This is a genomic window from Corallococcus sp. AB030, assembly GCF_003668965.1.
GTDB classification, from domain to species: Bacteria; Myxococcota; Myxococcia; order Myxococcales; family Myxococcaceae; genus Corallococcus; species Corallococcus exiguus.
On sequence record NZ_RAWQ01000002.1, the window covers coordinates 1 to 57,671 of the forward strand.

Annotated in this window: 17 protein-coding genes (1 of these 17 running past the window's edge); 13 read left to right on the plus strand and 4 right to left on the minus strand. The window is 70.7% G+C overall.

Annotation, left to right across the window (positions count from 1 at the left end):
• Positions 1–28 precede the first annotated feature (28 nt).
• Positions 29–829 (plus strand): hypothetical protein, encoded by an 801-nt coding sequence (locus tag D7Y15_RS44560; RefSeq protein WP_158626903.1) that lies wholly within the window; start codon positions 29–31, stop codon positions 827–829.
• Positions 826–2,460: an FAD-dependent monooxygenase gene (locus D7Y15_RS00680; RefSeq protein WP_158628974.1), complete on the plus strand. Its 1,635-nt coding sequence runs from the start codon at positions 826–828 to the stop codon at positions 2,458–2,460. The genes D7Y15_RS44560 and D7Y15_RS00680 overlap by 4 nt, the downstream gene beginning before the upstream one ends.
• A gap of 26 nt (positions 2,461–2,486) precedes the next feature.
• Here D7Y15_RS00680 and fabD read toward each other — a convergent pair whose 3' ends face one another.
• Positions 2,487–4,727, minus strand: a complete 2,241-nt coding sequence (gene fabD / locus D7Y15_RS00685) for an ACP S-malonyltransferase (protein WP_121751382.1) — start codon at positions 4,725–4,727, stop codon at positions 2,487–2,489.
• Positions 4,728–4,915: 188 nt separating this feature from the next.
• Between fabD and D7Y15_RS00690 the strand changes: the two genes are divergently transcribed.
• Complete coding sequence (locus D7Y15_RS00690) at positions 4,916–6,133, plus strand: cytochrome P450 (protein ID WP_121751383.1); 1,218 nt, start codon at positions 4,916–4,918, stop codon at positions 6,131–6,133.
• Positions 6,134–6,159: 26 nt separating this feature from the next.
• Here D7Y15_RS00690 and D7Y15_RS00695 read toward each other — a convergent pair whose 3' ends face one another.
• Positions 6,160–11,421 carry a type I polyketide synthase gene (locus D7Y15_RS00695; RefSeq protein ID WP_255430318.1) on the minus strand — a complete coding sequence of 1,754 codons (5,262 nt, stop codon included), beginning with the start codon at positions 11,419–11,421 and terminating at the stop codon, positions 6,160–6,162.
• Between the two features lie 197 nt (positions 11,422–11,618).
• On the opposite strand from D7Y15_RS00695, the gene D7Y15_RS00700 reads away from it, so the two are divergent.
• From D7Y15_RS00700 to D7Y15_RS00745, 10 genes are all read left to right on the plus strand, one after another.
• Positions 11,619–13,004: a serine hydrolase gene (locus D7Y15_RS00700; protein ID WP_158628975.1), complete on the plus strand. Its 1,386-nt coding sequence runs from the start codon at positions 11,619–11,621 to the stop codon at positions 13,002–13,004.
• Positions 13,005–13,112: 108 nt separating this feature from the next.
• The gene (sbnA, locus tag D7Y15_RS00705; protein WP_199745865.1) at positions 13,113–14,072 is read left to right on the plus strand and encodes a 2,3-diaminopropionate biosynthesis protein SbnA; all 960 of its coding nucleotides are present in this window, start codon (positions 13,113–13,115) and stop codon (positions 14,070–14,072) included.
• A gap of 43 nt (positions 14,073–14,115) precedes the next feature.
• Positions 14,116–15,129: a 2,3-diaminopropionate biosynthesis protein SbnB gene (sbnB, locus tag D7Y15_RS00710; RefSeq protein ID WP_121751387.1), complete on the plus strand. Its 1,014-nt coding sequence runs from the start codon at positions 14,116–14,118 to the stop codon at positions 15,127–15,129.
• 72 nt (positions 15,130–15,201) lie between these two features.
• On the plus strand, positions 15,202–16,845 hold the full coding sequence (locus D7Y15_RS00715; RefSeq protein WP_121751388.1) for a cyclic peptide export ABC transporter: 1,644 nt from the start codon (positions 15,202–15,204) through the stop codon (positions 16,843–16,845).
• 226 nt (positions 16,846–17,071) lie between these two features.
• Positions 17,072–31,993, plus strand: a complete 14,922-nt coding sequence (locus D7Y15_RS00720; RefSeq protein ID WP_121751389.1) for a non-ribosomal peptide synthase/polyketide synthase — start codon at positions 17,072–17,074, stop codon at positions 31,991–31,993.
• Entirely contained in the window at positions 31,993–36,537 is a 4,545-nt protein-coding gene (locus D7Y15_RS46505) for a type I polyketide synthase (RefSeq protein WP_121751390.1), read from the plus strand. Before D7Y15_RS00720 ends, D7Y15_RS46505 begins: the two co-directional genes overlap by 1 nt.
• Positions 36,538–36,582: 45 nt before the next feature.
• Complete coding sequence (locus tag D7Y15_RS00730; protein ID WP_121751391.1) at positions 36,583–52,185, plus strand: non-ribosomal peptide synthase/polyketide synthase; 15,603 nt, start codon at positions 36,583–36,585, stop codon at positions 52,183–52,185.
• Entirely contained in the window at positions 52,182–53,702 is a 1,521-nt protein-coding gene (locus D7Y15_RS00735; protein WP_120574210.1) for a hypothetical protein, read from the plus strand. The genes D7Y15_RS00730 and D7Y15_RS00735 overlap by 4 nt, the downstream gene beginning before the upstream one ends.
• A 24-nt stretch (positions 53,703–53,726) precedes the next feature.
• Positions 53,727–55,052, plus strand: coding sequence for a glycosyltransferase (locus D7Y15_RS00740; protein ID WP_120574211.1), 1,326 nt, complete (start codon positions 53,727–53,729; stop codon positions 55,050–55,052).
• Between the two features lie 55 nt (positions 55,053–55,107).
• Positions 55,108–55,959: an aspartyl/asparaginyl beta-hydroxylase domain-containing protein gene (locus D7Y15_RS00745; protein ID WP_120574212.1), complete on the plus strand. Its 852-nt coding sequence runs from the start codon at positions 55,108–55,110 to the stop codon at positions 55,957–55,959.
• 12 nt (positions 55,960–55,971) lie between these two features.
• Here D7Y15_RS00745 and D7Y15_RS00750 read toward each other — a convergent pair whose 3' ends face one another.
• On the minus strand, positions 55,972–57,219 hold the full coding sequence (locus D7Y15_RS00750) for a threonine synthase (protein WP_121751392.1): 1,248 nt from the start codon (positions 57,217–57,219) through the stop codon (positions 55,972–55,974).
• A gap of 4 nt (positions 57,220–57,223) precedes the next feature.
• Positions 57,224–57,671 carry the end of a DUF1015 domain-containing protein gene (locus D7Y15_RS00755; protein WP_121751393.1) on the minus strand. It continues 770 nt past the right edge of the window, so 448 of the gene's 1,218 nt are visible here — the last part of the coding sequence; the start codon falls outside the window, past its right edge; the stop codon is at positions 57,224–57,226.

The window sequence follows — 57,671 nt, forward strand, 5'->3', positions numbered from 1 at the left end:
CCCTGATCCCCCCCTCGAACGGCTCCCCATGAAACGCGCCCACCTCTTCGAATTCAACGACCTGCCGTGGCTGCCTTCACCGCTGCGCAAGACGATCATGGAGTTCCTGCACCACATGTCCGTGCGGCTGCGGATGTATGACAACGGCTTCGACGCCCTCGCCCGGCTGATGGAGCAGCGGGGCCTCACGTCCATCCAGGCGCTGTGCGCGGGGGACGGGGGGCTGATGCTGGCCCTGTCCCGGCACCTGGGACGCGAGGACGTCCGCATCCAGCTGTCGGACAAGTACCCGTCCCTGGAGCGGTTCGCCGAAATCGAGCGCGAGAGCGCGGGCCGCGTGAGCCATGTCCAGGGGTCCGTGGACGTGCTGGACGTCCCCGAGCAGATGTCGGGCCTGCGCCTCATCGTCAACGCCGTGCACCACTTCCAGCCCGCCACGGTGCGGGGAATCCTGGCGGACGCGGTGGCCAAGCAGCAGCCCATCGTGTTCCTGGATCCCGTCCAGCGGGACCTGGTGTCCGTGCTGCGCTTCACCGCCGCGACGCCGTTCATCAGCCTCTGGTTGAGCCTGGGCGGCATCCGCCCCTTGAACCTGCGCCGCGTGCTGCTGGGCGTCGTGGCCCCCCTGGGCTCGCTGTGCTTCCTCTTCGACGGCGTGGTTTCGCACCTGCGCGCCTACCACCTCGAGGAGTGGGAGGCGCTCGTCCAGCAGGTCGAAGGACACGAGGGCTACGACTGGGACCTGCGGGTGCTGCCGGGCTTCCTGGGCGCGCGCGTCTCCTTCCTGGCCGGCGTGCCGAAGGCGCGGGCCGCGGGGAGGGCGTCGTGAGCACCGCGGAGGTGTTGATCGCGGGCGCCGGCCCGGTGGGGCTCTGCCTCGCGTTGGCGCTCGATCAGCAGGGCGTCCGGGTGCGCCTCATCGACAAGGAGCCCTCGTTCTCCGGCGAGTCCAAGGCCGTGACGATCCAGCCCCGGACCCTGGAGATATTCCAGATGCTGGGCGTCTCGGACCGGCTCATGAAGGACGGGGTGGTCAACCCCGTCATGAACATGCACGTCGGACGCAAGCGCGTCACCGTGCTGCGCTACGACCGGCTGGAGACCGCCTTCGCCTTCTACCTGCACCTGCACCAGGGGCAGACGGAGCGGGTGCTGGTCCAGGCGCTGGGCGAGCGCGGCATCACCGTGGAGCGCTCCACCGCGCTGGAAGGATTCGAGCAGGACGCGGCGGGAGTGACGGCCCGGCTGGTGCGGGCCGGGGGCGAGCGGGAGGAGGTCCGGGTGCCGTTCCTGGTGGGCTGCGACGGCGGCCACAGCCAGGTCCGCGCCGTGCTCGACCTGGGGTTCAAGGGCGCTCGGTATGACGACAACTGGATCATGACGGACGTGCGCATCCCCAACATGTCGCTCGCCCGCGACGAGCGCCACGGCTTCATCCTGGACCGGTTCCCCTTCGTGGTGCTGAACCTGGGCAACGACTCCTACCGGCTCATCGCCGCGCGGCCCCCTGGGTCTCCGCTCACGGGACAGGTGCCCACGCTGGAGGAGTTCCGCGAGATCATGACGCCGCTGGGCCTGGGCCACTGGAAGCTGGAGGATCCCCTGTGGCTCACCCACTACAACCCGAGCCAGCGCCTGGTGTCCCAGTACCGGGTGGGGCGCGTGTTCGTGGCGGGGGACGCGGCCCACGTGAACACCCCCATCGCCGCGCAGGGCCTCAACACGGGGGCGCTGGACGCCGTCAACCTGGCCTGGAAGCTGCGGCTCGCGGTCCGGGGCAAGGCGAGCACGGCCCTGCTCGACAGCTACCACGCGGAGCGCCACGCCGCCGCCGTGACGATGTTCGCGCAGAACGACCGGCTCACCCTGCTCGTCTTCGGCGCGAACCCGATCCTGCGCTTCCTGGGGCGCAAGCAGCTGCAGCTGCTCAACGTGCCCGCGCTGAACCTGAAGAACGTCATGGGGACCTCGCAGCTGGACCTGCACTACCGCCGCAGCCCCGTGGTGCAGACGGCGATGGATCCGTCCGGCACCCGCGCGTCCCTCGCCGCGTTCGAGTGGGGCCGGGCCCGGCCTGGGGATCGCGCGCCGCACTGCGTGTTGGACGCGGAGAAGCGCACCGCGATGTACGAGGTGCTCCGGGCGACCCACCACACGCTCTTCATCCTGGGCGGAGCGAAGCCCGACGCGGCGCGGATGCGGGCCGTGGCCGCGCACGCCCGGGAGAAGCACGGCGAATGGCTCATCCCCCACTTCGTGTTCCACGGGCAGATCCCGCCGGGCTTCGACGCCGGAGGAACGGGCGCCGTGTGGCGTGACGCGGACGGGAAGGTCCACCAGGCCCTGGGCGCGAAGGGCGCGGGCTGCGTGTTGATCCGCCCCGACGCCCACGTCGCCGCGCGCTTCCCGCTGGACGCGCCCGCGGGGCTGGACGCCTACTTCAACGCGCTCCTGACCTGAGCGCACCCCCGGCGGGGGGACGCGGCTCAGGTCCCCCCGCGCATCACCTGGAAGCGCTCCTCCAGCCACGCGGCCGTGGCCTCCATGAGCTTCACGCCCATCTCATCCACGTGCCGGTCGCGCCACGAGGCCAGGGGAGTCCCACGAACCCACTGGTTGAACGCGCCCATCGCCGGCCCGCAGTGGACCTGGTAGTCGGTGCGCTGCTCGCGGCTCCCGCGCAGGGCCAGGCGCGAGGTGTGGACGAAGTACCAGCGGAACACGAGCGCCATCTTCTTCCGGGGGGTGCGCTCCGCGAGCGCCACCACCTCGGGATCGACGCGCAGGTAGTGCTGACGCGTCTCCTCCCAGATCTCGTCGAAGCCGCGGCGGAAGACCTTCTCCTGGAGCTGCTTGCGGGTCTCCGCGTCCAGGGCCTCCAGGGACGGGTGGTGTTGATAGAGCGCGTAGAGGCGGTTGGCCCGGGCCGGGAAGAAGAGCCCCTTGCGCACCACCTGGATCTTCGCGCCGAGCTCGAACATGTCCCCCGCGGGCGCGCACGTCACGTCCTGCACGTCGAGCGTCTCCAGCAGGTCCTTCACGGGCTCACTGGTCCCCGCCTCCACCGTGCACTGGTTGATGGACCCCGTCACGATGAAGTCCGCGCCCATCAGGAAGGCCGCGCCCGCCGCCTGGGGCGTCCCGATTCCCCCGGCCGCGCCCAGGCGGATGCGGACCGGATAGCGGTGCTCGGCCACCATCCGGTCGCGCAGCAGGCTCATCGCGGGGAACAGGGCGCTGGCGACGCCCTGGTCCGTGTGTCCTCCGGAGTCCGCCTCCACGCAGACGTCCTCGGCCATGGGCAGCTCCCGCGCGAGCAGGGCTTCTTCCCGGGTGAGCTGGCCCGCGCGCACGAGCCCGTCGAGGAGCCCCTGTGGAGGCGGGCACATGAAGGCCTCCGCGACCTCCGGCCGGGACACCTTGGCGATGAGGCGGTTCGGGGCCTCGGCCCGGCCGTCCTCGCGCCGCCGCGCGCCCGTCATGCGGAAGCGGACCAGGGCCGGGGTCAACTGCAGGAAGGCGGACGCCTCGACGTCGCGCACGCCCCTGCGCAGGAACAGGTCGACCAGCCCCGCCTCGCGCTCGGGGCGCTCGGGGCTGTGCAGCAGGTTCATGCCGTAGGCCTCGCCCGGGCGCAGCGCGGCCTGGATGGCCAGCAGCTCCTCTTCGACGCGCGCCAGCGGGACGCCGCCGGTGCCGAAGAACCCCAGCAACCCCGCGCGTCCCATCCGCACCACCAGCTCCCGCGAGGAGATGCCCTTGTACATGGAGCCCGCCACGTAGGAGAGGCGCACGCCATGGGCGTCACGGAAGGCCTTGCTGCCCAGGGTCTCGGCGCGCATCCCCGAGACGACGGCGGGCGCGGGCGCAACGGCGGCGGGCGCGACGCTGGGGGTCGCCTGACGAATCTGGCTGATGAGGCCCGTGAGGACCCTGCCGTGCCCCACCTCCACGAACTCCTGCTCCCCCTGGGCAAGAAGGGCGCGCACGCTCTGCGTCCACCGCACCGGCGAGTCGATCTGCCGGGCCAGCAGCTCCGCCACCCGCGCGTCCTCGTAGGGACGGGCCTCCACGTTGGAGATGACCGGGAAGCGCAGCGGCGCGAAGGAGAACTCCCGCAGGAAGGCCGCGAAGGCGTCGCGCGCGGGGCGCATGTAGCGCGAATGGAACGCGGCGCTCACCTTGAGCAGGATGACGTTGCCCCCGGCCGCGCGCAGCTCCGGCGCCACCCGCTCCAGATCCTCGCGCGGTCCAGAGAGCACCTGCTGGCTGGGCGTGTTGTCATTGGCCAGGTCCAGGGTGCGCACCCCCAGCCGCTCCAGCACCTCGACGATGCGCTCCACGGACAGCCCCACCACCGCGGCCATGCCACCGCCGGTCGCCTGGGCCATCAACTCCCCGCGCTTGCGGACCAGGAGGACGCCGGTCGCGAAGTCGAAGGCCCCCGCCGCGAACAGCGCGTTGTACTCACCCAGGCTGTGCCCCAGGGCGTGCTCAGGATCCCGCCCATGGCGCTCTCGCATCTCCAGACATGCAAGAGCATTCAGAACGAACAGCGCGGGCTGGGTGTATCGCGTCTCATCCAGGCGCGAGTCCTGGCACACCTCCGCCAGCCGATACCCCAGCAGGGCGTCCGCCTGGGCCACCCACTCCGGATGTCTCGCGATCAGCTCCGCCCCCATCCCCCGCTTCTGCGAACCCTGCCCCGGAAACACGAACGCCGTCATGTGCCACACCCGTTTTCTTCACGAACCCCGGAATCCACGCTGGCCTTCACCCCAACTGGAGGCGGCCCACGGCGACACATCCAGGGCTCTGTTTCACGCGGCTCCTGAGCTACCATAATCACGGTCGTGAGCCCATCCCGGGCGTTGTCCACGCTCAGTGCCCGCAGTCCATCAAAGGAAAACACCCCATGAGCCAAGACGCGAAGCTGCATGTCAACATCCTGAGCCCGGAGTTCAACATCAACCCCTACCCATACTACAAGCAACTGCGCGAGCAGGAGCCTGTGTATTGGAGCGAGGAGACGCGACACTGGCTGCTCACCCGGTATGAAGACGTCCAGACCGCGCTGAAGGACACGACCCGCTTCTCCAGCCAGAGCAGCGAGACCTTCGTCGTGAACGATGAGTTCATGAAACATCTGCGGCCCATCATCACCCACTTCTCGATGTGGGCCGTGATGAAGGACAACCCCGAACACAAGCGGCTGCGCGGCCTCATCAACCAGGCCTTCCGCCCCGACAACGTCAAGGACATCCACCAGCGCGCCCAGCAGACCGCGAACTGGCTGATCGATCAGGTGTACGACAAGGGGGAGATGGACTTCGTCAATGACTACGCCTACGCGCTGCCCGCGATGCTCTTCTCGGTGGAGATCCTGGGCATGAACCGGGAGGACCTGCCCACGTTCAAGGCGTGGAGCGTGGACCTGGCGCGGGCGACGGGCCGCATCGACAACCTGGACGTCATGCTGAAGGGCCAGGATGCGCTGCTGAAGATGACCGACTACATCACGCGCGCCATCAATGACCGCCTCGAGCGCCCGCGCGAGGACTTCATCTCCTACCTGATCAAGGCGTGGCGCGAGGACAACAAGCTCACGCTGGAGGAGGTGGTGGCCCAGATGGTGCTGCTGCTGGCGGGCGGCCACACCACCACGCAGAACGTCCTCAGCACGGGCCTGCTCGCGATGTTCAAGCACCCCGAGCAGTTGGAGCGGATGAAGCAGAACCCGCAAATCAACCGGGCCGCGGGCGAGGAGCTCTACCGCTTCACCTCCCCCGCGCAGGCGCCCACCCGCATCGCGGCGTGTGACTTCGAGCTGGGTGGCAAGCAGATCAAGAAGGGCCAGGGCATCATGCCCATGGTGGCCGCGGCCAACCGCGACCCCGCCTACTTCGACCGGCCGGACGAGTTGGAGCTCACGCGAGAGAAGAACCCGCACCTGGGCTTCGGCACGGGCATCCACGTCTGCCCGGGCGCCTTCCTCGCGCGCGCGGAGATCCCCGTCGGCTTCGAGACGCTCTTCAAGCGCATCCCCAATGTGCGCCCCAAGAGCGACAACGAGAACTGGAACATGAACCTCAGCTTCCGGGGCCTGTCCACGTTCCCCCTGGTCTGGAGCTGAGGTTCTGTTGTCCGCCTCCCCTGGCGTCAGCCCGTCGCGCCGAAGTCCAGCGCGACGAGCTTCCGCCGGGAGGGAGGCTCCGCGCGCGCGGCGTCAGGGATTGACGCCGCGCGGCCGGACGGAGCCTCCAGCCAGTAACGCTGGCGCGTGAAGACCACGGGAGGCAGGGGCGCGCGCGTGGGCTGCTGCTCAGCGGGCGCCTCGCTCACGAGCGCGTGCGCGTTGGTCCCGCCAAAGCCAAACGCGCTGAGTCCCGCGCGGCGCACCCCGAAGCGCGGCTCCCACGGCCGGAGCGTGGTGTTGGGGAAGAGCGGCGAGGACTCGAAGTGGAAGCGCGGGTTGGGCGTCTCGCAGTGAAGCGTGGGGGGCAGCTCGCGGTGCATCAGGGAGAGCACCACCTTGATGAAGCCCGCGACCCCCGCGGCGCTCAGCAGGTGCCCGAAGTTGCTCTTGACGGTGCCCACCGCGCACGAGCCCGGAGGAGCGCCCGCCGGCGCGAGCACCTCCGTGAGCGCCTTCAGCTCGATGGGATCTCCGAGCATGGTCCCGGTGCCATGGGCCTCCACGTAGCCGAGCGTCCGGGGATCGACGCGGCCCTGGCGCAGGGCCTCCTCGATGACGGCGCGCTGCCCCGCGGGGTTGGGGGTGGTGACGCCCATGGTGTGCCCGTCATTGTTGACGGCCGTCGCGTCGATGACGGCGTAGACGCGGTCCCCATCCGCCAGGGCCTTGCGCAGCGGCTTGAGCAGGACGGCCCCCGCGCCCTCGCCGGGGACGAAGCCGTCCGCGCGCTCGTCGAAGGTCTTGCACCGGCCATCGCGTGACAGCGCGCGGCTCTCACTGAGCGTCAGGTAGACGGCCTCGTCGAGCAGGATGTCCACGCCCCCGGCCATCGCCAGCTCGGACTCCCCCGAGCGCAGGCTCTGGCAGGCCAGGTGGATGGCGACGAGCGAGGACGAGCACGCGGTGTCCACGACCAGGGCCGGCCCCTTGAAGTCGAGGAAGTGGGACACGTGCGCGGCGATGAAGTTCTGCCCCGAGCCGATGACGCCATTGCGCGTGGGCTCCGGCATGCGCGCGGCATAGCCGCTCATCCGCGAGCCGACGAACACCCCCACGCGCCTCCCCGCCACCTCGTGCGAGGCATGGCCCGCGTGCCGGAGGCACTGGACGCTGACCTCCAGGAACTGGCGCATCAACGGGTCGATGCAGGGGGCATCCGCCCGGGAGATCTGGAAAAAGTCCGGATCGAACAGCTCGATTCCCTCGATGAAGCCGCCCCAGCGGCTGATGCTCCGTCCAGGCTGATGGGTGGAGGAATGGAAGTCCGCGATCCGCCAGCGGGACTCGGGCACCTCCGTGATGAGGTCGCGCCCCTCCCGCAGCACGCGCCAGTACGCCTCCAGATCGGGCGAGCCGGGGAAGTGACAGGCCATGCCAATCACCGCGATGGGCTCCTCGTTTCCGGGAGCTGTCACGGGCAGGGGCACGGGAGCGGCCTTCACCGGAGGAGGAGGCGCCTGCCCTGGAGCGCGCTCGACACGCCGGGGCTCCAGGGGTCGCGCCACGGGAGGCATGGCCCGCTCATGGGCCGCCAACACGGCCTCGGGGTACGCCTCCACGAGCTGGCTCGTGAGCGCCGTCAGCGTCCGGTGCAGCAGGGGGAGTGACGGATCGAGCTTCACACCCAGCCACTCATCCAGATGCGTCACCACTTCGATGACGAGAATCGAGTCCAGCCCCAGGGTCTCGAAGTCCGCGTCGGGGTTGAGCTGCTCCGGGGACAGCTGGAGCTCCCGTGCGAACACCTGGCGGAGCCACCCCACGGTGAAGGCGCGGAGCTCCGCATCCGTGGCTCTGGGGGGAGCGGACGCGGGCGCCAGGACCGGCGGGTCGGGCACCACCGGCGTTGAAGGTTCGACGGGCGCGGGCAGCTCGACCCACGGGCTCGGGCGCGAAAGGTCGCGGACGGGAAGCGGCCGGTTCCGCGTCCGCAGCAGGGCGTCGGGAGCGAAGCGGCTCGGGTCGACCACGGCGGGCAGGAGCACGGCCCGCCCGGAGGCCATCGCCGCATCCAGCAGCGCCAGGCCGTCCGGGGTGGAGTGCGCCATCAGGCCGAGGGACTGATACGCCGGGCTCTTCACCTCGCCCATGCCGACGTCCCTCCAGTTGGGCCAGACGACGGACTGGTGGGAGACACGGCCCGTGGCGCGCCGGTGCTCGACCCACAGGTTCATGAACGCGTTGGCGGCCGAGTAGTCCAGGAGGCCGACGGCCAGCGACGGCACCTGGGCCGAGACCGAGGAGAACACGACGAAGAATTCGAGCGCATCCGCGGCGAGCGCGCGCTCCAGCGTGAGCAGGCCTTCGACCTTGGGCTCGAGCACCTTGAGCCACTGCCCCAGCGGCTTGCTGGTGAAGGCGGGCGGAGTGAAGAAGACCGCTCCGGCGGAGTGGATGCAGCCCGCGATGGGGCCGAGGGACGCGCGGACCTCGGAGAAGAGCGCATCCAACGCGGCGGAGTCCGTCAACGCACCGCAGTGGACGCGCAGACGCACCCCACGGGACTCCAGGGCCCGCAGGGACGCCAGTCGTTCCCGCAGGGCCGGTGCGCATCCCGGGTCGGCCAGGAGCGAGGGCCACTGCCCCTGGGGCGGCAGCGGCTGCACGCCCATGAGGACCAGCCGCCGGGCGCCCCGAGCCACCAGGTGGTGAGCGACCTCCAGGCCAATGCCACGCACCCCGCCCGTAATGACATACACCTTGTCGGCGGACATGCGCGGCACGGGAGCGGGCGAGACGAGCAGCGGTTGCATCTGGGGGACGTAACGGCGGCCCCTCCGGTGGATGACTTCGCCACCGGAGTCCCGGTCGCCGTGCTCCTGACGGAGCAACGCCTCCAGTTCGCTGGCGTCAGCCGGGACGCGCTCCAGGTCCACGGTGCGGGCATGCAGGCCCGCGAACTCCGCGCCGAGCTTGCCCGCCAGCGCCGCCATCACGCCACCGCCGAGCTCCAGCGGACCGGTGCTCATGAACGTGCGCAGGCCGCGGGTGAAGTGCAGCAGCGCGAAGGTCTCCGTCCGGCCGCGCTTCAAGAGCGTCTGCAAGAGGCCGATCCGGCCGAACGTCTCCATCCGCTCCGGCGCGTCCTCCGCGCCCCCTCGCGGCGCGGTCCGGAGGTCGGAGAGGTCGAGGATCCCCGCCAGCGGCCCGCGGCGGGCGTTCAGCTCCTCCCCCAGCCGGACACCGGCCTCATGGCGATCAAAGTCGAGCAGTGCATCGACACCCGGGGTCGAGCTCCCGCAGTTCGCGATGAGGAACATGCGGGTGTTCCGAAGGGACGCGAGCGCCTGCCGTGCCAGGGCGATCGTCTCGTCGTTGACCAGCACGACGAGGGTGCCCTCCAGGTCCAGCGCCTCCGCGCTCCCCTGCTCCTCCACGACACGCCACCCCTTCTCCAGCAGGAGCGCGTTCTCGGGGAGCATCGTCACCTCGGGCACCTCCCCGGTGCTCACCGGAGGAGCGGCCTCCGGGACGGGAGCCTGGAGCCAGCAGCGCTCACGGGCGAAGGGATGGGAAGGCAGCGGGACGCACCGGTAGACGCCTTCCGGAAACAGGGCGGGCTGATCCAGGTCCACGCCCAGCACGTACAGCTCGGCCGAGGCCTGGAGCGTGTCGCGCCAGACGGTGGCCGGCGCCTCCAGGTCGAGGCTCCGGAGCAGGCGCCCGTTCACTTCGCGCAGGAGGCCCCGGGAGGACGCGGAGATCCCTCCCGGACCGGCGTGCCCCCGTGGCGCAGCGGGCGTGTCGCGCAACGGTGTCAGGAGGACGATCAGCTCCTTGAGGTCCGCGGCGACGAAAGCCGCGCGCTGCTCCAGTGCTCCCCGCCCGCGCGCCAGGGTGAAGGCGACGTCTCCTGGATGAGGGGCTTCGCCGTCCGACAGCGAGCGCTCCAGACTCTCGATGAGGTTCGCGGCGATCCGGCCCAGCGCCTCATGGGTCCGCGCGGACAGGACGAACAGGTATGCAGGGCGCTCGGGCGCGGCCGCACGGGGCATGGGAGGAGGTGCCTCCTCCAGCACGAGGTGGCAGTCGGTGCCGCTCGAGCTGAAGGCGCTGATGGCGGCCCGGCGCGGCGCCCCCTCGGCCCCCACCCATGGAGAGGGCTTCGTGTCGGCCCGGAAGGGCGTCTGCTCAACCCTCTCCGCGCGCGAGTGGAGCGAAGGAGGAAGCTCCTGGTGCTCGAAGGCGAGGAGGATCTTGAACAACCCCGCCATGCCCGAGGCCGCGCTGGCATGGCCCACGTTGCCCTCGACCGACCCAATGGCGCAGGAGCCGGTGCGAGCCGTGCGCGCCTGGAAGACCCGCGTGAGGGCCTCCAGCTCCACGTCATCCGGGCGGCGGGCGCCGCTGCCGTGCGCCTCCACGTAGGAGATCGTCTCCGGTTCAATGCCGGCCTGCTGGTGGACCGCGCGGATGAGGTCGGCGCGGCACCGCGCGTCGTCGGAAGCCGGCGCGCCCGGAAGCCGCCCGACCTGAACGCTCTCACAGCCTCGGATGACGCCGAGGACGCGGTCCCCGTCGGCGAGGGCCCGGCCCAAGGGCTTGAGGACCACCACGCCCACGCCCTCGGCGGGGACGAACCCGCCTCCGTGTTCCATGGCGTGGATCGCCGCGAGGTGCATGCGAACGGTGGACATGACGAAGACGCCACCCGCCAGGGCCCACTCCAGGGAGCCCGTCCACAATTGCTGGCAGGCCAGCTGGATGGCGACGAGCGACGATGCGCAGGCCGCGTCCACCACGAGGCCCGGCCCCTGGATGCCCAGCAGCCGGGACACCCGGGCCAGGAGCCGCGAAGCATCATTCTCGGGGAGCCCGGCCGGGTAGTCCGAAGGCCGGATCCCCATGAACACGCCAGCCCTGCGTCCCTCTCCCAAGCGAGGCAGACCCGCCGCCTCCAGGGCCATCCAGCAGTGCTCCAGCACGAGGCGCTGCTGGGGATCCATCCGCGCCGCGTCCCCAGGGGACAGTCCGAAGAACGCGGGCTCGAAACCCTCGACCTCGTCGAGGAACCCGCCGCGAAGCCCCGAAGTGCTGCCGGTCGAGGCCTCCAGCGCCCAGCGGTCCAGGGGCGCTCCGGACACCGAGTCCACCCCCTGACGCAGGTTCTCCCACATCTGCTCCAGGGTCCTGGCCCCCGGAAAGCGCCCTGACATGCCGACGACGGCAATCGGGTTGCGGGGGGCCCCGTTTATTTCATGCGGCGTGCTGTCGGCGTCACCCACTGGGAATCCCCGTTTCGTGAAATTATCCAAGGGGATTGTATCCAGCGATTCTAACGCGGAACAACAAGCGAGCGGCCCGAGCGCATCAGGCGGGGGCCCGCTGAACCTGTGACGACATGCAGCCTGCGGCCAGACGACGCGAAGCTGTTCGCCTTCACCGAATCAATCCTGGGGCTTCCGAGCACCGAGAACTGATCATGAACATTCAACGATGGGGCCTGGTGCTTCTCCTGGGATGGACGCAGTTGGCCTGGAGCGCGCCGGACAAGGTGGATGCGTTCCTGCGCGCGGAGATGGCTCGCAATCACATCCCTGGCGCCGCCGTCGCGGTGGTCCGTGATGGCAAGGTCATCAAGCTCGCGGCCTACGGCACGGCGAACCTGGAATGGAAGGCCCCCGCGAGCACCCGCACGGCGTTCCAGATTGCCTCCGGTACCAAGATGTTCACGGCGGTGTTGCTGATGGACTTCGTGGGCCAGGGCAAGCTCAAGCTCGATGCCCGCGTCTGCCAATACATCCCCGACTGTCCTCCCGCCTGGAAGGACATCACCCTGCTCCACCTTGCCAGTCACACGTCTGGCCTTCGGCCTGGCCCCGTGGACGCGGACAACGCCAGCGTCACGGTCGCGATCGATGCGGCCAAGAAGGCCCCACTTGCTTCAGCCCCGGGCGAGAAGAACGCCTACGGGTCGGATGACTTCGTCCTCCTCACCCATGTCCTGGAGAAGGCCGGCGGCGCCCCCTACGAGCAGCTCCTGCGCGACCGCATCTTCACTCCCCTGGGCATGACGAACAGCGGCTTCGACCATGCCACCCTCACCGAGGCACATGTCGTCCTGACCAGCGACGTCGTCACGGAACGCGCGGCGACCTATCAATGGCGCACGGGCCATCAGCAGCAATACTGGTTCATGTATCCGCGCTACACGCTGTCAGCCGGCGGCCTGTTCTCCTCCGTGACGGACATGTCCCGGTTCGCGGCCGCGCTCATGGGCGACAAGCTCCTGAACGCGGACCTTCGCTCCGCCATGTGGACGCCGCCCACGCTCAATGACGGCAAGCCCAGCAGCTTCGCGGTGGGATGGACCGTGGGCCAGTACCGGGGACGCCACGAGGTCGCTCACAGCGGCGGGCCCGCGCTCTCCGACACCGTCATCTACCCAGCCGACAAACTGGCCGTGGTGGTGCTCACCAACCAGCGGCGTCTGAGTCCCTCGCTCGCGCACGGCGTGGCCAAGCTCTTCCTGTCCCCTCCTCCCTTCCTGAACGAGCCCGGCATCACCGACGCCGCTCCCGAGCGGACGGTGGCCTTGAAGGCCCTGCTGCCCGCACTGCTCGCGGGCAACGCGGACGCCCGCCACTTCACCGGCACCGCGAAGGACTCGCTCGCGGACCTGAACGAGTGGCTGCCCATCGCGCTCGGCGGTCTGCCTCCGATGAGCCGCCTGATCCTCCTGGAGGACTCCGCGGATCATCTGTCGCGGACCTACCGCGCCATCCACGGAAAGGACCAGACGCTCCGCTGGGCTGTCCGCTTCGATGAAGCCGGGCGGATCTCCGAGGTGGAGCCTCGGGACGAGTGACGTCCTCGTCAGCTTCAGCCCGGCCTTGTGACATGAAATGCTACTCTGTCACGGATTCCCAACGATTGTTGACTTGCAAGCATTGAGGGACTATCGCTAGCACTCACCGTGCTACACACCCCCCTTATCGAACGAATTGCGGCCCTGCAGCTCGTCCTGAAGGAAACACCCACTGTGCGGCTGTCGTGGGAGGGACTGGATCTCCACGCAAAGCTGGAAGGCCAGAATCCCGTGGGCAGCCTCAAGGATCGGCCGGCGCTGTGGGTCCTCAAGCGCGCCGCCGAACGAGGGGAGCTGCACGAGGGCTCCACCATCGTGGAGTCGTCCTCCGGCAACTTCGCGTCGGCCCTGGCCACGTACTCGAAGCTGCTGGGGCTGAAGTTCATCCCGGTCATCGATCCGAACATCACGCCCGGTTACGAGTCCTTCCTGGAGCGCACGTGCGAGCAGGTGGTGAAGGTCACCGAGCGCGACGACATGGGCGGCTACCTGAAGACCCGCCTGAACAAGGTGCGGGAGCTCTGCGGCACCATCCAGGGCGCCTTCTGGCCCAACCAGTACGGCAACCCTGACGTCGTCGAGGCGCACTACTGGCTCACGGGCGAGGAGATCCGCCGGACGTTCCAGCGGCTCGACTACGTCTTCGTCGGGGTGAGCACGGGCGGCACCATCGCGGGCGTGTCCCGCCGGCTCAAGGAGGTGTTCCCCTCCATCCGCGTGGTCGCCGTGGACGCGCAGGGCTCCGTCATCTTTGGCGGGGCGGCCGGCAAGCGGTTCATCCCCGGCATCGGCGCCAGCGTGCGGCCTGAGCTGGTCAACCACGCGCTCATCGATGACGTGGTGTTGGTGCCGGAATACGAAACGGTGCAGTGCTGCCGGGAGCTGCTCCTGCAACACAACCTGCTGGTGGGCGGGTCCTCGGGTTCGTGCTTCGCGGCCGTCAAACGCTACCTGCCCCGCTTCCGCGAGCTGCCTGCGCCTCCCACCGTCCTGTTCATGTGCGCCGACCGCGGGACGGCCTACCTGGACACCATCTTCTCCCCCTCCTGGACCGCGCGCTTCTCCTGAGCCGCCGCGCCCCTGCTCGAGTCCACGAGCCCTCGAACACCCCATGACCTTCCCCTTCAACGTCATCACCGGAAAGACGATCCACTCCATCATCCAGGGCGCGACCCAGGAGTGCGTGGACCGCGTGCGGGACGCCTACCTCGCCCACGAGGAGAAGCAGAGCGTCAACCCGGACAGCTACTTCCTGCGCTTCCCGGAGAGGCCTCGCGACCGGATCATCGCGCTGCCGGCCTACCTGGGCGGCACCACCAACGTGTCCGGCATCAAGTGGATCGCCAGCTACCCGGACAACGTCGCGAAGGGCTTCCCTCGCGCCTCCGCGGTGCTCCTGCTCAACGACTACGAGACGGGCTACCCCTTCGCGTGCCTGGAGAGCTCCATCATCTCCGCGGCGCGGACCGCGGGCTCCGCGGTGCTGGCGGCGGAGTGGCTCAACGGCCGGAAGCGCCAGGTGCGCAGGCTGGGCATCGTGGGCAACGGCCTCATCGCCCGCTACATCTACACGTTCCTCATGGAGCTGGGCTGGGAGGTGGATGAAGTCCTCCTGCACGACCTGGTCCCCTCGGAGGCCGAGCGCTTCGCCCGGGAGTCGTGCCGGCCGGCGCGCCATGGCGTCATCCGCTGCGAGAAGGAGCTGGAGACCGTGGTGCGCTCCAGCGACCTGCTCGTCCTGGCGACGGTCGCAGGGGCGCCCTACATCCGTGACCCGGCCCTGCTGGCGCACAACCCCATCGTCCTCAACATCTCCCTGCGGGACCTGGCCCCCGAGCTGCTCCTGGCCTCGCACAACATCGTCGACGACGTCGAGCACGTCATGAAGGCCAACACGTCGCCCCACCTCGCGGAGCAGCTGAGCGGCGGACGGGGGTTCGTGACGGGCACGCTCGCGCAGCTCATCCTGGGCCGCTGCCAGGTGGACCGCGCAAAGCCCATCATCTTCTCGCCCTTCGGACTCGGCGTGCTGGACCTGGCGGTCGGCAAGTGGGTCTACGACGTCGCCGTCGCGCGTGACGAACACGTCGCCGTGAACGACTTCTTCTGGGAGCTCACCCGCTGACGTCCCATCGCGTGCGGAGGGGAAGGATCCTTCCGCTGCATCTGGGTCAGTGACACGCCGCAGAGGCCCTTCATGTTCTCCCTGCTGTCGCTCCTGCTGCATCGCTCCCGGACCTCGATGATCGTCATCGCGGTCACGGGCATCTTCTCCGGCCTTTGCAACAGCGCCCTGCTCGCGCTGATCAGCCATGCGCTGGGCACGGACCAGTCCACCCTGAAGACCCTGCTCGTGGGCTTCATCGCCCTGAGCGTGGGCGTGCTGGTGGGCAACACCGTGCCGGAGCTGCTGCTGGCGAAGGTGTCGCGCTCCATCACCGCGGAGCTGCGCCTCAAGCTGGGCCGCAGCATCCTCGTCGCGCCCTACCGGCGCCTGGAGCTCATTGGCAAGGGGCCCGTGCTCGCGGCGCTCTCCCAGGATGTGCAGGCCATCGTCAACATCGCCTCGAAGATCCCCGGGCTCATCGTCTGCACCACCATCGTGCTCGGCTGCCTGGGGTACATGGCGTGGTTGTCGCCCCGCGGGATGATGCTGGTCCTGCCCGCCATGACGCTGCTGGTGGTCTTCTATTACTTCGCGACCCGCAAGATGGTCCCCCTGTGGCGCGAGGAGCGCGACACCCAGGACGACCTGTTCCGCGAGCAGCAGCAGGTGCTGGACGGCATCAAGGAGCTCAAGCTCCACGAGCCGCGCCGGCGGGCGTTCATGGAGGAGGACTACGCGCCCGCCGTGGAGCGCACCCGGCTCAAGGGCATGCACGCGGCCATCAGCGTCGCGCTGATGGGCAGCTTCGTGCACTTCTTCACCTGGCTGGTGCTGGGCGTGATGCTCTTCGGCGTCTTCGCCCTCAGCGCGCACGACACCGACGCCACGCGCGGCTACGTGCTGTCGCTGATGTACATGTGGGGGCCGTTCCGAGGGCTGCTGGAGGACGTGGGCCGCTGGCCCCAGGTGAGCATCGCGCTTGACAAGCTCCAGCAGCTGGAGCTTTCGCTCACCGAGTCGCTCACCGAGGAGCCCTCCGCCCCTGCCGCGCTGGCCCTGCCCGCCGACGGGCGGCAGGAGGTGGTCGTCGAGTCGGCGACGTACGCGTTCAGCGACGCGGGCGAGGAGGCCGCCTTCCGCGTGGGCCCCATCGACCTGGCGCTGCGCTCCGGGGAGCTGGTGTTCGTGGTGGGTGGCAACGGCAGCGGCAAGACGACGATGGCCAGGCTGCTCACCGGGCTCTACACGCCCAGGTCCGGGCAGCTGCTCTGGAACGGGGTCCCGGTGACGGACCAGAACCGGGACGCGTACCGCAACACGTTCTCCGCCATCTTCACCGACTTCCACCTCTTCGAGAACCTGCGCGGCGTGGACCTCGCCCCGCTCCAGGGACGCGTGCAGGAGTACCTGCGGCTGTTCGAGCTGGACACGAAGCTCCAGGTCGTCAACGGGCGGTTCTCCACGACGAGCCTGTCCACCGGCCAGCGCAAGCGCCTGGCGATGGTCGTCGCGCTCCTGGAGGACAAGCCGTTCTACCTGTTCGATGAATGGGCGGCGGACCAGGACCCCGAGTTCCGCGAGGTCTTCTACCGCCGGCTGCTTCCGGAGCTGGCCGCGCGGGGCAAGGGCGTGCTCGTCATCACGCACGACGACCGCTACTTCCACCTCGCGCACCGGGTCATCAAGCTGGAGCTGGGCAAGACCGTCGCGGCGGCGCCCGCTTCGGCGGCGTGAGCCCTTCGCATGCGCCCCACCCTCCTCCCCGGCCGTTGGAGATGCCTGGGATTGAAGCCGTGGACGTGGCGCTGCCCACCCTGCCCTCCGAGGGCGCGGTGAACACGACGCTGACGGTGGTCGCCCTGTCGCCGCGGGTGGCCAAGAGCATCGCCGCCCGGGTTTCACCCCACGCTTCCCTCCCCTCCGTTTCTTCCACGCATCGCGCGCCGCCCCGCCCCGAGCCATGAACGATCGAGTCATTCATCCCAAGGCCGACACGCTGATGGACCTCCTCGCGCTCCGGGTGGAGACGCGCGCGGACTTCCCCGTCTACACGTTCCTGGAGGACGAGCCGGGGGAGCAGTCCGAGCTGACGCACGCGGGGCTCTTCACACGGGCGCGGCGCATTGGCGCGCGGCTGGCGGAGCGGCACGCGGGACAGCGGGTGATGCTGCTCTACCCGCCGGGCACTGAATACATCGCGGGGTTCTTCGGCTGCGTCCTGGGCGGCGCCGTGGCGGTGCCCGCGTATCCGCCGGATCCGGCGCGGCTGGAGCGCACGCTGCCGCGCCTGCGCGCCATCATCCGCGACGCCCAGGCGACGGTGGTGCTCACCACGTCCTTCATCCTGGAGCTGGCGGAGTACATCTTCGAGCTGGCCCCGGAGCTGCGGGACCTGGAGTGGATCGCCACCGACGCGCTGCCCGAGGGGCTGGAGGACGGCTGGCGGCGCCCGGAGCTGAAGGCGGAGTCGCTGGCGTTCCTCCAGTACACGTCCGGCTCCACCGGCATGCCCAAGGGCGTGATGGTCGGCCACGGCAACCTCGTGGCCAACATGCGGATCATCACGCTGGGCCTGGACCTGCGGCAAGACGACCGGTGGGTGATGTGGCTGCCGCCGTACCACGACATGGGCCTCATCTCCGGCATCCTCAACCCGCTGTACGCGGGCAACCCGGTGACGCTCATGTCGCCGCTGTCCTTCCTCCGCAAGCCCCTGCGGTGGCTGGAGGCGATGTCGCGGCTTCGCGCCCAGGTGTCCGGTGGCCCCAACTTCGCGTTCGACCTGTGCGTGCGCAAGACGACGCCTGAGGAGCGGGCCACGCTGGACCTGAGCCACTGGCGCGGCGCCATGAACGGCGCGGAGCCCATCCGCCCGGACACGCTGGAGCGCTTCGCGCGGACCTTCGCGCCCCAGGGTTTCCGCATGGAGACCTTCATGCCGGGCTACGGCCTGGCGGAGGCGACGCTCGCCCTCACCGGCGGCGTGACGACCGCGCCCCCCGTGCTGCTCCCGGTGGTCGCCTCCAGCATGGAGGGCCACCGGCCCGTGCCCACGAGCGCGGACGCGCCGGAAGCCCGCGTGCTGGTGGGCAGCGGGAGGGTTCTGCCCGACCACGACATCCTGGTGGTGGAGCCACGGACGTGCCAGCTCCGGGCCCCCGGCGAGGTGGGCGAGCTCTGGGTGTCCGGCCCCAGCGTGGCCGCCGGCTACTGGAACCGGCCCGAGCTGTCCGAGGAGATCTTCCGTGCCCGTCTGGCGGATGGCACGGGCCCCTTCCTGCGCACGGGCGACATGGGCTTCATGCGGGACGGCGAGGTCTTCATCACCGGCCGCCGCAAGGACCTGATCATCGTCCGCGGCCGCAACCACTACCCCCAGGACCTGGAGCTGACGGCCGAGCGCAGCCACCCGGCGATCCGGCCGGGCTGCAACGCGGCCTTCTCCGAGGACGCGTCGGAGGGCGAGCGGGTGGTGATGGTCGTCGAGGTGGGCGACGAGACGGTGGACGTGGAGGAGGTGGCCGCCGCGGTGCGCGCGGCCATGGAGCAGGAACACGAGCTGCGGCTCGACACCGTGGTGCTGGTGCCCCACGGCGCGGTGCCCAAGACCTCCAGTGGCAAGCTGATGCGCAGCACGTGCCGGCAGTGGCTGGGCGAGGGCCAGATCCGGGTGGTGGGCCGCTCCGTGCTGACGCGCGCCTCCGCTGAGGACGCGAGCCCCGACGCCGGGCCTGGGCCGGACGTGGCCACGCTGCGGGCCATGCCCGTCGCCGAGCGGCAGCAGGCCCTGCTCGATTGGGTGCGGCGCGAGCTGGCGCGGGCCCTGCGCGCCCCGGTGTCGGCCGTGGAGCCGGCGGTCCGGGTGAGCCAGCTGGGACTGGACTCGCTGGGCATCGTGGAGCTGGGCCACGCCGTCGAGCAGCACCTGGGCGTGACGCTCCCGCTCCAGCGCGTGTTGAGCGGCCCCACGCCGGAGGAGCTCGCGGGCTTCCTCGTGCAGGCGCTCGACGCCGCGGAGCACGTGCCCGCCTCCGAGACGACGACGGTGGCGCCCGGGGACTACGCGCTCACCCCCGGCCAGTGGGGGCTCTGGTTCCAGCACCAGCTCTCCCCGCACACCACCGAGTACAACGTCACGCAGGCCTTGCGGATCCGCTCCGCGCTGGACGTGCTCGCGTTGCAGCGCGCCTTCCAGGCACTGGTGGACCGTCACGCCAGCCTGCGCACCCTCTTCGTCCGCGTGGAGGGCCAGCCCGTCCAGCGCATCCTGCCCCACGCCCCGGTCCACTTCGTCCACGAGGACGCCACCGCGTGGGACGCAGCGCGGCTGGAGCAGTTCCTGGGCGAAGAGGCGGCCCGGCCCTTCGACCTCGCCTCCGGGCCGTTGATGCGCGTGCACGTCCTGGCGCGTCCCGCGGGCGAGCACGTGCTCATCCTGGGCGTCCATCACATCATCGTGGACCTGGTGTCCATGGCGGTGCTGCTCCACGACCTGGGCGCGCTGTACGAGGGCGAGCTCCGTCACCAGCCGCCGGCCCTGCCTCCGGTGCGCTTGGACATGCCCGGCGTCGAGCGTCAGCAGCGCGAAGTCCTCGCGCGCGACGGCGAGCGGCTGTGGGAGCACTGGCGGGAGCGGCTTGCCGGTGAGCCCACGCCGCTGGAGCTGCCCCGCTTCCGCGCGCGTCCGCCGGTGCAGACCTACGCGGGCGCGGCGCATGCCTTCCGGCTTCCGGCGCCGCTGGCCCAGCGGCTCTTCACGCTGGCCCGCGAGCGCGGCGTCACGCTCTTCACGCTGCTGCTCGCCTCGTTCCAGACGCTCCTGCATCGCTACACCGGGCAGGAGGACGTCTGGGTGGGCTCTCCCGTCAACGGCCGCCCCCGGCCTCAGCTGGCGAGCGTGGTGGGCTACCTGGTCAACCAGGTGGTGCTGCGCGGAGACCTGAGCGGCGAGCCGTCCTTCCAGGAGCTGCTGGAGCGCGCGCGAGGCGTGGTGGTGGACGCGCTGGCCCACCAGGAGCTGCCCTTCACGACGTTGGTGGACCGGCTGCGCGTGCGGCGCGATCCCAGCCGGCCTCCGCTCGCCCAGGTGGAGCTGGTGTTGCAGCGCGCGTCGCTGCCTGGACAAGAGGACCTGAGCGGCTTCGCTCTGGATGAGAGCGGGCTGCGGATGCGCCTGGGTGAGCTGGAGGTGGAGTCACTCGCGCTCGCGCGGCACGTCGCCCCCTTCGACCTCACGCTGACGTTCGCCGAGGTGGAGGGCACGCTCGCGGGTTCGCTCCGCTACAACGTGGACCTGCTGGACGCGGCCACCGTGGTCCGCATGGCCGGGCACCTGGAGCGGCTGCTGGAGGGCATCGCGGCGGATCCCTCGCGGCCCATCTCCCGGCTGCCCCTGCTGTCGGCGGAGGAGCGCGAGGCGCTCACGCGTCCTCCACGCTCACTCCGTGTGGAGCCCCGGGGCGAGGTCTGCCTGCATCAGCGCTTCGAGGCGCGCGCGGCGGAGCGGCCGGACGCCGTGGCGGTGACGCTCGAGGAGCGCTCGTGGACCTACGCGGAGCTGGACGCTCGCGCCAATCAGGTGGCCCACCACCTGGTGCACCAGGGCATCGTGCCGGGCGACCTGGTGGGGCTGTACCTGGAGCGTTCGCTGGACATGGTGGTGGCCGTGCTCGCCATCCTGAAGGCGGGGGCGGCGTACGTGCCCATCGACACGGCCTACCCCGCCGAGCGGGCCCGATTCATGCTGGAGGACAGTCAGGCTCGCGTGCTGCTCACGCAGCGCCGGCTGGCGGACTCCCTGGGTGACGTGGCGGTCCACGTGGTCGCACTGGATGAGGAGTCGCCGGGCCTCGCCGACGCGCCGCGCTCGCGGCCTGACGTCGCGGTGTCGGGCGATCTGCTCGCGTACGTCATCTACACATCGGGCTCCACGGGGCGCCCCAAGGGCGTGCAGGTGACGCACGCCAACGTCACGCGGCTCTTCGACGCCACCTGGGACGACTTCCGCTTCGACAGCTCCGACGTCTGGACGCTGTTCCACTCCATCGCGTTCGACTTCTCCGTGTGGGAACTGTGGGGCGCGCTGCTGTACGGCGGCCGGCTGGTGGTGGTGCCGTACCGGGTGAGCCGTTCCCCGGAGGCCTTCCACGCGCTGCTGCGCGCCGAGCAGGTCACCATTCTCAACCAGACGCCGTCCGCCTTCCGTTCGCTCATCCAGGAGGACCTGACGGCGCCGGCCGACGCCCTGGCCCTGCGCCACGTCATCTTCGGCGGCGAGGCCCTGCCGCTGGGCAGCCTGCGCCCCTGGTTCGAGCGTCACGGGGACGCGCGGCCCCGGCTGGTCAACATGTACGGCATCACCGAAACGACGGTGCATGTCACCTACCGGCCCCTGCGCGCGCGTGACGTGGACGAGGCGCCGGGCAGCGTGATTGGCGCGCCCATCCAGGACCTGTCCCTGTTGCTGTTGGACAAGCACCAGCAGCCGGTGCCGGTGGGCGTGCCCGGTGAGTTGTATGTCGGCGGCGCGGGCGTCGCGCGCGGCTACCTCCAGCGGCCTGAACTCAATCAGCAGCGCTTCCTGGACGACCCCTTCCGCCCGGGGACAGGCGCCCGCCTCTACCGCAGCGGAGACCTGGCCCGCGGACTGCCAGACGGCGACGTGGAGTACCTGGGCCGCCTGGATGATCAGGTGAAGGTGCGCGGCTTCCGCATCGAGCTGGGTGAGATGGAGAGCGCGATCGCCCGGCACCCCGAGCTGCGCGAAGTGGTGGTCGTGCCGCGCGAGGACGCCGCTGGCGAGAAGCAACTGGTGGCCTACGTGGTGGCGCGCCCGGACGCGCAAGCACCCACCGTGGGCGAGCTGCGCGCCTTCCTGCGCGAGCGGCTGCCCGAGCACATGGTGCCCGCCGCCTTCGTCTTCCTGGACACCCTCCCGCTCACCGCCAACGGCAAGGTGAACCGCCGGGCGCTGCCCGCCCCGGAGCGCCTGCGCCCGTCGCTGAGCGAGGGCTACGTGGCGCCCACCAACGACCTGGAGCGGCTGCTGTGCCAGGTGTGGAGCGAGGCGCTGGGCGTGGATCAGGTGGGCGTGGACGACAACTTCTTCGAGCTGGGAGGCGACTCCATCCGCAGCCTGCGCGTGGTAGCGCGAGCTCGCGAGCGGGGGCTCACGCTCAGCGTGGCGGAGATGTTCGACCACCAGACGGTGGGCGCGCTGGCCCAGGCGCTGCGCCGCTCGGGTGAGACCGCCGTGCGCACCGAGCCCTTCTCGCTGGTGTCCGACGCGGACCTCGCGGCGCTGCCCGCAGGCCTTTCGGACGCCTATCCGCTGTCGCGGTTGCAAGCGGGCTTCGTCTTCCACGCGGAGCTGCGCCAGGGCTACGAGGTCTACCTCACCAGCTTCCACGTCCGGGTGCGCTTCGACGAGGACGCGCTGCGACGGGCGCTCGAACAAATGGCGCGGCGCCACCCCATGCTGCGCTCGGCCTTCGACGTCTCCTTCAGCGAGCCGTTGCAGCTGGTGTACACGCACGCGCAGGCGCCGCTCGCGGTGTTCGACTGGCGGGATCGCCCGGAGAAGGAGCAGCGGCAGGACTTCAAGGCCTGGAGCCAGGCCGAGCGCCGTCTGGGCTTCACCTGGCGCGCGCCGCCGCTCATCCGGATCAACGTCCACCGCCTCACCGACGACGATTTCCGCATCACCCTGTCCGAGCCCTTCCTGGACGGCTGGAGCGTGGCCTCGCTGTGGTCGGAGCTGCTGCGGCTCTACGTGGCATCGCTGGACGGCCCGACGCCGGTGGAGCCTCCTCCGGCCACCACCTACCGGGACTTCATCGCCCTGGAGCGGGCGGCGCTGGCCTCCGAGGCGTCGAAGAACTTCTGGGCCCGGGAGCTGTCTCGACTGGAGCGCGCTCCGCTCATGCCCTGGCCGCTGGCCGAAGGAGAGCCGGCCGGACAGCACCTGCGGATCATCTTCCCGGTGGCCGACGAGGTGCTCACCGGCCTCAAGCAGATCGCCACCGAGACGACCCTCCCGCTCAAGAGCGTCCTCGTCGCCGCTCACGCGCGCGTCGTGGCGCTGCTGACCGGGAAGGACCAGGTGGTGACGGGCATCATCGCCAACGGACGCCCGGAGGTGCCCGGCGGCGATCAGGTGCTGGGCATCTTCCTCAACACTCTGCCGCTGTGCATGGACGTGGCGGGCGGGTCGTGGCTGGACCTGACGCGCGATGCCTTCGAGGCGGAGCGCGCCCGGCTGCCGCACCGGCGCTTCCCGCTGGCGGAGCTGCAGAAGACCTTCGGAGGCGGGCAGCCGCTCTTCGACACGGCCTTCAACTTCACCCAGTTCCACATCCTGGACCGGCTGCGCGAGCTGCGCGGGCTGGAGGTCCTGGACATGATGGCCACCGACCAGACGTACTTCGCCTGGACGGCCTACTTCAACGTCAACACGGCCAGCACCGAGCTGCACATCGCCCTGGACTGCAACGGCCTGGGCGCCGAGCAGGTGGAGTCCATCAAGGCGCATTACCTGAGCGTGCTCGGCGCCATGTCGAAGGCGCCTCAGAGCCGCTACGACCGGGCGGAGCTGCTGCCCGAGCGCGAGTGGCAGCAACTGCGCGCGTGGAGCGGGACGCACGCCGAGCTTCCGGGGGAGACCTGTGTCCATCACCTGGTGGAGGCACAGGCCGCGCGCACGCCGGACGCGGTGGCGCTGGTGCACGAGTCGCGGCGGCTCACCTACGGCGAGCTGGAGTCGCGCACGCGCCAACTGGCGCACACGCTGCGTGAGCTTGGCGCGGGCCCGGAGACGCGCGTCGCCGTGTGCCTGGAGCGCACGCCAGAGCTCGTCATCGCCCTACTGGGCGTGATGCGCGCGGGCGGAGCCTACGTCCCGTTGGATCCGGCCTACCCCGCCGAGCGGCTGGCGTTCATGCTGGAGGACTCCCAGGCGCCGGTGCTGATCACCACGGCGAAGCTGGAGGCGACGCTGCCCTCGCACGGAGCGCGGGTCGTCCGGTTGGAGACAGGCGCGGAGGTTCCCGCGTCGCTGGCTCCGCTGGCGCCCGCGAGCACCGGGCCAGACTCCCTGGCCTACGTCCTCTACACGTCCGGATCCACCGGCCGGCCCAAGGGCGTGGCGCTGGAGCACCGCAGCGCGGTGGCCTTCCTGCGTTGGGCGCTGTCGGTGTTCTCGCGCGAGCAGCTGTCCGGTGTGCTGGCCGCGACGTCGTTCTGCTTCGACCTGTCCTTCTTCGAGATGTTCGCCCCGCTGGCACGGGGAGGCACCGTCATCCTCGCGGACAACGCGCTGGCGTTGGCGGGGCTCGCGGCGGCGGGTGAGGTGACGCTCGTCAACACGGTGCCGTCGGCCATGACGGAGCTGGTGCGGGCCGGTGCACTGCCCGCGTCCCTGCGCACGGTGAACCTGGCGGGCGAGGCGCTCCCGGGCTCGCTGGTGGCGGACCTGTACCGCACGGGCCACGTGGAGCACGTCTTCAACCTGTACGGCCCCACGGAGGACACCACCTACTCCACGTTCACGCGGGTTCCCCAGGACGCGCGCGGCGAGCCCACCATCGGGCGCCCGCTGCCCGGCACCTCCGCATGGGTGCTGGATGCGCGCGGACGCCCCGTGCCCCTGGGCGTCCCCGGCGAGCTGCACCTGGGAGGCGCGGGGCAGGCCCGTGGGTATCTCCACCGGCCGGAGCTCACCGCGGAGCGGTTCATCCCCCATCCGCTCTCACGCGAGCCCGGCGCGCGGCTCTACCGCACCGGGGACCTGGTCCGGCAGCTGCCGGACGGCGACCTGGAGTACCTGGGCCGCATCGACAACCAGGTGAAGGTGCGCGGCTTCCGCATCGAACTGGGCGAGGTGGAGGCGGTGCTCCGCGCTCACGCGTCCGTGCGGGACGTCGTCGTCCACGCGCGCTCGGAAGCTCAGGGCGAGAAGCGGCTGGTGGCCTACGTCGTGGCCCAGCCCGGCCACGTGCCGGACGCGGCAGTCCTCAAGGAAGCAGTGCAGCGGCACCTGCCCCGCTACATGGTGCCGTCCGCCTTCGTCACCCTGGCCGCGCTGCCCCTCACGCCCAACGGCAAGGTGGACCGCAAGGCGCTGCCCGCGCCGGAGGCCGCCGTGGTGGAGTCCGGCACCGTCGCGCCGCGCACCTTCACCGAGGAGCTGTTGGCCTCCGTGTGGGCTCGCGTCCTGCGCGTGGAGCGCGTGGGCGCGTATGACCACTTCTTCGAACTGGGCGGGCACTCGCTGCTGGCCACCCAGGCCGTCTCGCGGATCCGCGAGGCGCTTCAGGTGGAGCTGCCCCTGAGCAGCCTCTTCGAGGCCCCGACCCTGGCGGCGCTCGCGGAGAAGGTGGATGCGTTGCGCGCGGCGAAGCAGGGCCGGCAGTCGCCTCCGCTCTCACCGGCGGAGCGCACCGGGTCCCTGGCGTTGTCGTTCGCGCAGCAGCGCCTCTGGCTGCTGGAGCAGTTGGAGCCGGGCAGCGTCGCATACAATGTGCCGGCCGCCGTGCGCGTCAGCGGAGCGCTGGACGTGGAGTCCCTGCGCCGCGGATTCTCCGCCCTCACCTATCGCCACGAGTCCCTGCGCACCACCTTCCACGAAGGCGTGGAGGGACCCGAGCAGCGCATCGCGGACTCGCTGGCTCCCGACTTCACGGTCATCGATGTGTCGGCACGCTCCCTGGCGGAGCGCGAGGCGGAGATCCAGCACCGGGCCACCGCGGAGGCGCGCCGGCCCTTCGACCTGACGCGCGGTCCCCTCCTGCGCGTCACGCTGCTGCGCCTGGCCGAACGCGAGCATGTGCTGCTGCTGACCATGCACCATATCGTCTCCGACGGCTGGTCCATGAACGTGCTCGTCGAGGACCTGATGGCCCTCTACGCGGCGTTCACCCGGGGCCAGCCCTCGCCGCTCTCCGACCTGCCCATCCAGGTCGCGGATCACGCCGCGTGGCAGCGGCAGTGGCTGCGGGACGAGGCTCTGGAGACGCAGCTGGCGTACTGGCGTCAGCAGTTGGGGGACGCTCCGCGCGTCCTGGAGCTGCCCACCGACAAGCCGCGCCCCGCGGTCCAGTCCCTCCAGGGCGCGAGCTGGTTCGTCCACCTGCCCCGCGAGCTGTCCGGCGCGGTCGAGGCGCTGAGCCGGCGTGAAGGCGTCACCCCGTTCATGGTGCTGCTGTCCGCGTTCGAGGTGGTGTTGCACCGGTACTCGGGCCAGGACGACCTCTGCATCGGCATGCCCGTCGCCAGCCGGAGCCGCGTCGAGTTGGAGGGGTTGATTGGCTTCTTCGCCAACACGCTGGTGCTGCGCACGCGTCTGGATGACGCGATCTCCTTCCGGGAGCTGCTCACGCGCGTGCGCACGGCGGCGCTTGGGGCCTACGCGCACCAGGATGTGCCCTTCGAGAAGCTGGTGGAGGCGCTCCAGCCCCGGCGCGACCTGAGCCGCTCACCGCTGTTCCAGGTGATGTTCACGTTCCAGAACAACCGCTTGCCGGAGACCGCCCACGCGGGCCTGGAGCTGCACCGGCTGGACGTGGATCACGGCACCTCCAAGTTCGACCTGGAGCTGGTGCTGACCGCGGCCGACGACGGCCTGCGCGGCCGCTTCGAGTACAGCACCGATCTGTTCGAGGAGGCGACCATCGCGCGCCTCACCCAGCATCTGCGCACGGTGCTGGAGGCCGCCGTCGCTCGCCCTGAGGCGTCGCTGTCCTCGCTGCCCCTCATGCCCGAGGCCGAGCAGCGTCAGGTGCTCCTCGACTTCAACCGTACCGACGCCGATGTCCCTCTCGACGTCTGCTTCCACCAGCTCTTCGAGGCTCAAGCCGACCGCGCCCCCGACGCCGTCGCCGTCCGCGACGCGTCTTCTTCCTTCAGCTATCGCGCCCTCGACGCTCGCTCCAACCGCCTCGCACACCACCTCGTCGGCTCTGGCGTCCAGCCCGACTCCCTCGTCGCGCTGCTGGCTCCTCGTGGCTGCGATTTCGTCGCTTCCAACCTTGGCGTCCTCAAGGCCGGTGCGGCCTGGCTGCCGCTCGACCCGCTCCACCCTCCCCTGCGCCTCGCACAGATTCTCTCCCTCAGCCGCGCTCCCTTCGTCCTCGTCGCCGATGTCTTCGCGCCGCTGCTGGCTTCCGCACTCGCGCTGCTTCCTGAGGGTGCACGTCCTCGCGTCCTCTCGCTCGAAGCTTCCCTGAACGCGGACGTTCCTTCTTCGCGCCTCGCTCCTCGCGCGTCTCCTTCGCACCTCGCCTACGTCATCTTCACCTCTGGCTCCACCGGCACCCCCAAGGGCGCCATGGTCGAGCAGCGCGGCATGCTCAACCACCTGCATGCCAAGGTGCTTGCTCTCGACCTCGGGCCCACGGACGTCGTCGCCCAGACGGCCTCTCAGTGCTTTGACATCTCCGTCTGGCAGTCCTTCGTCGCCCTGCTCGTTGGTGGCCAGACGCTGGTGCTTGGCGATGACGTCGCTCACTCGCCTTCCGCCCTCCTCGACGCGCTGGAGGCCCACGCCGTCTCCATCGTCGAGTCCGTCCCCTCCCTGCTGAATGCTCTGCTCGACGAGGCCGACTCTCGCGGCCCCGCACGTCCCGCCCTCTCCCGCCTGCGGTTCATGCTTCCCACCGGTGAGGCACTTCCCGCCGAAACCGCTCGCCGCTGGCTCCTCGCGTGGCCCGCCATTCCCCTCGTCAACGCCTACGGCCCCACCGAGTGCTCCGACGACGTCACCCACGCCTTCCTCTCCACACCTCCCGCCTCCTCCGTCGTCCCCATCGGCCGCCCCGTCTGCAACACCCGCCTCTACGTCCTCGACTCCCTCCTTCGGCCCTGCCCCCTCGGCATCCCCGGTGAGCTCTTCGTCGCGGGCACGGGTGTCGGCCGCGGTTACCTCTTCGACTCCTCTCGCACCGCCGTCTCCTTCATTCCGGACCCTTTCTCCTCCTCGCCCGGCGCGCGCCTCTACCGCACCGGTGACCGCGTCCGCTGGCTGCCCGACGGCTCTCTCGACTTCCTGGGCCGCATCGACTTCCAGGTGAAGCTGCGCGGCTTCCGCATCGAGTTGGGTGAAATCGAAGCCTCTCTGCGCCAGCTGCCCGCCGTGCGTGACGTCGTCGTCCTCGTTCGCCAGGACTCCCCCGGCGACGCGCGTCTCGTCGCGTACGTCACGCCCAAGGCAGATGCCTCGCTGGAAGTGGAAGCCCTCAAGCTCCACCTGAGTCAGGGGCTTCCCGAGTACATGGTGCCCGCCGCCTTCGTGGTGCTGGACGCCCTGCCCCTCAGCGCCAACGGCAAGGTGGACCGCAAGGCCCTTCCTCTCCCCGACGCCGACGCCTCCCGCGCCTCCTCCTTCGTCCCGCCCCGCACGCGCACCGAGGCCCTTCTCTGCGGCCTCTTCGCTCGCCTGCTGCGGCTGGAGCGCGTCGGCATTCACGACGACTTCTTCGCTCTCGGTGGCCACTCACTCCTCGCCACCCGCCTCGTCGCCCATGTGCGCGAAGCCCTCGGTCTGGAGCTGCCCCTTCGCGCTCTATTCGAGGCCTCTTCTCCCGCGCTCCTCGCCCAGCGCCTCGACGCCCTTCGCGACTCCTCCTTCTCTTCCTCCGCGCCTCCTCTTCGCCCAGCCCCCCGCGATGGCGCGCCTCCGCCTCTCTCCTTCGCCCAGCAGCGACTCTGGTTCCTCGACCGCTGGCAGCCTCAAAGCGCCTTCTACAACATCCCCTCCGCGCTCCGGCTCACCGGCCCCCTTCACCTCCCCGCGCTCCAGTTCGCCTTCGACGAACTGATCCGTCGTCACGAATCTTTCCGGACGACGTTCCAGGACGGCCCCGAGGGCCCGGTGCAGCTCATCCTCCCGGTGATCACGTCTCCGCTCACCCTGGTGGATCTGAGTGAGCTGTCTTCCGAGCAGCGCGAACCGGAAGCGCTCAGCATCGCCAGTGACGAGGCCCGGCGGCCCTTCGACCTCGCGCATGGACCGCTGCTGCGCACCACGCTGGTGCGGCTCGACGTGGAACACCATGTGCTGGTGGTGGTGATGCATCACATCATCTCCGACGGCGGATCCTCGGAGGTGGTGCTGCGTGAACTGGCCGCGCTCTACGACGCCTTCCTCCGCGACGAGTCTTCACCGCTTCCACCGCTGCCGGTGCAGTACGCGGACTACGCCGTGTGGCAGCGCTCCTGGATCCAGGGCGACGTGCTCGACGCGCAGCTCGGCTGGTGGCGCCAGCAACTCCACGGCGCGCCGCATGCGCTGCGACTGCCCACGGACCGTCCGCGTCCGGCATTGCAAACGTTCAACGGTGCCCTCCTCACCCGGGTGCTGCCGCGCACGCTCTCCGATGCGCTGCGCGCGTTCCACCGCGCTGAAGGCGTCACCCCGTTCATGACCCTGCTGGCGGCCACGCAAGCGCTGCTGCATCACTACTCGGGCCAGGACGACTTCACCGTGGGCGCTCCCGTCTCCGGCCGCACGCATGCCGGGATGGAGGCGCTCGTCGGATTCTTCGTCAACACGCTGGTGCTGCGTGCCCGGTTCGATCCACGCATCAGCTTCCGGGAGCTGCTCGCCCAGGCGCGCGAGTCCACCTTGGGCGCGCTCGCGCACCAGGACGTACCCTTCGAGAAGCTCGTGGAGGCGCTCCAGCCCGAGCGCGACCTCAGCCGCTCACCCCTCTTCCAGGTGATGGTGGCCTACCAGCAGGACCTGCACGTCGAGCAGGCACTGCCCGGCCTCATCACGCGCCCGGTACCCCTGGATGGACAGGGCGCCAAGTTCGACCTGACCGTCTCCTTCACCGACACCGACGAAGGCCTCCGCGCGTCGTTCGAATACAACACCGACCTCCATGACGAGGCCACGGTGGCGCGCATGGCGGATCACCTGTCCGCGTTGCTCACCGAGGTCATCGCCGCGCCGGTTCGCCCGCTCGCATCGCTGTCGCTCCTTCCGGAACACGAGCGTCATCAGGTGCTGGTGGAGTGGAACGCCAGCGACGTGGCCTTCCCCCAGGAGCGCCTCGTTCACCAGCTCTTCGAAGCCCAGGTGGCCCGCTCGCCCGAGGCCCCCGCGCTCGCCTCCGGCGAGGACACCCTCTCGTTCCAGCAACTCGACGCACGCGCCAACCAGCTCGCCTGGCATCTGCTCTCGCTCGGAGTCGGTCCCGAGACTCGCGTCGCGCTCTGCGTTGAGCACTCCTTCGATCTCGTCGTCTCGATGCTCGCCGTCCTCAAGGCCGGTGGCGCCTGGGTGCCCCTGGATCCGACCCTGCCCGCGGACCGACTCGCGTTCATGCTCGCCGACTCCGGCGCTCGTGTCGTTCTCACCCAGGAGCGCTTGAAGTCCGTGCTGCCCGCTCATGCCGGCGCTTTGGTGTGCGTGGACGCGGATTGGAGTCAGGTGGCCTCTCGCTCCACGCAGGCTCCTCCTCCCCGCTCCCTGCCCGACTCGCTCGCCTACGTCATCTACACCTCCGGCTCCACCGGCAAGCCCAAGGGCACCCTCCTCACCCATCGCGGCCTCTCCAACACCGCCCTCGCAGCCGTTCGCGAGCACCGCTTCGACGCCTCCTCCCGCGTCCTCCAGTTCGCCTCCATCGGCTTCGATGCCTGCGTCTGCGAGGTCTTCTCCTCCCTCCTCGCTGGCGCCTGCCTCCACCTCGCCCCTCGCGAGCAGCTCCTCCCAGGGACTCCTCTCCACTCCCTGCTCCGCGACCGCTCCATCTCCGCTGTCACCCTCACCCCTTCCGTCCTCGCGCAGCTCGACCCCGTGGGTCTCGACTCCCTGCGCACCGTCATCTCCGCGGGTGAGGCTCTCCCGGCTTCCGTCGCTTCCCGCTGGGCCCACCCCCAGCGCCTCCTGCTCAACGCCTACGGCCCCACTGAAGTGACTGTCTGCGCCTCCATCGAGTCGCAGCTCATTCCCTCCCAGCCCACCATCGGCGCTCCGTTCCCCAACGTCCGCCTCTTCGTCCTCGACTCACTCCTGCGCCCCGTCCCCGTCGGTCTCCCCGGTGAGCTCTTCGTCTCCGGCCCTGGCGTTGCTCGCGGCTACCTCGGCCAGCCCTCGCTCACCGCTGAGAAGTTCATTCCTCATCCGTTCTCGCGCGAGCCGGGTGAGCGCCTCTACCGCACCGGTGACCGCGTCCGCTGGCTGCCCTCTGGCCGTCTCGAGTTCCTCGGCCGCCTCGACTCCCAGGTGAAGCTGCGCGGCTTCCGCATCGAGCCCTCCGAAGTCTCCTCCCTCCTTCGCGACCACTCCTCCGTCCTCGACGCCTTCACCCTCCTTCGCGAGGACTCGCCCTCTCTCCACCGCCTCGTCTCCTACGTCGTCTCGCGAGAGCCCGGGCATGATGCGGCGGCGCTGCGCACGTACCTGCGCGAGCGCGTGCCGGAGTACATGGTGCCGACTGCGTTCGTGTTCCTGGACGCGCTGCCCCTCACCGCCAGCGGCAAGGTGGACACGCGCGCGCTGCCCGCGCCCGACGAGACCCATGTCGGCGGCGGTCAGGGTTACGTAGAGCCGCAGGGCGATCTGGAGCGCACGCTGGCCGCGCTCTGGTGCGAGCTGCTGGGCCTCAAGCGCGTGGGACGCCACGAGCGCTTCTTCGACGTGGGCGGCAACTCCCTGCTCATCGTCCGCGTGCAGGAGCGCCTCCAGACGACGCTGGACCTGCGGCTCTCCCTGCCCGTGCTCTTCCAGTACCCCACCATCGCGGGCCTGGCCCAACACCTGTCCCAGTCCGGCGGAGGCTCGCGGCTGGAGTCCAGCCAGGAGCGCGGCGAGGGCCGCAAGGAGCGCATGGATCAACAACGGGAGCAGCGACTGAACCGCCGCAAGAAGGGAAGCGCGTGATGGCTCAGGACCCTTCGTCCCCGTCCGAGGCCGTCGCCATCGTCGGCATGGCGCTGCGTGTTCCGGGCGCTCGCGATCCCGAATCCTTCTGGCGGTTGATCGACGACGGCGTGGAGCCGCGCACGTCCTTCTCCGACGCGGAGCTGGAGGCGGCCGGAGTGCCGCGCGCCGTGAGCGAGCAGCCGGGCTACGTGCGCGAGGGCTTCGTCCTGGACGGCGTGGCTGCCTTCGACGCGGCCTTCTTCGGCTACAGCCCCCGGGAGGCGGAGCTGCTGGATCCCCAGCACCGCCTCTTCCTGGAGTGCGCATGGGAGGCGCTGGAGCGCTCCGGCCATGGGGACGCACGTGGGCGTGGCGCCACGTCCGTCTTCGCGGGCGAGGGCCGGAGCACCTACCTCATCGCGAACCTGCTGACCCGGCCGGACCTGGTGGCTTCGCAGGGCCTGTTCTCGCTGATGGTGGCCAACGAGAAGGACTTCCTCGCCACGCGCGTCTCCCACCGCCTGGACCTGCGCGGCCCGAGCCTCACCGTGCAGACGGCGTGCTCCACGTCACTGGTGGCGGTGCACCTGGCCTGCCAGAGCCTGCTGTCCGGCGAGTCGGATCTGTCGCTCGCGGGCGGTGTCGCGCTGGCGCTGCCCCAGCGCGCCGGCTACTCGTATCGGGACGGAGGCATCCTCTCTCCGGATGGACGCTGCCGTCCCTTCGACGCTCGGGGCGAAGGCACCATTGGCGGCTCGGGCGTGGCGGTGGTGGCGCTCAAGCGGCTGTCGGACGCGCTCGAGGCGGGAGACCGCATCCACGCGGTCATCCGTGGTTCGGCCATCAACAACGACGGCGCGGACAAGGTGGGCTTCACCGCGCCCAGCGTGGACGGACAGTCCCAGGTCATCTCCGAGGCGCTCGCGGTGGCGTGCGTGGAGCCCGACTCCATCCAGTACGTGGAGGCCCATGGGACGGCCACCCAACTGGGAGACCCCATTGAAGTGGCCGCGCTCAACCAGGTGTTCCAGGGGCTGCCTCGGGGCTCCATCGCCCTGGGCTCGGTGAAGAGCAACCTGGGCCACATGGACGCGGCGGCTGGCGTGGTGAGCCTCATCAAGACGGCGCTGGCACTGGAGCACCGGCGGCTTCCCGCCAGCCTGCACTTCCAGAATCCCAACCCGCGCGTCCCTTTCGACGACGGTCCCTTCGTCGTCAACACCACTTCGCGCCCGTGGCCCGGCGCGAAGTCCCGGCGCGCGGGTGTGAGCTCCTTCGGCATGGGAGGCACCAACGCGCATGTGGTGCTGGAGGAGGCACCCACGCCCGCGCCGCGCACGCCCGCGCAGCGTCCATGGCAGCTCCTGGCCCTGTCCGCACGGACCGCGCCCGCGCTGGAGGAGATGACGGACCGGCTGGCCACGCACCTGGAGCAGCACCCGGAGGTTGCGCTGGCGGACGTCGCCCACACGCTGATGGTGGGACGTCGTCGCTTCGAGCACCGGCGGGTGCTGGTGTCCCAGGACGCGCGCGAGGCCCGGGAGGCGCTGGCGGCACGCGACGCGCGGCTGCTCACGGAGGTCGCGGGGGACGGGCGTTGCTCGGTGGCGTTCCTCTTCCCCGGTCAGGGCTCGCACCACGTGGACATGGGCCGCGGCCTGTACGCGGCGGAGCCCCGCTTCCGCGAGCACGTGGACGCGTGCTGCGAGCGCTTCGCCCCGCACCTGGGCGCCGACTTGCGGCGCATCCTCTTCCCGGCCGCGTCGGAGCACGCGGAGGCCACCCGGAAGCTGGAGCAGACGACGTTCGGCCATCCTGCGCTCTTCACCATCGAGTACGCCCTGGCGCGCTGGTGGATGGACATGGGCGTGCGGCCCCAGGCGCTCATCGGCCACAGCGTCGGCATGTACGCGGCGGCGTGCGTAGCGGGCATCTTCACGCTGGAAGACGCCACGGCGACGTTGGCGCTGCGCGCCCGGCTCATCCAGCAGCTGCCCCCGGGGTCCATGCTGTCCGTGTCGCTCCCTGAAGCAGCGGTGCGCCCGCTGCTGGCGGGAAGACCGGTGGGCATCGCCGCCCACAACGCGCCCTCGCTGTGCGTCGTGTCGGGGCCTCCCGACGCCGTGCACGCGGTCCAGGCGGAGCTGGTGGCGCGCGGCGTGGAGTGCCGCCTGCTGCACAGCACCTACGCCGGCCACTCCGCGATGCTGGAGCCGATGCTGCGGCCCCTGGAAGAGGCGCTGCGCCGCGTGCGCCTGTCACCTCCTTCCATCCCCTGCGTCTCCAACCTCACCGGCACCTGGCTCACCGACGCGGAGGCGACGGATCCGCGCGCATGGGCGGAGCAGGTGCGGCGGCCCGTGCGCTTCTCGGAAGGCGTGGCGACGCTGCTCGAGGAGCCGGACCGGCTGCTGTTGGAGGTGGGTCCGGGGCAGGCGCTGACGATGCTGGCGCGGCAGGCCACGAACGCGGCGGGGCGCACGATTGTCGCCTCGATGCGCCGGCCGCAGGATCCTCAGCCTGACGCCGCGGTGCTCCTGAACGCCGCGGGGCGGCTGTGGTTGGCGGGCGCGGAACTGGACGTGGAGCGGCTCCAGGGCCCGGGCGAGCACCGCCGCGTCGAGCTGCCGCCCTATCCCTTCCAGCGCGAGGATTACTGGCTGGAGGCCGTGGCGGGAACGCACGCGGCGGCGGATCCCCAGACGGCCGGGACGGCGCTCCGCAAGCGGGACGACGCGGCGGAGTGGTTCTACCAGCCGGCCTGGAAGCCCACGCCGCCACCTGCTCCCTCGGCTGTCAGTGGTGAGCGTGTGCTCGCCTTCGTCGACGCCACCGGCTTCGGCGCGGAGCTGGCGGCGCGACTGGAGGCGGGGGGCTCGGAGGTGGTGCGAGTGGTGCCCGCGTCCGGATTCTCCCAACGCGACGCGCGCACCTTCGAGCTCGTGCCTGGAGAACCCGCGCACTACCGCGCGCTGCTGGAGGCCGTGGGCACGCCCCTGCGCGTGGTGCACGCATGGGGCCTGGGCCCCGCCATCGGTGGGGATGCAGACGCGGCGCTCGCCACGGAGCTGGAGCGGGGCTTCCACGGCCTCGTCGCCCTGCTGCGGGCGATCCAGGCCCGGCCGGTGAATGGGCCGGTGGACGTCGCGGTGCTGGTGAGTGGCGCATTGGAGGTGACGGGAGACGAGCCGCTGGTGCCCGCCCGCGCGCTCATGGTGGGCCCCTGCAAGGTGGTCCCGCAGGAGCACGTGGGGCTGCGCACGCGCTGCATCGACGTGCGCCTGCCCGAGGACGCGGCGAAGCAGGCGGGCCTGCTGGAACGGCTGGCGGCGGAGGTTCGCATGGACGCGGCGGAGCCCGTGGTGGCCTGGCGCGGCTCGCGCCGCTACGCCGAGCACTTCGAGGCGACTCGGCTGCCCTCCGTGAGCGCGGACACAGCGCCGCTGCGCGAAGCAGGCGTGTACCTGCTGACCGGAGGCCTGGGACGGATCGGCCTGGGCCTGGCCGAGTACCTCGCGACGGCGGTGCGAGCGCGGCTTGTGCTGGTGGGCCGCTCGCCCTTCCCCTCTCCTGAGGAATGGGACGCGTGGCTGCGCGCGCACGGCGAGGAGGATGACGTGTCGCGGAAGATTCATCGCCTGCGTGCGATGGAAGCCCGTGGCGCGCAGGTGCTGGTGCTGTCGGCGGACGTGTCCCGGCGGGCGGAGCTGGAGTCCGTGGTAGCCCGCGCGCGCGCGCGCTTCGGGGCCCTGCATGGCGTGGTGCACTCCGCGGGCATCATTGGCGCGCGGACGTCGGTGCCGCTGGTGGACCTGGAACGCGAGCGGAGTGAGGAGCAGCTCGCCGCCAAGGTGCATGGCACCCGGTGGCTCACTGCCGCGCTGGCCGGTGGGCCGCCTCTGGACTTCGTGGTGTTGCAGTCCTCGCTGTCCACCGTGCTGGGCGGCCCGGGGTTCAGCGCCTACGCGGCGGCCAATGCCTTCATGGACACGCTGGCGTGCGAGCGCGCTCGGGCGGGCGGGACGCAATGGCTCAGCGTGGACTGGGACGGCTGGCATCAGGACGGTGAAGTGCCTGGCGCGTCGGACATGACGCTCGCCGAGGGCTCGGACGCCCTGCGGCGGCTGTTGTCCGCGCGAGCCGAGGGCCGCTGGGCGGTGTCCACCACGGACCTCTCCGCGCGGCAGGCGATGTGGCTGCGGCGCGAGCGCACCGGCACGGCGCCGGCCACGAGCACGGGAGCCGGGCACTCCCGGCGCGGCGTGCGGACCGCTTTCGTGGCGCCCCGAGACTCCGTCGAGCAGGGGATCGCCGCCATCTGGGCGGAGCTGCTCGGCGTCGCGGAGCCCGGCATCCACGACGACTTCTTCGAGCTCGGCGGACACTCGCTGGTGGGCGCGCAGGTCGTGGCGCGCGTCCGGCAGGCGTTCCAGGTGGAGCTGCGCCTGGGGACGCTCTTCGAGACGCCCACTATCGCGGGCATGGCCGTGGCCATCGTCAAAAGCCGCACCGAGAACATGAGCGAGGAAGAGCTGGAGTCCCTCCTGTCCGAGCTGGAGTGAGCCGCTCCCCCCTCTTCGCCCCACCTTCTTCACCGACCGAGCACCATGAGCGACATTCGCAACCGGATCGCCCACCTTCCTCCCGAAAAGCGCGAGCAACTGCTGCGCAAGATGGCCGAACGGCAGCAGGCCTCCGGTGCGCCGGCGAAGGACCTTGCACCAGCCCCGAGGCCCGCGCGCGCGGCGTCCGAACCGTCGCCGCTGTCCTTCGCCCAGCAGCGGCTGTGGTTCCTGGACCGGATGGAGCCCGGGACGACGCTGTTCAACCTCCCGGCCGCGTTCCGCCTGCGCGGGCCGCTGGACGTGACCGCCATGGGGCGGGCCTTCAACGCGCTCGTGGAACGCCACGAATCGCTGCGGACGCGCTTCATGGAACAGGACGGCCAGCCCGTGCAGGTGGCGGATCCGTCACTGACGCTGGTGCTGGCACCGGAGGACCTGACGGGCCTGCCGCTGGAGCAGCGCGAGGAGCAGACGCGTAAGCGGATGGCGGAGGAGGCGCGACGGCCGTTCGACCTGACGCGCGGACCGCTGCTGCGCACCCGGTTGCTGCGGCTCTCTCCGGAGGAGCACGTGCTGCTCCTGACGATGCACCACATCGTCTCCGACGGCTGGTCCATCGAAGTGCTGATCCGCGAGGTGGGCGTCTTCTACGAAGCCTTCGTCGCCGGCACCGCGCCAGTGCTCCCAGCACTGCCGTTGCAATACGCGGACTTCGCGCGCCAGCAGCAGGGACGCGAGGGCGAGGCCCTGCGGCGTCAGCTGGACTACTGGAAGGCACGGCTGAGCGGCGCGCCGCAGGTGCTGGAGCTGCCCACGGACTTGCCGCGTCCGGCCGTGCAGACGTTCCAGGGGGCGGAGCTGCGCGTGGAGCTGCCCGCCGCGCTGGTGGAGCAGCTCAAGTCGCTGGGCCGGCGCAGCGGCGCCACGCTCTACATGGTGCTGCTCGCGGCCTTCCAGACGGTGCTGCACCGGTACTCGGGGCAGGACGAGGTCTGCGTGGGCACGCCCAGCGCCGGCCGGAGCCAGGCCGAGTTGGAGGGCCTCATCGGCTTCTTCCTCAACACGCTGGTGCTGCGCACGGACCTGTCCGGCGATCCCACCTTCCTGGGGATGCTGGGCCGGGTGCGCGAGGCCGCGACGGGCGCGTTCGACAACCAGGACGTGCCCTTCGAGAAGCTGGTGGAGGAGCTCCAGCCCCGGCGCAGCCTCAGCTACACGCCGCTGTTCCAGGTGATGCTCATCCTCCAGAAGCCGCAGGGCCGTCCCCAGTTGGGAGGCCTGGCGCTGGAGGCCATCAAGAGCACCGCGGGCCGGTCGATGTTCGACCTCACCCTGTCGCTGGTGGAGGTGGAGCGTGGCGGGCTCGTCGGTCACATGGAGTACAGCACCGACCTGTTCGAGGAGGCGACCATCGCGCGCCTCACCCAGCACCTGCGCACGGTGCTGGAGGCCGCCATCGCGCGCCCCGAGGCGCCCCTGGCTTCACTGCCGCTGATGCCCGAGGCCGAGCAGCGTCAGGTGCTCCTCGACTTCAACCGCACCCACGCCGACGTGCCGCTCGACGCCTGCTTCCATCAGCTCTTCGAAGGCCAGGCCGACCGCGCTCCCGACGCCGTCGCCGTCCGCGACGCGTCTTCTTCCTTCAGCTACCGCGCCCTCGACGCTCGCTCCAACCGCCTCGCACACCACCTCGTCGCCTCTGGCGTCCAGCCCGATTCCCTCGTCGCTCTGTTGGCCCCTCGTGGCTGCGACTTCGTCGCTTCCAACCTCGGCGTCCTCAAGGCCGGCGCTGCCTGGCTGCCCCTCGACCCGCTCCACCCGCCCCAGCGCCTCGCCCAGATTCTCTCCCTCAGCCGCGCTCCCTTCGTCCTCGTCGCCGATGTCTTCGCGCCGCTGCTGGCGTCCTCCCTCGCGCTGTTGCCCGAGGACTCTCGCCCGCGCGTCCTTTCGCTTGAAGCTTCCCTGAACGCGGACGTTCCCTCTTCGCGCCTCTCGCCTCGCGCGTCTCCTTCGCACCTCGCCTACGTCATCTTCACCTCTGGCTCCACCGGCACTCCCAAGGGCGCCATGGTCGAGCAGCGCGGCATGCTCAACCACCTGCATGCCAAGGTGCTTGCTCTCGGCCTCGGGCCCACGGACGTCGTCGCCCAGACGGCCTCTCAGTGCTTCGACATCTCCGTCTGGCAGTCCTTCGTTGCCCTGCTCGTCGGTGGCCAGACGCTGGTGCTTGGCGACGACGTTGCCCACTCTCCTAGCTCACTGCTTGATGCGCTGGAGGCCCACGCCGTCTCCATCGTCGAGTCCGTCCCCTCCCTGCTGAATGCTCTGCTCGAGGAAACGGACTCTCGCGGCGCTGCACGTCCCGCGCTTTCTCGCCTGCGCTTCATGCTTCCCACCGGAGAGGCCCTTCCCGCCGAAACCGCTCGCCGCTGGCTTCTCGCGTGGCCCGCCATTCCCCTCGTCAACGCCTACGGCCCCACCGAGTGCTCCGACGACGTCACCCACGCCTTCCTCTCCTCACCTCCGGCCTCTTCCGTTGTCCCCATCGGCCGCCCTGTCTGCAACACCCGCCTCTACGTCCTCGACTCCCTCCTTCGGCCCTGCCCCCTCGGCATTCCGGGCGAGCTCTTCGTCGCGGGTACGGGTGTCGGCCGCGGCTACCTCTTCGACGCTTCCCGCACCGCCGTCTCCTTCATTCCGGACCCCTTCGCCTCCTCACCCGGCGCGCGCCTCTACCGCACCGGTGACCGCGTCCGCTGGCTGCCTGACGGCTCCCTCGACTTCCTGGGCCGCATCGACTTCCAGGTGAAGCTGCGCGGCTTCCGCATTGAGTTGGGCGAAATCGAAGCCTCTCTGCGCCAGCTGCCCGCCGTGCGTGACGTCGTCGTCCTCGTTCGCCAGGACTCCCCCGGTGACGCGCGTCTCGTCGCGTACCTCTGCCCGCGCCCGGGCCTGCCTCTCGACGTCTCCGAAGTCCGCGCGTCGCTCGCCTCGCACCTGCCCGAGTACATGGTGCCTTCGGCCTTCGTCCTCCTCGACACCCTGCCCCTCAGCTCCAACGGCAAGGTGGACCGCAAGGCCCTTCCTCTCCCCGACGCAGACGCCTCTCTCGCCGCATCCTTCGTCCCGCCCCGCACGCGCACCGAGGCACTCCTCTGCGGCCTCTTCGCTCGCTTGCTGCGGCTGGAGCGCGTCGGCATCGACGACGACTTCTTCGCCCTCGGTGGACACTCACTCCTCGCCACCCGCCTCGTCGCCCACGTGCGCGAAGCCCTCGGCCTGGAGCTGCCCCTTCGCGCTCTCTTCGAGGCCTCTTCTCCCGCGCTCCTCGCCCAGCGCCTCGACGCCCTTCGCGACTCCTCCTTCTCTTCTTCCGCGCCTCCGCTGCGCCCCACACCTCGCGATGGCGCGCCCCCGCCTCTCTCCTTCGCCCAGCAGCGACTCTGGTTCCTCGACCGCTGGCAGCCCCAGAGCGCCTTCTACAACGTCCCCTCCGCGCTCCGGCTCCTCGGCGCCCTCCACCTCCCCGCGCTCCAGTCCGCCTTCGACGAGCTGATCCGCCGTCACGAATCCCTGCGCACCACCTTCGACTCCACGGAGGAGGAGCCCCACCAGCTCATCCACCCGGCGCGGTCCATTCCGCTTCAAGTCATCGACGTGAGCAGCCTGCCCACCGCCGAGCGGATGCCCGAGGCGCGCAGGCTCGCCGACGCGGAGGCGCAGCGGCCCTTCGACCTGTCGGCGGGACCGGTCCTGCGGCTCACGCTGTTGCGGCTGGAGGAACAGGAGCACGTGCTCCTCGGGGTGATGCACCACATCGTCTCGGATGATCGCTCCATCCAGGTGCTGCTCCGCGAGGTGGCCGCGCTCTACGACGCCTTCCAGCGGGGACAGCCGTCACCGCTTCCACCGCTGCCGGTGCAGTACGCGGACTACGCCGTGTGGCAGCGCTCCTGGCTTCAGGGCGACGTGCTCGACGCGCGGCTCGGCTGGTGGCGCCAGCAGTTGGACGGGATGCCCCAGGCGCTGGAGCTGCCCACGGATCGCCCCCGGCCCGCGACCCAGGGCCACCGCGGCGCCGTGAGCGAGACCCGGCTGCCGCGCGCCCTCTCCGATTCCCTGCGCGCCTTCCACCGCCGCGAGGGCGTCACGCCCTTCGTGACGCTGCTGGCGGCCACGCAGGTGCTGCTGCACCGCTACTCTGGCCAGGAGGACTTCGCGCTCGGCACGCCCGTGGAGGGCCGTGAGCAGCAGGGGCTGGAAGGGCTCATCGGGTTCTTCATCAACACCGTGGTCCTGCGCGCACGGCCACGGCCGGGGCTCTCCTTCCGGGAGCTGCTCGCCCAGGCGCGCGAGTCCACGCTCGGCGCGCTCGCGCACCAGGACGTGCCCTTCGAGAAGCTGGTGGAGGCGCTCCAGCCGAAGCGCGACCCCAGCCGCTCGCCGCTCTTCCAGGTGATGATCATCTACCAGCAGGGGCTGGAGCTCACCGGCGCGATGCCGGGCCTGACCCTGCTCCCGCTGGAGGTGGAGAGCCGCACCGCGCGCTTCGACCTGTCGCTGGCCTTCACCGACCATCCCGAAGGGCTGGGCCTCTCCTTCGAATACAACACCGACCTCTACGACGCGGCCACGGTGGCCCGCATGGCCGGCCACCTGCAGGAGCTGCTCACCGGCATCGTGGCGCGGCCGGAAGCGCCCCTCTCCGAGCTGCCGCTGCTCACGCCCGCCGAGCGCCAGACGCTGCTCGTGGCGTGGAACGACACCGGCACGCAGGCACAGGCCGGAGCGAGGCTGCACGAGCTCGTGGAGGCACAGGTGGACCGCACGCCGGACGCACCGGCGGTCGTGTTCGAAGGCCAGCGGCTCACGTACCGGGATCTGGACACCCGCGCCAACCAGCTCGCGCACCACCTGCGCTCGCTGGGCGTGGGCCCGGAAGTGCCGGTGGCCGTGTGCGTGGAGCGCTCTCTGGAGATGGTGGTGGGCCTGCTCGCCATCCTCAAGGCGGGCGGCGCCTGGGTGCCGATGGATCCGTCGTACCCGGCCGAGCGCCTGGCCTTCATGCTGGAAGACGCCGCCGCCCCGGTGCTCCTCACCCAGAAGAGTCTGAAGCCCTCACTGCCCGCGACCTCCGGGCGCGTGGTGTGCCTGGACTCGGACTGGGACATCGTCACGCGAGCGCCTACGCACCGGCCCCACGTAACCATCGCGCCCGAGGGCGCCGCGTACATCATCTACACGTCGGGCTCCACCGGCCGGCCCAAGGGCGCGCTCAACACCCACGCCGCGATCCACAACCGGCTGGCGTGGATGCAGTCCGCCTATTCGCTCACACCCGGTGACGCCGTCCTGCAGAAGACGCCCTTCGGCTTCGACGTCTCCGTGTGGGAGTTCTTCTGGCCGCTGATGACTGGCGCGCGGCTGGTCATGGCTCGCCCCGGAGGCCACCAGGACGCTGCTTACCTGGCGCGCACCATCGCCGAGGAGCGCATCACCACGCTGCACTTCGTGCCGTCCATGCTCCAGGTCTTCCTGGAGCAGCCGGGACTGGAATCCTGCGCTTCCCTCCAGCGCATCTTCTCCAGCGGCGAAGCCCTCCCCCCGGATCTCGCGCGGCGCTGCCTGGAGCGGCTGCCAGCGCGGCTGTTCAACCTCTACGGCCCCACGGAGGCTGCCGTCGACGTCACGCACTGGACATGCGAGCACGGCGACCCGTCGCGCACGGTCCCCATTGGCCGACCCATCACGAACCTGCGTCTGCACGTCCTCGACGCGGGACTGCGCCCCGTGCCCGTGGGCATCCCGGGCGAGCTCTACATTGGAGGCCTGGGCCTGGCGCGCGGCTACCACCACCGGCCGGACCTCACCGCCGAGCGCTTCGTGCCGGACCCCGTCGGCACACAGCCCGGTGCGCGCCTCTACCGGACGGGAGACCTGGCGCGCTACCGGCCCGACGGAGCCATCGAGTACCTGGGCCGCACCGACTTCCAGGTGAAGCTGCGTGGCTTCCGCATCGAGCTGGGCGAAATCGAAGCCTGCCTCGGCCTGCACCCCGCCGTGCGCGAGGCAGTGGTCGTGGCGCGCGAGGACGTGCCGGGCGATCCGCGTCTGGTGGCCTACGTGGTGCCCGGCCCGGGCCAAGAGGCCGACACGGCCACGCTGCGCCAGCACCTCCAGCAGCGGCTGCCCGAGTACATGGTGCCCGCGGCCTTCGTGGTGATGGCCGCGCTGCCGCTCTCCGCCAACGGCAAGCTGGAGCGGAGGGCACTGCCCGCGCCCACCACCGCGTTGGAGGCGACGCGCACCTCCGCCCCGCCACGGACCCGCACGGAGCAGCTGCTGTGCGGCCTCTTCGCACGCGTGCTGCGGCTGGAGCGCGTGGGCCCGCACGACGACTTCTTCGCGCTCGGTGGCCACTCCCTGCTCGCAACGCGCCTGGTGGCGCGCGTGCAGGAGACCTTCGGCGTGGAGCTACCCCTGCGCGCCTTCTTCGACGCGCCCTCGGTCGCGAAGCTCGCCGTCCTGGTGGACGCACGGACTCCCGAGGAAGGTTCCGCTCCGGCCCCTCGCCCCGTGCCGCGCGACGGCGCGCTGCCCCTGTCCTTCTCCCAGCAGCGCCTGTGGTTCCTGGATCAGTGGCAGCCCGGCAGCCCGCTCTACAACATCCCCGCCGCGCTGGAGCTGGAGGGAGAGTTGGACGTGGGCCTGCTGGAGCGTTGCTTCCAGGAGCTCATCCGGCGCCACGAGCCGCTGCGCACGACGTTCCTCCAGGGCGAGCACGGCGGAGAGCAGCGCGTGCACGCGGAGGCCGCCGCGCCCCTCACCGTGATTGACCTGGAGGCGCTGCCCGCGACGGAGCGCGAGCAGGAGGCGCGCAGGCTCGCCGTCGAAGAGGCGCACCGGCCCTTCGACCTCGCCCGTGGCCCCTTGATGCGCGTCACGCTGCTGCGCCTGGAGCCCCGGCGCCACGTGCTGCTCCTGACGCTGCACCACATCGTCTCCGATGGCTGGTCGCTGGAGGTGCTCCTGCGCGAGCTGGCCGTGCTCCACGACGCCTTCCTGCGCGACGAACCTTCACCGCTTCCACCGCTGCCGGTGCAGTACGCGGACTACGCTGTGTGGCAGCGCTCCTGGCTCCAGGGTGATGTGCTCGACGCGCAGCTCGGCTGGTGGCGCCAGCAGCTGGACGGGATGCCCCGGGCGCTGGAGCTGCCCACGGATCGGCCGCGTCCCGCGCTCGTCACATCGAAGGGTGCGGTGGCCACCCGCCGGCTGCCGCGCGACCTGTCGGACGCACTGCGAGCCTTCCACCGCCGCGAGGGCGTCACGCCCTTCACCACGTACCTGGCCGCGCTCCAGGCGCTGCTGTTCCGCTACTCTGGCCAGGACGACCTGGGCGTGGGCACGCCCGTGTCCGGCCGCGGGCGCCCGGAGCTGGAGGGGCTCATCGGCCTCTTCATCAACACGCTGGTGCTGCGTGCCCGCATCGACGGCGAACGTTCGTTCCGCGAGCTGCTCGCCCAGGCGCGTGAGGCGGTGCTGGGCGCCTTCTCCCATCAGGACGTGCCCTTCGAGCGACTGGTGGAGGTGCTCCAGCCGGAGCGCGACCTGAGCCGCACGCCGCTGTTCCAGGTGATGCTGGTCCACCAGCACGGCCTGGAGCTGGAGCGGGCCCTGCCGGGGCTGACGATGCGCCCGCTGCCCGTGGAGGGGCGCACCGCCAAGTTCGACCTCACCCTCTACGTCACCGACAGTGAGCAGGGCCAGCAGTTGGGACTGGAGTACAACGCCGACCTCTTCGAGCCGGACACCGCGGAGCGGCTGCTGGGGCACCTGGAGGTGCTGCTGCGCGACGTCACCGCCCACCCGGAGCGGCGCGTGGCGGAGCTGCCGCTGCTCACCGAAGCCGAGCGCCACCAGCACCTGGTGGAGTGGAACACCCCGCGCGAGGGCTTCGCGCGAGGCCCCACCCTGCACCAGCGCTTCGAGGCGCGGGTGGCCCTCACGCCGGACGCCCTCGCCGCCACCTGCGGCGAGCAGCACCTCACCTACCGGCAGCTGGACGCGCGCGCCAACCAGGTCGCGTGGCGCCTGCGCTCCTTCGGCGTGGGGCCGGAGACGCTCGTCGGGCTGTGCGTGGAGCGTTCGCTGGACATGGTGGTGGGCCTGCTCGCCATCCTCAAGGCAGGCGGCGCCTACGTCCCCATGGATCCGTCGTACCCCATGGATCGCCTGGCCTTCATGCTGGAGGACACCCGCGTCCCGGTGCTCGTCACCCAGACTTCTCTCCAGGGAGCGCTGCCGGCGCACGGCGCACACGTGGTGCTGCTGGACGACCGCGGCCTCGAAGCGGAGCCCGTCCACGCCCCCGACGCGGGAGTCGCCCCGGAGAACCTGGCGTACGTCATCTACACCTCCGGATCCACGGGCCGGCCCAAGGGCGTGCAGCTGGCGCACGAGCAGGTGGTGCGCCTGATGACCGCCACGGAGCCCTGGTACGGCTTCGGCGCACAGGACGTGTGGACGTTCTTCCACTCGTACGCGTTCGACTTCTCCGTCTGGGAGCTGTGGGGCGCGCTGCTGTACGGCGGGCGCGTGGTGGTGGTGCCCTACTGGGTGAGCCGCTCGCCGGAGAGCTTCCTGTCGCTGCTGCGCCGCGAGAGGGTGACGGTCCTCAATCAAACGCCCTCCGCCTTCCGCCAGCTGCTCCACGCGGACGCGACCTCCGACGAGCCCGGCGCGCTGTCCCTGCGCTACGTCATCTTCGGCGGCGAGGCCCTGGAGTTCGCCAGCCTGCGGCCCTGGTTCGCGCGGCACGGGGACGCGCGGCCCCGGCTGATCAACATGTACGGCATCACCGAGACGACGGTCCACGTCACCTACCGCGTGGTGCACACGGCCGACGCGGAAGGGGGCTCGGGCAGCATCGTGGGTGTGCCCATCCCGGACCTCCAGACCTTCGTCCTGGACTCGCGCCTCCAGCCCCAGCCCGTGGGCATCCCGGGCGAGCTGTACGTGGGAGGCCCGGGCCTGGCGCGCGGCTACCTCCACCGTCCAGAGCTGACAGCGGAGCGCTTCGTGCCGCACCCTTTCGCCACGCGCCCCGGAGAGCGCCTCTACCGGACGGGAGACCTGGCGCGCGTACGCGCCGACGGGCAGCTGGAGTACCTGGGCCGCTCGGACCTGCAGGTGAAGATCCGCGGCTTCCGCATCGAGCTGGGAGAAATTGAAACCGCGCTGGCCTTGCACCCCTCCGTGCGCGAAGCGGTGGTGGTGGCGCGCGAGGACGCGCCGGGCGGCAAGCGGCTGGTGGGCTACGTGACGCCCGCCGTGGGCCAGACGCCAGACATCGAAACGCTGCGCCAGCACCTTCAGCAGCGGCTTCCGGACTACATGGTGCCCGCGGCGCTCGTCGCGCTGGAGTCCCTGCCGCTCACGTCCAACGGCAAGGTGGACCGAAGGGCGCTGCCCGCGCCGGAGCTGGAGCGCTCGGTGGGGACGCCGTTCGTGGCGCCTCGGACAGAGGTGGAGCAGCGGCTGGCGGACATCTGGGCGAAGGTGCTTCGCCGGGAGAACGTGGGCCTGCACGACAACTTCTTCGCGCTGGGCGGAGACTCCATCGTCAGCCTGCAGATCATCGCCCGCGCGCACCGCGTGGGCCTGCGCCTCACGCCCCGGCAGCTCTTCCAGCACCCGACCATCGCGGAGCTTGCGCCGCTGGTGGTTCCGGCGGACGTGCCAACCGGGGAGCAGGGGCCGGTGGTGGGTCCGGTGCCGCTCACACCCATCCAGCGCTGGTTCGTGGAGCGCGAGCTGAAGGCACCGCAGCACAACAACCAGGCCATGGTGCTGGAGCTGCGCCAACCAATGGAGGTGCCGCTGCTGGAAGCGGCGCTGGGCCACCTGCTCGCGCACCACGACGCGCTCCGGCTGCGCCTCACCCGGACGGCGGAGGGCTGGCGGCAGACCTGCGCCGAACCCGGTCCCGGCGGAGTGGTGGTGCGGCGGGTGGACGCGGCGCGCCTGGAGCAGGTCGCCGGGGAGTTGCAGCGCGGCCTGTCGCTGGAGGACGGCCCGCTGGTGGCGGCGGCGCTGGTGGACCCGTCGGAAGAGAAGACCGGACGCCTGCTGCTCGTCATCCACCACCTCGCGGTGGACGGCGTCTCCTGGCGCACGCTGCTGGAGGACCTGGCCACGGTGTACCGGCAGCTCCAGGAGGGGCGCGCGGTGTCACTGCCCCCCAAGAGCACGTCCTTCAAGGCGTGGGCGGAGCGGCTGGTGGCGCACGCCCATTCGCCAGCGGTGACGGCGGAGCTGCCCTTCTGGTTGGACGCGTCCCGTTCACGCGTGCGCCCGCTGCCCCGGGATGGTGCCGGCGGTGACGCCACCTTCGCGACGGCGCGAGGAGTGACGGTGTCGCTGAGCGCGGAGGAGACGCGCCTGCTGTTGCAGGACGTGCCGGCCGCGTACCGGGCGCGCATCGACGACGTGCTACTCGCGGCGCTGATGCAGGCGTTGGCGGTATGGACAGGCCAGCCGCGCCAGTTGGTGGACCTGGAGGGCCACGGCCGCGAGGACCTCTTCGACGACGTGGACCTGTCGCGCACGGTGGGCTGGTTCACGGCGCTGTACCCGGCGCTGCTGGAGGTCCCCTCGGAGGCCAGCCCGGGAGACGCGGTGCGCGCCGTGCGCGAGGCGCTGGCGAAGGTACCGTCGCGCGGACTGGGCCACGGCCTGCTGCGCTACCTGCGCGAGGACGAAGCGGCGAGGCGGCTGCGCGCCCTGCCCGCGGCGGAGCTCAGCTTCAACTACCTGGGCCAGTTCGACACGGACTCGCGCGCCGAGGGCCCCTTCACCCTGGTGCGTGAGTCCGCGGGCCCCACCATCGGCGAGTCGGAGCGACGGCCACACGTGCTGGAGGCGGGCGGCTACGTGCTCTCCGGCCGGATGGACCTCTTCGTCAGCTACAGCGAAGCGCTCCACTCCCACGCCACCATCCAGGCGCTCGCCACCGCCTGGGGCGACGCCCTGCGGAGGATCATCGCCGGTCGCTTGGGCACGGACGCGGAACGGCGCACCCCCGCGGACTTCCCGCTGGCCCGCCTCGCCCCGAGCGCCCTGGAGCGCATCCTCCAGACGGCGCCGCTCGCGAGGGACATCTACCCCCTGTCGCCCATGCAGCAGGGCATGCTCTTCCACGCGCTGTTCGAGCCCCAGGTGGGCATGTACCTGGAGCAGCTCACCTGGACGTTCCACGCGCCGCTGGACCGCGACGCCTTCCACCGCGCCATGGACCGGCTGGTGGAGCGCCAGCCGCTGCTGCGCACCGCGCTCTTCTGGGAAGGACTGGCCGAGCCGCTTCAGGTGGTGAGCGCCCGCGCCCCGCTCCCGTGGCTGGAGTTGGATTGGCGCGACGCGTCCCCGGCGGAGCAGCAGCTCCGGCTGGAAGACTTCCTGGCCCGCGATCGCGCCCAGGGCTTCGACCTGTCACGTCCGCCGCTGATGCGGCTGGCGCTCATCCGCCTGGAGGAGAACGTCACGCGCATGGTGTGGACGTACCACCACGTGTTGCTGGACGGGTGGAGCCTGGGCCTGCTGTTCCAGGAGCTCTTCACCACCTACCAGGCGCTCCTGCGCGACGAGCCTCTTCCGGACCGGTCCAGCCCTCCCTTCCGCGACTACGTGGCCTGGCTCCAGCGCCGGGACGACGCCGGTTCGGAGGCCTTCTGGCGCAAGTCGCTGCGAGGCTTCACGGAGCCCACGCCCCTGCCCCTCGCCCGGCCCGTGAGCGCGGACGCGGCGCCCCTGGCTCCCGGCGAGCGGGAGATCCACCTGAGCGCGGAGCGCACCCTGGAGCTCCAGGCGTTCGCCCGCGACCACCAGCTCACGCTCAACACGCTGGTGCAGGCGACGTGGGGCCTGGTGCTCGGCCGCTGCGCGGGCACGACCGACGCTGTCTTCGGCACCACTGTCTCCGGACGTCCGCCGGAGCTGACGGACGTGGAGTCCATGGTGGGCCTCTTCATCAACTCCCTGCCGGTGCGCGTGCGGATGGATCCGGACGTGCCGGTGCTGCGGTGGTTGAAGGAGCTTCAGTCATGGCAGGCGGAGATGCGCCAGCACGAGCACAGCCCACTGGTGAAGGTGCAGGGCTGGAGCGAGCTGCCGCGCGGCTCGTCCCTCTTCGACAGCTTCCTCGTCTTCGAAAACTACCCGGTGGACACGTCCGTCATCGAGCGGGGCAGCGCCCTGGCGATCCGCGACATCAGCTTCCTGGAGCGCATCAACTATCCGCTCGCGGCGATGGTCATCCCCGACCGCCAGCTGCTCCTGCGACTGGGCTACGACCCGGCGCGCTTCAGCGCGGAAGCCATCGACCAGCTCCTGTCACACTGGAGCACCGCACTGGAGGCGGTGCTCGCCTCACCCGACCAGCCGCTGGGCGCGCTGTCGCTCTTCACGGAAGAGGCACGGCGCCAGGTGCTGGTGGAGTGGAATGCCAGCGACGTGGCCTTCCCCCAGGAGCGCCTCGTCCACCAGCTCTTCGAAGCGCAGGTGGCCCGCACTCCCGACGCTGCCGCTCTCGCCGCTGGCGACGACACCCTTTCGTTCCAGCAGCTCGACGCACGCGCCAACCAGCTCGCATGGCATCTGCGCGCTTACGGCGTCGGTCCCGAGACCCGAGTCGCGCTCTGCCTCGAGCGCTCCTTCGATCTCGTCGTCTCCATGCTCGCCGTCCTCAAGGCCGGCGGCGCATGGGTGCCGCTGGATCCGACGCTTCCCTCGGACCGCCTCGCCTTCATGCTCGCCGACTCCGGCGCCCCCGTGGTCGTCACCCAGGATCATCTGGCGGATGAGCTGCCGGCGCACGGCGGGGTGCTGGTGTGCGTGGACGCGGATTGGAATCAGGTGGCCTCGCGCTCCACCCAGCCGCCTCCTCCACGCTCCCTGCCCGATTCGCTCGCCTACGTCATCTACACCTCTGGCTCCACCGGCAAGCCCAAGGGCACCCTCCTCACCCACCGCGGCCTCGCCAACACCGCCCTCGCCGCCGTCCGCGAACACCACTTCGACTCCTCCTCCCGCGTCCTCCAGTTCGCCTCCATCGGCTTCGATGCCTGCGTCTGCGAGGTCTTCTCTTCCCTCCTCGCAGGCGCCTGCCTCCACCTTGCTCCTCGCGAGCAGCTCCTCCCAGGGCCGCCCCTCCACTCCCTGCTCCGCGACCGCGCCATCTCCGCTGTCACCCTCACGCCTTCCGTCCTCGCTCAGCTCGACCCCACGGGCCTCGACTCCCTGCGCATCGTCATCTCCGCGGGTGAGGCGCTCCCGGCTGCCGTCGCCTCACGCTGGGTCCACCCCCAGCGCCTCCTGCTCAACGCCTACGGCCCCACTGAAGTGACTGTCTGCGCTTCCATTGAGTCGCAGCTCATTCCCTCTCAGCCCACCATCGGCGCTCCCTTCCCCAACGTCCGCCTCTTCGTCCTCGACGCCCTCCTTCGCCCCGTCCCCGTCGGCCTCCCCGGTGAGCTCTTCGTCTCCGGCCCTGGCGTTGCTCGCGGCTACCTCGGCCAGCCCTCCCTCACCGCGGAGAAGTTCATTCCCCATCCCTTCTCTCGCGAGCCGGGCGAGCGCCTCTACCGCACTGGCGACCGCGTCCGCTGGCTGCCCTCCGGCCGCCTCGAGTTCCTCGGCCGCCTCGACTCCCAGGTGAAGCTGCGCGGCTTCCGCATCGAGCCCTCCGAAGTCTCCTCCCTCCTTCGCGACCACTCCTCCGTCCTCGACGCCTTCACCCTCCTTCGCGAGGACTCGCCCTCTCTCCACCGCCTCGTCTCCTACGTCGTCTCGCGCGACGAGTCCCCCGACGAAGCCCCACTGCGCGCGATGCTCAAGGCGCGAGTGCCGGAGTACATGGTGCCGGCGGCGTTCGTGTTCCTGGACGCGCTGCCTCTCACCGCCAGCGGCAAGGTGGACACGCGCGCGCTGCCCGTCCCGGGCACTCCGCCCGCACGGGCGGCGCTCCAGGTCGCTCCTCGCGACACGGTGGAGGAGCTGCTCGCGACGCTGTGGGCGGAGCTGCTGGGCGTGGAGCGCGTGGGCATCCACGACGACTTCTTCGACCTGGGCGGCCACTCGCTACTCGCCACGCAACTGGTGGCGCGCCTGCGCGCCGTGTTCGACGTGGACGTATCGCTTCAGGAGCTGTTCGACCGCACCACCGTGGCCCGCCTCGCGGATCGGCTCCGGGCCCCGCACAGCGATTCACTCGCGAGGCCGCCCCCCATCACGTCCTCCCCGGAGGACGGCGAAGTCCCCCTCTCGCACGCGCAGGCCGCCTACTGGTCTCCGGAGCGCATGGGCGCGGGGAGCGTCTACAACCAGGTGCTCACCCCGCTGCGCATGGACGGCCCCCTGGACGTGGAGGCCCTGAGGCGCGCGATTGAAGAGGTGGTGCGCCGCCACGAACCGCTGCGCACCACCTTCCCCAGCGTGGACGGTCAGCCCGTACAGCGCGTGGCCCCGCCCACGGAGTGGGAACTCCCCATGGAGGATCTCCGCCCCCTGCCCGAGGACACGCGCGAGCAGGCGCTGATGTCTCGGCTGGAAGAAGAAGGCTGGCGCCCGTTCGACATGGAGCACGGGCCGCTGATGCGCACGCGCCTCTTCCGCGTCACGGACAGCCGCCACGTCCTCATGCTCGCCGTCCACCACGCTCTCACCGACCAGGTGTCCGGCGGAGTGATGCTGCGAGAGCTGACGGCGCTCTACCCTGCCTTCCGCGACGAACAGCCCTCGCCGCTGCCGGAACTCGCCGTGAGCTACCGCGACTACACCCGCTGGCAGCGCGAGTGGATGCGCGGCGAGGTGCTGGAGCACCACCGCAACTGGTGGAGCCGCCGCCTGGAGAAGCCTTTGCCGGCGTCGCTGCCCCTGGACCGCCCGCGCCCGGAGGCCGGCACCTTCCGCAAGGGACGCCACGGCTTCACGCTCCCGCCCGCGCTGTCCGCCAGGTTCCACACGCTGGCCCGGCGCGAGAGCGTCACCCCCTTCTTGCTGGGGCTGGCGGCCTTCAAGACGTTCCTCGCGCGGACGCTCCAGTGCGGCGACACGGTGGTGGGCATCGTGCACGCCAACCGCCCGCGCCCGGAGCTGGAGCCGCTGGTGGGCATGTTCGCCAGCTACCTGCTGCTGCGCACGGACCTGTCCGGCAACCCCTCCTTCCGAGAGGTCCTGCGGCGCGTGCGCGCCAGCTACCTGGAGTCCTCCGAGCACCAGGACCTGCCCCACGCGGAGCTGGTGTCGCTGCTGCGTCCAGGCGTCGTGGACCGCCGCCCGCTGAGCCCGCTCGGCTACGTCTTCCACGCCTCCGCCGCGCCAGCGGTCACCCTGGCCGGGCTGGAGATCCAACCGCTGGACGCGGACCTGGGCCTGCTGCTCAACGACTTGCAGTTGCTGCTGACGGACGGCCCGGAAGGACTCACGGGCCAACTGGAGTACCGCACGGAGCTCTTCGACGCGACGACGGTCGCGCGGATGGTGGACGCGCTCCAGGCGCTGTTGATGGAGGTGGTGGAGGAACCGGACCGGCCCCTGGGGTCGCTGGCCCCGCCCCCTTCGGACTCGAAGTCACGGGAGGTCGCATGAGCACGAGGACCCGGCTGTACCTGGAGGCGGAGCCGTTCCAGAGCGTCGCGGGCGCCATCAACGCCTGGATGGAGGAGGAGCTGCGAGCGCTCGGCCACGACGTCGAGCGCTTCAACCGCCACTACCCCAACACGGGGGACTCCGGCATCCCGGTGGCCAACGCGCGGCGCGTGCTGGCGCTGCACTCCCGGCCCGCCGCGGACCTGGCCGTCTACTGCGACATGGGCCTGGGCATCCGCGCGCCCAACAGGGAGCTGGCGCGGCGGACGTTCGTGTTCTTCCACGGCCTCCACGGCCAGCCCACGACGTGGCTGGGCAACCCGCTCATCGACCTGTACGGGGCGCTGTCGCCCTACATCCACGACACCCTCACGTCGCTGCTGCTGACCCCGGACTGGTCCGCTCGGCGGTGCCTGGATCCGCGCGGGGCCGCGAACGTAAGCACCCTCGTGCCGACGTTGCCGTGCCTGGAGGCCCCCGACGGCGAGGGGCGCCTCCCCGGCGTCGAGCTGCCCCGGACCGTGCAGGAGGCGCTGGACCGCGGCGAGGTGCTGGGCCACGCCATCCAGCCCGGCAAGGCGGACTGGCAGTCCGTCTGCGCCATCCTCCTGGGCCTGCGCGCGCAAGCCCGCGAGCACGGCCATCCTCCCGTGCGGCTGGTGGTGGCCGCCCAGGACTTCGCGCTGCTGCAACACGTGCTCCGCTTCGACTTCCCCTTCCAGGCGCACGCGCTCGCCCAGGCGCTTCAGGCCGCGGACGCGACGCTGGAGGATCTGCTGCTGCCCGTCCCGCACCTGAGCCAGCCCGCCCTCTTCCGCCTCGTGCGCGAGGCCCGCTTCGGGCTCTGCTACAACACCACCCCGGAGCCCTTCGGGATGTACGTGCTGGAGTCCGTGCTCAACGGCTGTCCCGTCTACACCAACGGGGCGGGCAACAACCGCCACGCGCTCCCGCCGGGCCACGGCATCCTCGTCCACGAGACCGAGGCGATGGCCGCTGGCGCCCCGGACGCCTACGCCTCCCTGGCGGCCCGCATCTTCCAGGACGTGCTCGCGCCAGCGCCCCTGCGTGAGGCCTGCCAGCGGGGCGCCGCGCTGATCCGCCGCACCTTCACCCGCGCCGCCTTCTCCTCCAGCGTCCGAGCCTGCATCGCCCGGCTGGAGTCGGACCCCGCGCGGCCGGACTGGGCGTTCGAGGACCTGGTCGTGCGGCTGAGCCCCACCGTGCGCCGGCTCGACGCGGCCAGCGGGCGCTTCCGCTCCGACTACCGCGATGATCGGCTGGGCGAGGAGGAACAGGCGCTGCTGCCGCGGGTGCTGGGCAACTCCGCGGGCGACGTCCTGCGCGGGGCCCCCCCGCTCGCGCCGCTGGAGGCGCTCTTCGACAAGGGCGTGCTGTCGCTCGCGACTCCGGAGTCAGCCCGCCCGCCAGGGTCCACGCCGGGCGCGTGGGCCTGGTACCCGCCGGACTCCGCCTTCCTGGAGCCCTCCCTCCTGCGCGACCCCGGCCCGCGTTAGCCGCCCCTTCTCCCAGGTGCAGGCATGTCCACCATCCTCTTCGTTCCCATGCCCGCGCGCGGGCACATCAACCCCACGTTCAAGATGGCCCGCGCGCTCCAGAAGCGCGGCCACCGGATCATCTACTGCAGCCTCCCTGACACGGAGGACTTCATCCGCGCGGAGGGCTTCGGCTTCGAGTGCCTCTTCGAGTCCCTCTACCCGAAGGGCTTCCAGGCCAGGAGCAATGCCCGGCTGGGCACGCTGAGCGGCCTGTCCAGGCTGGTGTTCCTGCGCGAGCTGGCCCGCAGGCAGACGCAGACGCTGGAGGCGATGCTCCAGGGCGAGTTCGACGCGATCGTCGAGCGGACGCGCCCGGACCTGGGCGTCATCGACATCCTGCAGCCGGAGCAGGCCCTCGTCCTCCACGGCCACCGGGTGCCGACCGTGGCGCTGAGCACGAGCATCCCCCTGCGCTGGGAGCCCCGGACGCCACCGACCAGCTCGGGGCTCATCCCCGACGAGCGGCTCCCCACGCTCGTCCGGAACACCGTGGACTGGGGACGCATCCTGATCGACACGAAGCTGGGCTCGCTGGGCAGTTGGGTGGGCATTGAGCCGGACTCGATGAAGTTCCGGCGCGCGCTGGCGCGCAAGCATGGCTACCCGGTGTCGAGCCTGGACTTCGGCGGCCGCGTCACCGGCGCGCACGAGCCCCTGCTCGTGCCCTGCCCGCGGGAGTTCGTGGAGTTCCGCGGCGCGAAGCCCTCCGCCGGCCTCCACTTCACGGGGCCCTGCATCGACCTGGAGCGGCAGGAGCCGGACTTCCCCTGGGAGCGGCTCGATGAGGAGCGTCCGCTGGTGGTGTGTTCGCTGGGGACGATGGTCAACCAGGCGGATCAGGCCCGCCGCTTCCACCAGTCCGTCGCCCAGGCGGCCCGCCAGCGCCCGGGCTGGCAGTTCGTGGTCGCCACCAACCAGTGGACGGAGGAGGTCCCAGGAGGAACGCCGGACAACCTCGTGTCCGTGAAGCACGTGCCCCAGCTGCGGATGCTGCGGCGCGCGACCGCGATGGTGACCCACGGCGGCTTCAACAGCATCAAGGAGTGCATCTACTTCGGCGTGCCCATGGTCGTGTTGCCGGTCCAGTGGGATCAACCCGGCATGGCGGCGCGGGTCGCGCACCACGGGCTGGGCGTGCGCACCCGCATCGACACGCTGACGCCGGACCTCCTCGTCCAGCAGTTGGAGGAGATCATCAGCGGGCCCTCGTACCGCGGCGCCCTGGAGCGGATGCAGGACTGCTTCCAGGCCGCCGAACAGGACCAGGCGCTGGCCGAGTCCCTCGAGCAGCACATGGTCCGGGCGTGAGCCCTTCTCCACCCGTTCCCTTCCAACCCTTCAATCCCTCTCCAGAAAGCCAGACATGGAAGACACCCAAAGCCCCTCCAGCTCCGGGAACAATCCCCCCCCGCGCCCCCCGGGTCTGCGTCAGGCGCTGAAACAACAGGCGATGGAGCTGGCCGGCACGGCCCTCACGCAAGGGGCCCTCTTCACTGCCAAACAGGTCACCCAGGCCATCCACCAGCGGCCGGACGCAAACAACACCTTCTTCGACCCCGCGGCGTTCCCCTTCACCAGCCGCATGGAGCGCAACTGGAAGGTCATCCGACAGGAATTGGACGCGGTGATGCGGGGGGTGGAGATCATCCCCAACTTCCAGGACCTGATGCCCGAGCAGCGCGAGCTGACCACGGATGACAGGTGGAAGACGTTCGTCTTCTACGGCTACGGGGTGAAGTTCGAGGACAACTGCCGCCGGTGTCCGGAAACGACGCGTCTCCTGGAGAGCATCCCGGGCATGACGAGCGCCATGTTCTCCATCCTCCGGGGCCGCAAGCACATCCCCCCGCACTCCGGGCACTACAAGGGAGTGCTGCGCTACCACCTGGGGCTGCTGGTCCCCGAGCCAGCGGACGCGTGTCACATCCGCGTGGGCGACAAGACGGCCTCCTGGCGCGAGGGGCAAAGCCTCATCTTCGACGACACCCACGAACACGAGGTGCGCAAGGAGAACGACGGGGACCGAGTGGTGCTCTTCGTGGACTTCCTGAGGCCGCTGCCGCCGGTGCTGTCCGGGCTCAACCGGACGGTGGTGAAGCTCATCAGCCTGTCGCCCTACATCACCCGGAGCGAGCAGAACTCACGGAAGTGGGAGGAGTACTTCGGCGAGGAGTTCGACCTCGTGCGCAATCCCCCGTCCGGCAAGCGGGCCTGAGCCCGCGGCAAATCAAATCAACTGGCGCGCCCGGAGCACCTGCTCCAGGCCCGCCATGTCCGCGGGCAGGTCGATGGGCCGCGCGGAGGCCTCGGTCGCGCTCCGGATGTCCTTGAGCCCGTTGCCCGTGATGACCACCAGCGCGGACTCGTCGCGCCCCACGATCCCCTGCTCCACCGCGCGGGTCAGCCCCGCGACGGCGCAAGCCCCCGCGGGCTCGGCGAAGACCGCCGCGAGCCGGGCCGTCCTCCGCATCGCCTCCAGGATGCTCGCGTCGTCCACCGCGAGCATGGCGCCCCGCGATTCGGAAATGGCACGCAAGGCCTTGCGCCAGTTGCGCGGCTGCCCCACCGCGATGGAGTCCGCGAGCGTCCGGGCCTCCACCGGACGGATGGAGCCCTCCCGCCGGACGTATTCGTCCACCAGGGGCGCACTCCCCTGCGCCTGAACGCCAAGCATGCGCGGCAGCCGGGAGAGGAAGCCCAGCCGGTGCATCTCCCACAGCCCCTTCCAGGCCCCGGCCAGGGTGCAGCCATCGCCCACGGAGAAGACCACCCAGTCTGGCAATTCCTCTCCAAGCTGCTCCGCCATCTCCAGGCCCACGGTCTTCTTGCCCTCGATGAGATAGGGATTGACCGCGCAGTTGCGGTTGTACCAACCGAAGCGCGCACAGGCGTCCTGGCAGACCGCGTAGGCGTCGTCATACGAGCCCTTCACGCGCAGGACGGTGCCCCCGAAGATGAGGACCTGCGCCACCTTGGGCTCGGGCGTGCGCTCCGGGACGAAGATGACGCTCTTCAAGCCCACGGCCGCGGAGAACCCCGCGAGCGAAGCGGCCGCGTTGCCAGCCGAGGCACAGGCGATGACGTCGCTCCCCTGCTCCCGGGCCTTGAGGACACCGACAGCGCTCGCGCGGTCCTTGAAGGAAGCCGTGGGGTTGCGGCCGTCGTCCTTCACCTTCAGCGCCCTCACGCCCACCGCGGACGCCAGCCGTGGCACGTCGTAGATGGGCGTCATGCCGACGTGGGGATGCGGCAGCTCCCGGGTGCTGTCCACCGGGAGCAGCTCCAGGTAGCGCCACAGGCTCCCTACGCGGGACTGCAGCGCCTCGCGGGTCAGCGTCCGCGCCACGGCGTCATAGTCATACTCGAGGTCGAGGATGCCCTCGATGCCGCAGCCAGGGCACGTGTAGACCCCTTGCGTGCCGTAGTGGCTGCCGCAGCGCACGCAGGTCGCGCGGACCAGATGTTCGAGCCCCATGGGTTCAGAACAGGTGCAGCACGAGGCCGCTGCGCAGCTTCGGCTCGAACCAGGTCGACTTGGGCGGCATGATTTCGCCCGCGTCCGCGATGGTCATGAGCTGCTCCAGGCTCGTCGGAGGAAGCGAAAAGGCCACGCGCCACGCGCCCGAGTCCACCAGGCGCTCCAGTTCCTCCGTACCCCGGATGCCGCCCACGAACTGGATGCGCTCGTCCTTGCGCGGATCACGGATGCCCAGGAGCGCCCCCAGCACGTTGTTCTGGAGGATGCTCACGTCCAGCTCCTCCGTCGGCGTGGCGCCGAACGTGCCCGGCCTGGCGGTGAGCTGATACCAGGCGCCCTCCAGATACATGCCGAACTGGTGCGCCCGGTCCTGAGTCTTCGATTGCCCGCTCGTCACCTCGAACCGCTCGCCCAGCCGCGCCAGGAAGGCCTCCGGCGACAGCCCGTTC

What these genes read in the sequence shown, in the direction of transcription:
- D7Y15_RS00745 (WP_120574212.1), top strand. Translation starts at nt 55,108, where the DNA reads ATGGAAGACACCCAAAGCCCCTCCAGCTCCGGGAACAATCCCCCCCCG.
- D7Y15_RS00735 (WP_120574210.1), top strand. Translation starts at nt 52,182, where the DNA reads ATGAGCACGAGGACCCGGCTGTACCTGGAGGCGGAGCCGTTCCAGAGC.
- D7Y15_RS00720 (WP_121751389.1), top strand. Translation starts at nt 17,072, where the DNA reads ATGAACGATCGAGTCATTCATCCCAAGGCCGACACGCTGATGGACCTC.
- D7Y15_RS46505 (WP_121751390.1), top strand. Translation starts at nt 31,993, where the DNA reads ATGGCTCAGGACCCTTCGTCCCCGTCCGAGGCCGTCGCCATCGTCGGC.
- D7Y15_RS00740 (WP_120574211.1), top strand. Translation starts at nt 53,727, where the DNA reads ATGTCCACCATCCTCTTCGTTCCCATGCCCGCGCGCGGGCACATCAAC.
- D7Y15_RS00715 (WP_121751388.1), top strand. Translation starts at nt 15,202, where the DNA reads ATGTTCTCCCTGCTGTCGCTCCTGCTGCATCGCTCCCGGACCTCGATG.
- D7Y15_RS44560 (WP_158626903.1), top strand. Translation starts at nt 29, where the DNA reads ATGAAACGCGCCCACCTCTTCGAATTCAACGACCTGCCGTGGCTGCCT.
- D7Y15_RS00700 (WP_158628975.1), top strand. Translation starts at nt 11,619, where the DNA reads ATGAACATTCAACGATGGGGCCTGGTGCTTCTCCTGGGATGGACGCAG.
- D7Y15_RS00750 (WP_121751392.1), bottom strand. Translation starts at nt 57,219, where the DNA reads ATGGGGCTCGAACATCTGGTCCGCGCGACCTGCGTGCGCTGCGGCAGC.
- D7Y15_RS00730 (WP_121751391.1), top strand. Translation starts at nt 36,583, where the DNA reads ATGAGCGACATTCGCAACCGGATCGCCCACCTTCCTCCCGAAAAGCGC.
- fabD (WP_121751382.1), bottom strand. Translation starts at nt 4,727, where the DNA reads ATGACGGCGTTCGTGTTTCCGGGGCAGGGTTCGCAGAAGCGGGGGATG.
- D7Y15_RS00690 (WP_121751383.1), top strand. Translation starts at nt 4,916, where the DNA reads ATGAGCCAAGACGCGAAGCTGCATGTCAACATCCTGAGCCCGGAGTTC.
- sbnB (WP_121751387.1), top strand. Translation starts at nt 14,116, where the DNA reads ATGACCTTCCCCTTCAACGTCATCACCGGAAAGACGATCCACTCCATC.